General features: G+C 75.8%; 5 protein-coding genes (1 of these 5 cut by a window edge). All 5 read left to right on the forward strand.

Annotation, left to right across the window (positions count from 1 at the left end; genetic code table 11):
• On the forward strand, positions 1 to 11,250 hold an 11,250-nt coding region (locus GWK25_RS18980; RefSeq protein ID WP_215451753.1), incomplete at its 5' end, for a type I polyketide synthase.
• Between the two features lie 14 nt (positions 11,251 to 11,264).
• Positions 11,265 to 26,195, forward strand: a complete 14,931-nt coding sequence (locus tag GWK25_RS18985) for a type I polyketide synthase (RefSeq protein WP_215451754.1) — start codon at positions 11,265 to 11,267, stop codon at positions 26,193 to 26,195.
• A gap of 81 nt (positions 26,196 to 26,276) precedes the next feature.
• Entirely contained in the window at positions 26,277 to 38,039 is an 11,763-nt protein-coding gene (locus GWK25_RS18990; protein ID WP_215451755.1) for a type I polyketide synthase, read from the forward strand.
• A 49-nt stretch (positions 38,040 to 38,088) separates the two neighbouring features.
• Positions 38,089 to 53,067: a type I polyketide synthase gene (locus GWK25_RS18995; protein WP_215451756.1), complete on the forward strand. Its 14,979-nt coding sequence runs from the start codon at positions 38,089 to 38,091 to the stop codon at positions 53,065 to 53,067.
• A gap of 36 nt (positions 53,068 to 53,103) precedes the next feature.
• A protein-coding gene (locus GWK25_RS19000) for a type I polyketide synthase (protein ID WP_215451757.1) crosses the window boundary here: on the forward strand, positions 53,104 to 57,671 show its 5' portion. It continues 1,585 nt past the right edge of the window; only the first 4,568 of its 6,153 coding nucleotides appear in the window; it begins with the start codon at positions 53,104 to 53,106; the stop codon falls past the right edge of the window.

The raw sequence follows: 57,671 nt of genomic DNA on the forward strand, positions 1-57,671 counted from the left end.
GCCCACCCCGACGTGCCCGCCGGGCTGTCCCTGACCCTCGCCCTCGTCCAGGCGCTCGGCGACACCGGCACGGACGCCCCGCTGTGGTGCGCCACCCGGGCCCTGGCGGCCGTGGGCGGCGGCGAGCGGCCGGGAGCGAGTGCGCAGGCCGCGGTGGCCGGACTGGGCCGGACGGTCGCCCTGGAACGGCCCGGCCACTGGGGCGGCCTCGTCGACCTGCCCGCCGTGCTGGACGAGCGGGCCGCGGACCGGCTCGGCGCGGTCCTGGCCGCCGTCACCGACGAGGACCAGGTCGCCGTGCGCTCCTCCGGCGTGTACGGCCGCCGCCTGCTCCCGGTCGGTCCCGGCCGCCCGGCCGAGGCCCCCCACAGCCCGAGCGGCACCGTCCTCATCACCGGCGGCACCGGCGGGATCGGGGCCCAGGTCGCCCGCGAACTCGCCGAGCGGGGAGCGGCTCATCTGCTGCTGCTCAGCCGCCGCGGACCCGACGCCCCCGGCGCGGACGAACTGCGCGCCGAACTCACCGCGCTCGGCGCGCGGGTGACCGTCGCCGCCTGCGACGTCGCCGACCGCGCGCAGCTGACGGCGGTCGTCGCCGCGATACCCGAGGAGGAGCCGCTCACCACGGTCGTGCATGCCGCCGGGGTCCTCGACGACGGCACCCTCGACGCCCTCGACCCGGCCCGCCTCGCCACCCTGATGCGCGTCAAGGTCACCGCCGCCCGCACCCTGCACGAGGTCACCGACGGCATCGGCCTCGCCGACTTCGTCGTGTTCTCCTCCTTCATGGGCGTCCTCGGCAGCGCCGGCCAGGGCAACTACGCCGCCGCCAACGCCGCGCTCGACGCCCTGGTCGCCGAACGCCGGGCCGCCGGACTGCCCGGCACGTCCCTCGCCTGGGGTGCCTGGGCCGGCGGCGGCATGGTCGACGACCGGATCGCCGACCGCCTCCGCCGCCTCGGCATCACCCCCATGGAACCCCGGGCGGCCGTCCGGGCCATGACCGCCGCCCTCGCGGACCACGACGAACTCTGCGTCGTCGCCGACGTGGACTGGCAGCGCTTCCGCGAGGCCGTCGGGCTGCGCGCCACGGCGCTGCTGAGCGGCCTGCCCGGAGCCGCCGACGCGCGGACCCCGGCACAGGACGCACCCGCCGAGCAGGACGGGCAGGTGCGCGGGGAGCTCGCCGCGCTCCCCGCCGCCGAGCGGTCCCGTCACATCACCGACCTCGTGCGCACGCACGCCGCGACGGTTCTGCGCCACGGCGCGGCCACCGACATCGCCCCCGGCCGGGCCTTCGCCGAACTCGGCTTCGACTCGCTCACCGCCGTGGAACTGCGCAACCGGCTCGGCACGGCCACCGGACTGCGGCTGCCCACCACCCTGCTCTTCGACCACCCCACACCGCAGGCACTCGCCGCCCATCTCCTCGCCGAACTCGCCCCGTCGGGCCCCCCGGCCGAGGAAGCCACCGCTGCCCTCCCCGGGGCAACGGCCGCCGTCGACGACGACCCGATCGCGATCATCGGCATCGGCTGCCGCTTCCCCGGCGCCGTCCATGGCCCGGACGCCTTCTGGCAGCTGCTCACCGAGGGACGGGACGTCATCGCCGACTGGCCGGCGGACCGGGGCTGGGACACCGACCGGCTCTACGACCCCGACCCGGACCGCCCCGGCACCACCTACAGCCGGCGCGGCGGATTCCTCCACGACGCCGGAGGCTTCGACGCCGCCTTCTTCGGAATCTCGCCCCGCGAGGCCCTGGCCATGGACCCGCAGCAGCGGCTGCTCCTGGAGACCTGCTGGGAGACCGTCGAGCACGCCGGTATCGACCCGACCGCACTGCGCGGCCGCCCGGTCGGCGTGTTCGTCGGCACCAACGGCCAGGACTACCCCGGCGTCCTCGACGGCGCGCCCGGCGTCTCCGAGGGCCACGTCATGACGGGCAACACCGCCAGTGTGATGTCGGGCCGGATCTCGTACGAACTGGGCCTCGACGGGCCCGCGCTGACCGTGGACACCGCGTGCTCCTCCTCGCTGGTGACCCTGCACCTGGCGGCCCAGGCCCTGCGCCGGGGCGAGTGCGCGCAGGCCCTCGCCGGGGGCGTCACCCTCATGACCACGCCCAAGCTGTTCGTCGAGTTCAGCCGCCAGCGCGGACTGGCCCCGGACGGCCGCTGCAAGGCGTTCGCGGCCGGCGCCGACGGCACGGGCTGGGCCGAGGGCGTCGGCATGCTCCTCCTCGAACGCCTCTCGGACGCCCGCCGCGAAGGCCACCGGGTGCTCGCGGTGCTCAGCGGCACCGCCGTCAACCAGGACGGCGCCAGCAACGGCCTGACCGCGCCCAGCGGGCCCGCGCAGCAGCGCGTCATCCGGGCCGCGCTCACCGACGCCCGGCTCACGGCCGCGGAGATCGACGCCGTGGAGGCGCACGGCACCGGCACCCGGCTCGGCGACCCCATCGAGGCCCAGGCCCTCCAGGCCGTGTACGGCGCCGGACGGACCGCCGCCGAGCCGCTGTGGCTGGGCTCGGTCAAGTCCAACATCGGCCACACCCAGGCCGCCGCCGGCGTCGCGGGCGTCATCAAGATGGTGCTCGCCATCGGCCACGGCGAACTGCCCCGGACCCTGCACGCCGACGAACCCAGCACCCACATCGACTGGGACACGGCGGGCCTGCGGCTCCTCGGCGAGCCCACCCCGTGGCCCCGGACCGGGCGCCCGCGCCGCGCCGGCGTCTCCTCGTTCGGCATCAGCGGAACCAACGCCCACGTGATCGTGGAACAGGCACCCGACGCGGGCGAGGCGGAGGGCACGGGCGAGGCACCCGACACGGGCGAGGCGGACGGCACGCCCGCAGAGACCGCGACCGGCGGCGCGGGGCGGACACGACCGTCCCCGGCCCGGACGCTGCCCCTGCTCCTGTCCGCCCGGACGCCCGCCGCGCTGCGCGCCCAGGCGGCCCGGCTGCTCGCCCACCTCGACACGAGCCCCGGCACGCCGCTGCCCGACGTGGCCCTGGCGCTCGTACGCGGACGGGCCGCGCTGGAGTACCGGGCCGCCGTGCCCGGGGACGACGAGACGGCCACGCGTCGCGCGCTGGGGGGGCTGGCCGCCGGGACGTCCGACCCGGACCTGGTCACCGGCCAGGCGGCACCCGGGCGTACCGCGCTGCTCTTCCCCGGTCAGGGAAGCCAGCGGGCCGCCGCCGGAGCCGCGCTGTACCGCGACGAGCCGGTGTTCGCCGACGCGCTGGACGACGTACTCGCCCACTTCGCCCCCCACCTCGACCTGCCGTTGCGCGACATCCTGTTCGCCGCCGAGGGCGACGAGCGGGCCCCGCTGCTGGACCGCACCCGGTACACCCAGCCCGCGCTGTTCGCGCTGGAGGTGGCGCTGTTCCGGCTGCTGGACCACTGGGGAGTCGTCCCGGACCTGCTCATCGGCCACTCGGTCGGCGAGCTCGCCGCCGCGCACGTCGCCGGGGTGCTGGACCTGCCCGACGCCTGCGCCCTGGTCGCCGCCCGCGGCCGTCTGATGGACGAACTGCCCGGCGGCGGCGCCATGGTGGCGGTCGAGGCCGGTGAGGACGAAGTGCTCCGGGTACTTGGCGAACTCGGCCTCCACGGAGAGGCCGCCGACGGCACGGTCGGCATCGCGGCCGTCAACGGACCGGCGGCCACCGTCATCAGCGGTGACGAGGACGCCGCCCTGCGCGCGGCCGAAGAGTTCCGTCGCCAGGGCCGCCGGACCCGGCGGCTCACCGTGAGCCACGCGTTCCACTCCGCCCGGATGGACGGCATGCTCGACGCCTTCCGCGAGGTGGCCGAGGGCCTGACGTACGCAGAGCCCCGCATCCCCGTGATCTCCAACCTGACCGGTGAGCTCGCCCCCGCCTCCGAGTTGTGCTCCCCGGAGTACTGGGTGCGGCACGTGCGCGGCGCGGTGCGGTTCATGGACGGCGTACGGCGTCTGGTGGCCGAGGGCGCGACGACGTTCCTGGAGGCCGGGCCGGGGGGAGTGCTCTCCGCCCTGGTGCCGGCCTGTCTGCCGGAGGACGGGCCCGGGGCGCCAGGCGTGACGGCGATCCCGTTGCTGCCCAAGGACCGGCCGGAGGCGGCCTCGGTCGTCGCGGCCCTCGCCCGCCTGCACGTCCGCGCGGTCGCCGTCGACTGGGCCGCCGGGTACGGGGACACCACCGTCCCGCATGTCGACCTGCCCACCTACCCGTTCCAGCACGAGCGGTTCTGGCCGCGCCCGGCCGCGCGGAAGGGTGAGGACGGCGCACCCACGGGTTCCGACGCCTTCTGGGACCTGGTCGGCACGGCCGACGCAACCTCGGTCGCCTCGCTGCTGGGACTCGACGAGCGGGCGCCGCTCGGAGACGTACTGCCCGCGCTGTCCGCCTGGCGTGCGCGCCGGGACCAGGAGGCGGCCGCCGCCCGGCACCACTACCGCGTCGCATGGCAGCCGCTGGCCCTGCCCGCCCACGTCCGGTTGTCCGGCTCGTGGCTCCTCACGGTGCCGGACGACCCCGCGGTCGCGGAGACGGCCGCGGCCGTCGAACGAGCCCTCGCGGAGCACGGCGCCGAGACGACCGTCGTCCGGATCGGTGCCGGCACCGGGCGCGCTGAGCTGGCCGGACAACTCCCCACCGGGGTCACCGGTGTGCTCTCCCTGCTGGCCCTGACCGACCTCCCGCACCCGGACCACGCGCCACTCGGGGCGGGGCTCGCCCTCAGCCTGACCCTGCTCCAGGCCCTCGGCGACACCGGCAGCCGCGCCCGGCTGTGGTGCGTCACCTCCGGCGCGGTCGGGGCGGGCCAGGACACGCCGCCGTCGCCCGCCCAGGCCCGGGTGTGGGGACTCGGCAGGGTCGCCGCCCTGGAACACCCCGACCGCTGGGGCGGCCTCGTCGACCTCCCCGAACGGCTCGACCCCGCCGCCCTGCGCGGCCTGTGCGCGTGCCTGGAGGGCGTGGACGGCGTCGACGCCGGGCGCGGCGACGGTACGACGGACGGGCTCGCCGGTGAGGACCAGATCGCGATCCGCCCGTCCGGCCTGCTCGGCCGGCGGCTGGTAGGCGCCCCGGAGGGCCTCCCGGTCTCAGGCGGCCGTGTCATCCCCGGCGACGATGCAGCGGCCACCGGCGACGATGTCACCCCCGGCCGCCAGGACGCCCCCGACGCCGTACCGGCCACCCCTGGCGCCGTACCGGCCCCCACCGGCTGGCGCCCCCGGGGAACCGTTCTGGTCACCGGCGGCACGGGCGGTATCGGTCGGCACGTCGCCCGCTGGCTGGCCCGGGAAGGGGCCGAGCACCTCGTGCTGGCCGGCCGGCAGGGACCGGCCGCCCCCGGCGCGGCGGCGCTCGTCGCCGAGCTGGAGCAGACAGGAGCCCGGGTCACCGTGGCCGCCTGCGACCTCGCCGACCGGGACGAGACGGCGGCGCTCGTCGAGCGGCTCCGGGCGGCCGGGGACACACCGCGCGCGGTCTTCCACGCCGCGGGCACCGTCTCCGACACCCCCACCGAGCAGTGCACCCCCGCACGACTCCACGCCGAACTGGCCGCCAAGGCGGACGGAGCCGACCACCTCGACGCACTCCTCGCCGACGAACCGCTCGACGCCTTCGTCCTGTTCTCCTCCATCGCGGGCACCTGGGGCAGCGGCGGCCAGGCCGCGTACGCCGCCGCCAACGCGCATCTGGACGCCCTCGCCGCCCGGCGCAGGGCCCACGGGCGCACCGCGCTCTCCGTCGCGTGGGGCCCCTGGGAGGGCACCGGTATGGCCGAGGGCGACGCCGGCGCCGGACTGCGCCGGCACGGCCTCGTCGGCCTGAGGCCCGAAACGGCGCTGACCGCACTCCGCCAGGCGCTGGACACGGGGCGCACCGAGGTCGTCGTCGCCGACGTGGACTGGCGGCGGTTCGTCCCCGTCTTCACCTCCGGACGCCCCAGCAGGCTCCTGGGCGCACTGCCCGAGACCGCCGCGGCGGCCGGGGCCGCCGAACCCTTCGAGGGCGGGCCCGCCGCCGGCACCGCCGTATCCGAGGACCACGCCGACCGGTGGCGCGACCGGCTCACGGCTCTCCCCGAGGCGGAGGGCGACCGGCTCCTCGTCGAACTGATCACCACCGAGGCGGCGGCGATCCTCGGCCACGGGTCCGCCGGACGTGTCGACCCCGAACGCCCGCTGCGCGACATCGGCTTCGACTCCATCACGGCCGTCGAACTGCGCAACCGGCTCGTCGCCGCCACCGGCTTCCGCCTCCCGGTCACCGGCCTCTTCGACCACCCCACGGCGACCGGCCTCGCCCGGCACATCCGCGAGGGCCTCACGGGCGCCGCACGGCCCGCCGTCGGCCCGGACACCACCGCGCCCCCTGCCCAACACGCCACCGATCCCGCCGACGACCCGCTCGCCGTGGTCGCGATGGCCTGCCGCTTCCCCGCGGGCGTGCGCGCCCCGGAGGACCTGTGGCGGCTGGTGGCCGACGAGGTGGACGCCATCGGCGCCTTCCCCACCGACCGGGGCTGGGACCTGGACTCCCTGTACGACCCCGACCCGGACCGGCCGGGCACCTTCTACAGCTCCGGCGGCGGATTCCTCGACGGGGCGGGCGACTTCGACGCCGGCTTCTTCGGGATCTCGCCCCGCGAGGCGCTGGCCATGGACCCGCAGCAGCGGCTCCTCCTGGAGACCTCCTGGGAGGTCCTCGAACGCGCCGGGATCGACCCGCTGTCGGTCCGCGGCAGCCGCGGCGGCGTCTTCGTCGGCGTGGCCTCCCAGGGCTACGGCACCGGACCTGGCACGTCGACCGACGGCGTCGAAGGGCATCTGCTGAGCGGCAACGTCACCAGCGTGGCGTCCGGCCGGATCGCGTACACGCTCGGCATCGAAGGCCCGGCCGTCACTCTCGACACCGCCTGCTCCTCCTCACTGGTCGCCCTGCACCTCGCCGGTCAGGCGCTGCGCGCCGGTGACTGCTCCTTCGCGCTCGTCGGCGGCGCCGCCGTGATGGCCGCCCCGGACGTGTTCGTGGAGTTCAGCAAGCAGGGCGGTCTCTCGCCCGACGGCCACTGCCGCTCCTTCGCCGACGGCGCCGACGGCACCGGCTGGGGCGAGGGCGCCGGCATGATCCTGGTCGAGCGGCTGTCCGACGCCCGGCGCCTCGGTCACCCCGTGCTCGCCCTGGTCCGGGGTACGGCGGTCAACCAGGACGGCGCCAGCAACGGCCTCACCGCCCCGAGCGGCCTCGCCCAGCAGCGGGTGATCCGCGAGGCGCTCGCCCACGCCCGCCTGACCACGGCCGACGTCGACATGGTCGAGGCGCACGGCACCGGTACCGTCCTCGGCGACCCGGTCGAGGCCCAGGCGCTGCTGGCCACCTACGGCCAGGGCCGCCCGGCGGACCGGCCGCTCTGGCTGGGCTCGCTGAAGTCCAACCTCGGCCACACCCAGGCCGCGGCGGGCGTCGCGGGACTGATGAAGACCGTCCTGGCCATGGGGCACGCGACGCTGCCCAGGACCCTGCACGCCGACGAGCCCACCTCCCGGGTCGACTGGTCCGGCGGCGCCGTCCGGCTCCTCGACCGGGCCCGCCCCTGGACGGCCCCCGGCCGCCCCCGGCGCGCCGGAGTCTCGGCGTTCGGCATGAGCGGCACCAACGCCCATGTGGTCCTGGAGGAGGCGCCCCCGGAGCCCGCCGTCCCGGAGCCGCCGACCGCCGCTCAGGACACCGGCGCCCGGCCTGACGCCCCCTCGTCGCCCGCGCTGCCCTGGCTCCTGTCCGCCCGCTCGCAGCCGGCCCTGCGCGAACAGGCAGCGCGGCTGCACGCCCACCTCACCGACCGACCCGAACTGCGGCCGGCCGACGTCGCCCACGCGTTGGCGACCACCAGGTCCGCCCTTCCGCACCGGGCCGTCGTCGTCGGCACCGGCCGCCGTGAACTGCTGGACGCGCTGGCCGCCCTCGCGGACCGGTCGGCCGCGTCCGGAGCCGTCGAAGGGCAGGCCCGCAGCGGCGGCCGTACCGTCTTCGTCTTTCCCGGCCAGGGTTCGCAGTGGGCGGGGATGGGGTCGGCTCTGCTGGACTCGGCCCCGGTCTTCGCGGAGCGGGTGGCGCAGTGCGAGCGGGCGCTGTCGCCGTACGTGGACTGGTCGTTGACCGGTGTGCTGCGCGGCGAGCCGGGTGCGCCGTCGTTGGAGCGGGTGGACGTGGTGCAGCCCGCGCTGTGGGCGGTGATGGTGTCGCTGGCCGCGCTGTGGCGCTCGTACGGTGTGGAGCCGTCGGCGGTGGTCGGGCACAGCCAGGGGGAGATCGCGGCCGCCGTGGTGGCGGGGGCGTTGTCCCTGGAGGACGGGGCCAAGGTCGTCGCCCTGCGCAGCCGGGCCCTCGTGGCGCTGGCCGGGGCCGGCGGCATGGTGTCCCTCGCCGTCTCCGAGGACCGGGCCCGCGCCCTCCTGGCCCCCCACGGCGACGGCGTCTGCGTGGCCGCCGTGAACGGCCCCGACGCGGTGGTGGTGGCCGGCCGGCCCGACGCGCTCACGGACCTTGTCGCGGCCTGCGAGAGGGACGGTGTACGGGCCCGGCGCATCCCCGTCGACTACGCGGCCCACTCGGCCCAGGTGGCCCGGGTCCGCGACGACCTGCTCGCCGCGCTCGCCGACGTGACGCCACGCACGGGCAGGACACCGCTGTACTCCACGGTCACCGGCGAACCCCTCGACGGATCGCTGCTGACGGCGGACTACTGGTACCGGAACCTGCGGGAACCCGTCGAGTTCGCGCGGGCCACCGAACGGCTGCTGGACGCCGGATTCGACCTCTTCGTCGAGGCGAGCCCGCACCCCGTGCTCACCGCCGGAGTCGAGGGAACCGCCGAACGGGCGGACCGGACCGTCACCACCGTCGGGACGCTGCGGCGCGACGACGGCGACCCCGCACGGTTCCTCGCCTCGCTCGCCGAGGCCTGGACCACCGGAGCCCCGGTGGCCTGGCCGGACGTCGTGTCCGAGGCCGCGCCCGGCGCCCGACCCGTCCCCCTGCCCACCTACGCCTTCCAGCGGACCCGGTTCTGGCTGCCCACCCCGGGCCGCACCGCCCCGCCGGCCGGCGGGGCCGACGGCGGCGCCGCACAGGACCGCTTCTGGGCGGCCGTCGACAGCGGCGACCCGGCCGGGCTGGCCGCCGCCCTCGGCGCGGACGCCGACGCCACACCCGAGGGCTTCGCCCCGGCGCTGCGCGAGGTGCTGCCGGTGCTGTCCGGCTGGCGTCGCGCCCGGCTCGACCGGGACGCCGTACGGTCCCTCGGCTATCGGGTCCGCTGGCAGCGGGTGCCCGACCCGGCCGCCGCGCCGCTCGACGGCGACTGGCTTCTCGTCGTACCGAAGCAGCACACCGACGACCCGCTCGTCGGCGCGTGCCAGGACGCGCTGCGGCTCGGCGGCGCGCGGGCCCGCACCGTCACCGTCGACGCGGGCGACGCGGACCGGACCGCGCAGGACGTCGCCGACGCCGTCGCGGACGCGGCCCGGCCGGTCTCCGGCGTGCTGTCCCTGCTGGCCCTGGACGAACGTCCGGCGGCGCAGGAAGCCCGGGTGCTCGCCGGGACCGCCGCCACCCTCGAACTGCTCAAGGCCCTGGACACCCTGGGGATCGACGCCCCGCTGTGGTGCGTGACCGGCGGCGCGGTCACCGTCCACGCCGACGAGCGGCTCACCCGTCCGGGCGGGGCCCAGCTGTGGGGGCTCGGCCGGGTCGTCGGCCTGGAACAGCCGAGGCGCTGGGGCGGCATCGCCGACCTGCCGCCGAGCCCCGGCCCCGACGAGGCGCGTCGCCTCGCCGCCTTCCTCGCGGGCGGCCACGAGGAGGACCACCTCGCCGTACGGCCCACCGGCGCCCACGCGCGCCGCCTCGTCCACGCCCCGGCCCCCGACGCCTCGGCGGGCCGGGACTGGACGGCGGCCGGAGGCACCGCCCTGATCACCGGCGACACCGGAGTGCTGGGCGCGGACATCGCCCGCTGGCTGGCCGGTCGTGGCGCCCGCCAGGTCGTCCTGGCCGGGGACCGGAGCGCGGACCAGGTGGCCGTGGCCGCCCTGCGCGACGAACTCGCCGAACTGGGAGCCGAGTTGACCGTGCCCGACGGCCCGGACCCCCTGGCGGGCCTGCCCGGCGGGGCACCCCTGACCGCCGTCGTCCACCTCGCCCGCGCCCATGACCCCGGCGCCTCGCTCGCCGAACTCACCCCCGAGGACCTGGAGGGCGCCCTGCGTTCCGCCCTCGGCCCGATGGCCGACCTCGACGCGCCGGTCGCCGGCCACCCGGCACCGGACTCCGTCGACCTCGCCGTGCTGTTCCCGCTGAGCGGTGTCTGGGGGGCCGCCCGGCGTGGCGCCGCCACCAGCGCGTACGCCGCCCTCGAAGCGCTGGCCCGCGACCGCCGGGACCGGGGCGGCCGCTGCGTCACCCTCGCCCTCGGCGGCCTGGAACCCGCGCCCGCCGGATCCGAGCCGGTGGAGCGCCCGCTGGACGCGAACACCGTCCTCGCGGCCCTGCAGCAGTCGCTGGACCACGACGAACCCGCCGCGATCCTCGCCGACGTCCGCTGGGACCGCGTCGTGGCCGCCGTGCCCGACCCCCGAGCGCTGCGGCTGCTCGGCGAACTGCCCGAGGCGGCCTCCGCCCCGGGCGACGCCACGCGGGACGACGAGGACGACGCGGCCGCCGAACTCGCCCGCCGGCTCGAACCGTTGGACGAACCCGCGCGACGCCGTCTGCTGCTCGACCTGGTCTGCGACCACGCGGCCGCGGTCCTCGGCCACACCGGCCGCCAGGCCGTCCCGGCCGACCAGGCGTTCTCCGCCGTCGGGTTCGACTCGATGCTCGCCGTGTCCTTCCGCAACCGGCTGCGCACGGCGACCGGCGTCCCCGTCGCCGCGACGGTGGTGTTCGACCATCCCACCCCCACCGCCCTCGCCGACCACCTGTACGACGGGTTGTGTGCCCGTCCCGGCCCTGCCGTTCCCGCGCTCGCCGAACTCCGGGCGCTGGAGGCGGCCCTGACCTCCGCCGACCCCCGCGCCCAGGGCGCCGACGAGCTCGGCGCGCGCCTGCAGGACCTCGTACGGACCTGGGCCCGGCGCACGGCGCCCGACACCGGCCCGGCGGACGCCGACGCGATCGGTTCGGCCAGCGCCGACGAGCTGTTCGACCTGCTTGACAACAACTTCGGAATGGCCTGAGGAGCACCGCGAAGATGCCGGACGAACAGAAGCTTCTTGAGTACCTCAGGCGGGCGACCGCGGACCTCGGGCAGGCCCGCCAGCGGCTGCGCGAGGAGGAGGACGCCAGGCACGAGCCGATCGCGATCGTCTCGATGAGCTGCCGCTACCCCGGCGGGGCCGACGACCCCGAGCAGCTGTGGGACCTGGTGTCCTCCGGCACCGACGCCATCTCCGAATGGCCGGCCGACCGGGGCTGGGACACGGCCGCCCTCTACGACCCCGACCCCGACCGGCCGGGCACCTCCTACACCCGGCACGGCGGATTCCTGCACCGGGCGGGGGAGTTCGACGCCGCGTTCTTCGGCATGTCACCGCGCGAGGCCCTCGCCACCGACCCGCAGCAGCGGCTCCTCCTGGAGACCTCCTGGGAGACACTGGAACGCGCGGGCATCGACCCGGCGGCCCTGAAGGGCACCGCGACCGGCGTCTTCGTCGGCGCCATGACCAACGGCTACGGCGACGGCTCCCGAGACCAGTCCGACGTCCAGGGCCTGCTCCACACCGGCACCGCCGGCAGTGTGATCTCCGGCCGGATCTCCTACACCCTGGGCCTGGAGGGCCCGGCGGTGACCGTCGACACCGCGTGCTCGTCCTCGCTGGTCGCCCTGCATCTCGCGATACGCGCGCTGCGCTCCGGTGAGTGCTCCCTCGCCCTGGCGTGCGGTGTCACCGTCATGCCGCACCCCGACCCCTACGTCGCGTTCAGCCGCCAGCGCGCGCTGGCACCCGACGGCCGCTGCAAGGCCTTCGCGGCCGGGGCCGACGGCACCTCGTGGTCCGAGGGCGTGGGTGTGCTGCTGCTGGAGCGGTTGTCGGACGCGCGGCGCCATGGCCGCCGGGTGCTGGCGGTGGTGCGGGGCAGCGCGGTGAACCAGGACGGCGCCAGCAACGGTCTGACGGCGCCGAACGGCCCCTCGCAGCAGCGGGTGATCCGGGCGGCGCTGGCGGACGCCCGGCTGCTGCCGGGTGACGTGGACGCGGTGGAGGCGCACGGTACGGGAACCCGGCTGGGCGACCCGATCGAGGCACAGGCGCTGCTCGCGACGTACGGCCAGGACCGGCCCGCCGACCGGCCCCTGCTGCTCGGCTCCCTCAAGTCCAACATCGGGCACACCTCGGCCGCCGCCGGTGTGGGTGGCGTCATCAAGATGGTCCAGGCGCTGCGCCACGAGGCGCTGCCCCGGACCCTGCACGTCGACGCGCCGACCCCGCAGGTCGACTGGTCGGCGGGCGCGGTCGAACTCCTCACGGAGGAACGTCCCTGGGCCTTCGACCCCGACCGCCCCCGCCGCGCCGCCGTGTCCGGCTTCGGCGTGAGCGGCACCAACGCCCACGTGATCCTGGAGGAGGCACCGGAGTCCCCCGAGACCCCGGAGGCTCCGGAAACCGCCACCCCCCTGCCGCTGGTGCCCTGGGTCCTCTCCGCCCGTGGCGAGGACGCCCTCACCGACCGGGCCCGCCAACTGCTGGCCCTCGCCGACGCGGACGCCTTGATCCCGGGCGCCGTCGCCCGTGCCCTCGCCACCGGCCGCTCGCCGCTCGAACACCGCGCCGTGGTGGTCGCGGGCGACGCCGAGGGATTCCGTACGGGACTCACCGCGCTGGCGACCGGTGGCGAGGCCGCCAACCTGGTCCGAGGGCTCGCGGGACCCGCCGGCCGGACCGTGTTCGTGTTCCCCGGCCAGGGGACCCAGTGGACCGGCATGGCCCTCGAACTCCTCGACTCCTCACCGGTGTTCGCCGCCCGCATGATCGAGTGCGAACGTGCTCTCGCCCCCTACGTTCCATGGTCCCTGGCTGAGGCTCTGAACTCGTCCGAGGGCCTGGAACGCGTCGACGTGGTCCAGCCCGCGCTGTGGGCCGTCATGGTCTCCCTGGCAGCACTGTGGCGCTCGGCCGGTGTCGAGCCGGACGCCGTGCTCGGCCACAGCCAGGGCGAGATCGCCGCCGCTGTCGTGGCGGGTGCGTTGTCCCTGGAGGACGGCGCGAAGGTCGTCGCCCTGCGCAGCCAGGCCATCACGGCCATCGCCGGCCGCGGCGGCATGGCCTCCGTGCCGCTGCCGCCGGGGGAGTTGGCCGACCGTCTCGGCCCGTGGGGCGACCGGCTGTCCGTCGCCGCCGCCAACGGCCCGGCCTCCACCGTGCTGTCGGGCGACACCGAGGCGATCGACGGCGTGGTGGCCGCCCTCCAGGCCGAGGACGTACGGGCCCGTCGCATCCCCGTCGACTACGCCTCCCACTCCGCGCACGTCGAGGAGATCCGCGAACGGCTCCTGGAGTGCCTCGCGGACATCGAGCCGACGGCCGGCCGGGTGCCGTTCTTCTCCACCGTGGACCTGAACTGGCAGGACTCCGGCGCGCTGGACGCCGAGTACTGGTACCGCAACCTGCGGCAGACCGTGCGGTTCGAGGAGGCCACCCGCACCCTGCTCGCCCAGGGCTTCCGCTTCTTCGTCGAGTCCAGCGCCCACCCGGTGCTCACCGTGGGCATCAGCCAGACCGCCGAGGCCGAGGAGTCCGACGCCGTCGCCGTCGGCACCCTACGCCGCGACCAGGGCGGCCTGGACCGGTTCCTGCTCTCCCTCGCCGAGGCCCACACCGGCGGACTCGCGCCGGACTGGGACACCTTGCTCGCCGGGCACCCGCGCGACACCGTCGACCTGCCCACGTACCCCTTCCAGCGGCGCAGGTACTGGCTGGAACGGCCTTCGGCCGACGCCGAGGACACCGCCGCCACCGACCCGGCGGACGCCGCCTTCTGGGAGAGCGTCGGAGGACAGGACCTCCCGGCGCTCACCACGACGCTCGGCGTCCGCCCCGAGGATCCGCTGACCGTCGTCCTGCCCGCCCTGGCCGACTGGCGCAGGCGGCGCGACGAACGCGCGACCGTGGACTCCTGGCGCTACCGGATCGACTGGCGGCCCCTCGCCGACGCCCCGGCCGGCCGCACCGCCGCCGCCCCGACCGGCACCTGGCTGGTGGCCGTCACCGACGGCACGGAGGGCGACCCGGCGCGCGAAGCCGTGGTCCGGGCGCTGCGCGAGGCCGGCGCCGACCCCGTGTCCGTCGTCCTGACCGAGGCCCACACCGACCGGGCCACGCTGACCGCGCACCTCTCCGAGGCGAGCACCGGCCCCGTCCACGGCGTCCTCTCCCTCGTCGCCCTCGACGAGCGCCCCCACCCGAGCCACCCCCACCTTCCCCTCGGCCTCGCGCTCACCCTGACCCTCGTGCAGGCCCTGGGCGACGCCGACGTCAGCGCCCCGCTCTGGTGCGCCACCCGGGGAGCGGTCACGACGGGCCGCGACGACGCGGTGACCAGTCCCGGACAGCACATGGTCTGGGGCCTCGGCCGGTGCGCCGCGCTGGAGCACCCGCAGCGCTGGGGCGGTCTGGTCGACCTGCCCGACACGCTCGACGAGCGGGCCGCCGCCCGGCTGTGCGGCATCCTGGCCGGCCGGGACGACGAGGACCAGGTCGCCGTACGCCACTCCGGCGCGTACGGCCGGCGGCTGGTCCGCGCCCGGCCCGCCGACCCCGCCCGCGCGGACGCCTGGCAGCCGCGCGGCACGGTCCTGGTCACCGGCGGCACCGGCGGCGTGGGCGCGCACCTCGCGCGCTGGCTGGCCGAGGGCGGCGCCGAGCACCTCGTGCTGGTCGGCCGCCGGGGCGCCGACACCCCCGGCGCGGCCGACCTGACCGCCGAGTTGACCGCGCTCGGCACCCGGGTCACCGTCGCCGCCTGCGACGTCGCCGACCGCGACCGGCTCGCCGAACTGGTGGCCGGGCTCGAACAGGACGGCTCCCGGATCAGGACCGTCATCCACGCCGCCGGCACGGGCCTGCTCGTGCCGCTGTCCGACACCGACCCCGACGAGTTCGCCGACATCCTCTACGCCAAGGTCGCCGGCGCGGAGAACCTCGACGCCGTCTTCGACCGGGACGACCTGGACTCCTTCGTCCTGTTCTCCTCCATCTCCGGCGTCTGGGGCAGCGGTGACCACGGCGCGTACGCCGCCGCCAACGCCCACCTCGACGCGCTCGCGGACCGTCGCCGGGCCCGGGGCCGCACCGCCACTTCCGTGGTGTGGGGCATCTGGGACCCCGAGGGCGGCGCGGGCATGGCCGCCAACCTCGTCGAGGAGCAGCTGCGCGGCCGGGGCATCCCCTTCATGGCCCCCCGGGTCGCGCTGACCGGGCTCCAGCAGGTCCTGACCGACGACGAGACCGTCGTCCTCGTCACCGCCGTCGACTGGGACCGCTTCGCGCCCGTGTTCACCTCGGCCCGGCCCAGCCCGCTCATCGGCGACCTGCCCGAGGTCCGCCGCGCGCTCGACGAGGAGACCGCGCCCGGCCAGGACGGCGACGACACCGCCTCCTCGCTGCGCGACCGCATCGCGGACCTGCCCCCCGCCGACCGGGACCGCCTGCTCACCGACCTCGTACGCACGCACGCGGCAGCCGTGCTCGGCCACGGCTCCGCCGACGCCATCGCCCCCGAACGCGCCTTCCGTGAACTGGGCTTCGACTCACTGACCGCGGTGGAGATGCGCAACCGGCTCAACGCCGCCACCGGTCTGCGGCTCCCGCTCACCGTCCTCTTCGACTACGCCTCGGCCGACGCGCTCGCCCGGCATCTGCGCGAGGAACTCCTCGGCCCCGACACCGCCGCCCTGGCCGGGCCTGCCGTGCCCGCCCATGTGCCCGCCGACGCCGACGACCCGATCGCCATCGTCGGCATGAGCTGCCGCTACCCAGGCGACGTCCGCACCCCGGAGGATCTCTGGCGGCTCGTCGCCGAGGGCCGGGACGTCATCTCCGCACTGCCCGCCGACCGCGGCTGGGACCTGGACGGCCTCTACGACACCGACCCCGACCGGCCCGGTACGACCTACAGCTCCGAAGGCGGATTCCTCTACGACGCCGGGCAGTTCGACCCCGCCTTCTTCGGGATCTCGCCGCGCGAGGCGCTGGCCATGGACCCGCAGCAGCGGCTGCTCCTGGAGACCTCCTGGGAGGCCCTGGAGCGGGCCGGCATCGACCCCGCCTCCCTGCGCGGCGGACAGGTCGGCGTGTTCGCCGGCGCCGCCTACCAGGGCTACGGCGGCCTGAGCGACGTACCCGAGGAGGTCGAGGGACACCTCATCGCCGGTATCTCCACCAGCATCCTGTCCGGCCGGATCGCCTACACCCTCGGCCTCGAAGGACCGGCGGTCACCGTCGACACGGCCTGCTCGTCCTCGCTGGTCGCCGTGCACCTGGCGGCCCAGGCCCTGCGCTCCGGCGAGTGCTCCCTGGCACTCGCGGGCGGTGTGACCGTCATGGGCACCCCGTTGTCCTTCACCGGCTTCAGCAGACAGCGCGGTCTTGCCGCGGACGGCCGCTGCAAGTCCTTCGGCGCCGACGCCGACGGCTTCGGCATGGCCGAAGGCGTCGGGCTGCTGCTCCTGGAGCGGCTGTCGGACGCCCGCCGCAACGGCCACCGCGTGCTCGCCCTCGTACGGGGTTCGGCCGTCAACCAGGACGGGGCCAGCAACGGGCTGACCGCCCCCAGCGGCCTGGCGCAGCAGCGGGTCATCCGCAGCGCGCTGGCCGGCGCGGGCGTGGCCCCGGCCGAGGTCGACGTCGTGGAGGCGCACGGTACGGGCACCCGGCTCGGCGACCCGATCGAGGCGCAGGCGCTGCTCGCGACGTACGGCCAGGACCGCCCCGCGGACCGGCCGCTGCTGCTCGGCTCGCTGAAGTCCAACATCGGGCACAGCCAGGCCGCCGCGGGCGTCGCCGGGATCATCAAGATGGTCGAGGCGATGCGCCACGAAGAACTGCCCCGCACCCTGCACGCCGAGGAGCCGACCCCCAACGTCGACTGGTCCGTGGGCGCCGTGGAACTCCTGACGGAGCCCCGGCCGTGGACCCGGGGCGGCCATCCGCGCCGCGCCGGCGTCTCCTCCTTCGGTCTCAGCGGCACCAACGCCCACGTGATCATCGAGGAGCCGTACGGCGAGGAGCCCGCGCCGCAGCCCGAGGGGGACGCACCCGCGACGGCCGTGCCGTGGCTGCTCTCCGGCCGGACCCCGGAAGCGCTGCGCGAGCAGGCCGCGCGGCTGCACGCCCATCTGACGGACCGTCCGGAACTGCGGCCCCACGACGTCGGCCTCACCCTGGCCACCGCCAGGTCCGCCTTCGAACACCGTGCCGTCGTCGTCGGCGCCGACCACACCACCCTGCTCACCGGCCTGGCCGCACTCGCCGCCGGAGAGAACCACTCCGCCGTGGTCCAGGGCACCGCGGCCACCCCGGGCCGTACCGTCTTCGTCTTCCCCGGTCAGGGTTCGCAGTGGGTCGGCATGGCGGTCGGGCTGCTGGACTCCGCGCCCGTCTTCGCGGAGCGGATCGCCGAGTGCGAGCGCGCCCTGTCGCCATACCTCGACTGGTCGTTGACGGACGTGCTGCGGGCCGCCCCCGACAGCCCGCCGCTGGACCGGGTGGACGTGGTCCAGCCGGTGCTGTTCTCCATGATGGTGTCGCTGGCCGCGCTCTGGCGGTCGTACGGCGTCGAGCCCTCGGCCGTCGTCGGGCACAGCCAGGGCGAGATCGCCGCCGCTGTCGTGGCGGGGGCGCTGACCCTGGAGGACGGCGCCAAGATCGTCGCGCGGCGCAGCCAGATCCTCACCGCGCTGGTCGACCGGGGCACGATGCTCTTCGTCGCCCTCCCCGACGAGGAGGTACGCGAACGGCTCGCGCCCTGGACGGGGAAGCTGTCCGTCGCCGCCGTCAACGGGCCCGCCGCCGTGACCGTCTCCGGTGACCCCGAGGCCCTGGAGGAGTTCGGCGAGCGGCTGTCCGAGGACGGCGTGATGCGCTGGACGATCCCGGGCGTCACCTTCGCCGGACACTCGCCCCAGGTGGACGAGGTGCGCGGGGAACTCCTGGACGCGCTCGCCGGTGTCGCGCCGCGCCGCACCGACATCGCCTTCTACTCCACCGTGACCGGGGGCGTCGTCGACACCACGACCCTGGACACCGAGTACTGGTACCGCAACCTCCGTGAGCCCGTGGAGTTCCACCGGACCGTCGCCGCGCTGATCGAGGACGGCCACGACACCTTCGTCGAGACCGGCCCGCACCCGGTGCTGACCGTCTGGATCGAGCGGAACCTGGAGGCCGCGGACGTCACCGGCCGGGTCACCGGCACTCTCCTCACCGACGACGGCGGCCCCGACCGGTTCCTGACCGCCCTGGCCGCACCGCACGTCCACGGCGTCCCCGTCGACTGGTCCGCCGTGTTCGCGGGCACCGACGCCCGCCCCGTCGAACTGCCCACCTACGCCTTCCAGCGGCAGCGGTACTGGCTGGAGCCCACCGCCACGGCCGCCGACACCGCCGCCGGGGCCCCGGGCGCGGACCGGCCCGGCGACACCGCCTTCTGGGACGCCGTCGAGCGAGGCGACCTCACCGCCGTCGCCACCGCGCTGAACCTGCCCGACGAGGACGACAGCGCCCGCACCTCCCTGGGCGGAGTCCTCCCCGCGCTCGCCGACTGGCAGCGCGGCCGCCGCAGCCGCACCGCCATCGACGGCTGGCGCTACCGCGTCACCTACAAGACCCTGCACCCCGCCCCCGGCACCCCCGCCCTCACCGGCACCTGGTGGGTCGTCGTACCGGCCGACGCGGCCACGCACACCGTGGTGACAGGCGCGCTGCGGGCCCTCGAACGGCACGGCGCCCTGGCCGTACCGGTCGAGATCGGCGCCGCCGACACCGACCGGGCCGCGCTCGCCGCCCGGCTGGGCGCACTGACCGCCCCGAGCGGCGGCGTGCTCTCGCTGCTCGCCCTCGCCGAGCAGCCGTACACCGACGGGACGGCTCTGCCGACCGGGCTCGCCCTCACCACCACCCTCCTCCAGGCGCTCGGCGACGCAGGCATCAACGCCCCCCTGTGGTCCGCGACCTGCGGCGCGGTGTCCGTCGGACGCTCCGACGCCCTCACCGCACCCGCCCAGGCGACCCTGTGGGGACTCGGCGCCGTGGCCGGCGTGGAGTACCCGGAACGCTGGGCCGGACTGGTCGACCTGCCGGCCGACCTCGACGACCGCTCCGGCGGTCGGCTCGCCGCCGTACTGACCGGCCTCGACGGCGAGGACCAGGTCGCGATCCGCCCCTCGGGGATCTACGGCCGCAGGCTCGTCAGGGCCCTGCCCGGCGACGAGACGGCCCCGGTCGCCTGGACACCGGACGGCACCGTACTGATCACCGGCGGCACCGGCGCCCTCGGCGCCCATATCGCCCGCAGGCTCGCCCGCTCCGGCACCCGGCACCTGCTGCTCACCGGCCGCCGGGGCCCCGACACCCCCGGTGCCGCCGAACTCGTCGCCGAACTCGCCGACCTGGGCGCCGAGGCACGGGTCGCCGCCTGCGACGCCGCCGACCGCGACGCGCTCGCCGCCCTCCTCGCCGGCATTCCCGACGACCGCCCGCTGCGCGCCGTCGTGCACGCCGCCGGTGTCCTCGACGACGGCGTCCTCGACACCCTCACCCCCGAACGGGCCGCCGGTGTCCTGCGCCCCAAGATGGACGCCGCCCGCAACCTGGACGCCCTCACCCGCGACCTGGACCTCACCGCGTTCGTCCTGTTCTCCTCGCTCGCCGGCACCCTCGGCGGCACCGGTCAGGGCAGCTACGCCGCCGCCAACGCCTACCTCGACGCCCTCGCCGAGCACCGGCGCTCACTCGGCCTTCCGGCCACCGCCGTGGCCTGGGGCCTGTGGGCGGGCGACAGTGCCGCCAACTCCGCCCGCGAACAGCTCGTACGCAACGGCATCCCGCCGATGGACCCGGAACTGGCCGTCACCGCCCTCGAACAGGCCGTGGAACAGGGCGAGAACAGGCTGATCCTCTGCGACTTCGCCTGGGACCGGTTCGCCCCCGCCTACACCGCGCTGCGGCCCAGCGCCGTCCTGCGCGAACTGCCCGAGGCCCGCGACATCCTGGCCGCCGCCGGGGCCGATGGGCAGGACACCGAGGCGGACTCCCTCGCCGGACGCCTCGCCGCCCTGTCCGTACAGGAGCGGCAGGAGGAACTGGTCCGGCTGATCCGCACCGAGGTCGCCGCCGTTCTCGGCTACGCCGACCCCGACGGCATCGACCCCGACCGCGTCTTCAAGGACCTCGGCTTCGACTCGCTCACCGCCGTCGACCTGCGTAACCGCCTCTCCGAGGTCACCGGACTGCGCCTGTCCGTCACCCTGGTCTTCGACCACCCCACCGTCACCTCCCTGGTGGACCACGTACGGTCCGAACTCGGCGGCACAGCGCCGGTGTCGACAACCGCCCCGGTGGTGCCCGACTCGCCGGCCATGCCGGTCGTCGACGACGACGCCATCGCCGTCGTCTCGATGAGCTGCCGCTACCCCGGCGGTGTCACCACCCCGGAGGAGCTGTGGCGGCTGGTGTCCTCGGGCGCCGACGCCATCACCGAGTTCCCCACCGGACGTGGCTGGGACCTCGACGAGCTGTACGACCCGGACCCGGAGAAGATCGGCCGGACCTACGCCCGCCATGGCGGATTCCTGCACGACGCCGACCACTTCGACCCCGCGTTCTTCGGGATCTCCCCGCGTGAGGCGCTGTCGATCGACCCGCAGCAGCGCCTGCTCCTGGAGATCTCCTGGGAGGCCTTCGAACGTGCCGGTATCGACCCGTCGTCGCTGAAGGGCAGCCGGGCCGGCGTCTTCGTCGGGTCCAGCTACCGCGACTACGGCTCCCGCGTTCAGGAACCCACCGAGGAGACCGAGGGCTACCTCGGCATCGGCAGCGCGGGCAGCGTCGCCTCCGGCCGGATCTCCTACACCTTCGGCCTGGAGGGCCCGGCGGTCACCGTGGACACGGCCTGCTCGTCCTCCCTGGTCGCCGTGCACCTCGCGGCCCAGGCCCTGCGCTCCGGCGAGTGCACGCTCGCCCTCGCGGGCGGTGTCACGGTGATGTCCACCCCCGGCGCGTTCATCGAGTTCAGCAGGCAGCGCGGCCTGGCCGCCGACGGCCGCTGCAAGCCCTTCGCCGAGGCCGCCGACGGCACCGCCTGGGCCGAGGGCGCCGGCATGGTCGTATTGGAACGGCTCTCCGACGCCCGCCGCAACGGCCACCCGGTGCTCGCCCTGGTCCGGGGCTCGGCCGTCAACCAGGACGGCGCCAGTAACGGCCTCACCGCCCCCAACGGACCCTCCCAGCAGCGCGTCATCCGGCAGGCACTCGCGTCCGCCGGGCTGAACAGCGCCGACGTCGACGCGGTGGAGGCGCACGGTACGGGCACGCGGCTCGGCGACCCGATCGAGGCGCAGGCCCTGCTGGCGACGTACGGCCAGGACCGGCCCGCCGAACGGCCGCTGCTCCTCGGCTCCCTCAAGTCCAACATGGGACACGCCCAGGCCGCCGCCGGCATCGCGGGCCTGCAGAAGATGGTGCTGGCCATGCGGCACGGAGTCCTGCCGCGCACCCTCCACGTCGACGCGCCGACCCCGTTCGTCGACTGGTCGGCGGGCGCCGTGTCGCTGCTCACCGAGGACACCCCCTGGCCGGACAACGGCCACCCGCGCCGCGCCGGCATCTCCTCCTTCGGCGTGAGCGGCACCAACGCGCACACGATCCTGGAACACGTACCGGACGAGTACGCCCCGGACGGCCTGGCGGAGCCGGACACCGACGGGACCCGCGACGGCGACGACGGGACCGTCCTGCCGTGGCTGCTGTCGGCCCGCAGCCGGGCCGCCCTGCGCGCCCAGGCCCAGCGGCTGCTGGAGCACGCCGACGCCCGGCCCGGCCTGCGTCCGGCCGGCATCGCGCACACCCTGGCGACCGGCCGCAGCGCCTTCGAGTACCGGGGCGCCGTCGTGGGCGACAGCCGCGAGGCGCTGACCGGCGGACTGAAGGCACTCGCCGCCGGCGGCAGCGCGTCCGGCGTCACCCAGGGCACGGCCGTGGCGGGGAAGGTCGCCTTCCTCTTCGCCGGACAGGGCAGCCAGCGCGCCGCGATGGGCGCCGAACTGTACGCCCGGTACCCCGTGTTCGCGGACGCCTTCGACGAGATCTGCGCCGAACTGGACCCGCTGCTCGACCGCCCGCTGCGCGAGGTCGTCTTCGCCCCGGCCGGTTCCGACACGGCGGCCCTCCTGGACCGTACGGAGTACACGCAACCTGCGCTCTTCGCCGTCGAGGTCGCCCTCTTCCGGCTGGTCGAACACTGGGGCGTGGTACCTGACCTGCTGCTCGGCCACTCCATCGGCGAACTGGCCGCCGCCCACGTCGCCGGGGTCCTCACCGCGCCCGACGCCGCCGCGCTGGTCGCGGCCCGGGGCCGGCTGATGCAGGCACTGCCGGAGGGCGGCGCCATGGTCGCGCTGACCGCCTCCGAGGAGGAGGCCGGCGAGCTGCTCGCCTCCCACGAGGGCCGGGTCGCGGTGGCCGCCGTCAACGGTCCGGCCTCCGTCGTCGTCTCCGGCGACGAGGACGCCGTCCTGGACATCGCCGAGCAGTGGCGCGAACGCGGCGGCAAGGCCCGGCGGCTCACCGTCAGCCACGCCTTCCACTCGCCGCACATGGACGGCATGCTCGACGAGTTCCGGCGGGTCGCCGAGCGCCTGGACTACCGGGCGCCGCGCATCCCGCTGGTCTCCGACGTCACCGGTGAACTCGCCACCCCCGAACAGCTGGGATCGCCCGAGTACTGGGTGCGGCACGTCCGCGAGGCGGTCCGCTTCCACGACGGCATGCGACGGCTCGCCGCCGAGGGCGCCGTGACCTACCTGGAACTCGGCCCCGACGGCTCACTCACCGCCATGGGCCGCGACTGCCTCGCCGAAGCCGACCCCATCGGCTCCGACGACCCGGTGGACCCGTCCGCCGCCGGCCCCCTCGTGCCGCTGCTGCGCAAGGACCGCACCGAGACCCGGGCCCTCACCGAGGCTCTCGCCCAGCTGTACGTCCGGGGCACGGCCGTCGACTGGCCCACGGTCCTGGAAGCCACCGGAAGGGGCGGCCAGGTCGAACTGCCCACCTACGCCTTCCAACGCGAGCGCTACTGGCTGGAGGCCACCGCGGCATCCGGAGGCATGGCCGCCGCCGGGCTCCTGTCGGCGGACCACCCGCTGCTCGGCGCCGCCGTCCCGCTCGCCGACACCGACGGAGTCCTGTTCACCAGCAGGCTCTCCGTACGCACTCACCCCTGGCTGGCCGACCACGGTGTCTTCGGCACCGCCCTGCTCCCCGCCACCGCCTTGCTGGAGCTGGCGGTCCGGGCCGGCGACCAGGTCGGCTGCGGCCAGGTCGAGGAACTCACCCTGGAAACCCCGCTGGTGATCCCCGCCCAGGGCTCGGTGGCACTGCAACTGACCGTCGGCGCCCCGGACTCCACCGGCGCCCGCACGCTCAGCGTCCACACCCGCCCGGGAGACACGGACGACATGGGCTGGACCTGCCACGCCCGGGGGCTGCTCGTCCCCGCCGCCGACGAGACGGAACCGGCCGACTCCGTGACCTGGCCGCCGGCCGGCGCGCAGCCCGTGGAGATCGACGGGCTGTACGAGCGGTTCGCGGAGGGCGGCTTCGGATACGGGCCCGCCTTCCAGGGGCTGCGCGAGGTGTGGCGGCTCGGCGACGACGTGTACGCGGAGGCGAGCCTGCCGTCCGAACAGCAGGCCGAGGCCGCGAAGTTCGGGCTGCACCCCGCGCTGCTCGACAGCGCCCTGCACTCGCTGATCTTCGGCGTCCTCGAAGGCACCGAGCAGGGGTGGCTGCCGTTCTCCTGGAACGGCATACGCCTGCACGCCTCCGGGGCCCGCGCCCTGCGCATCCGACTGACCCCCGTGGGCAACAACGCGGTCTCCGTCCAGGCCACCGACACGGCCGGGCAGCCGGTCGCCTCCATCCGGTCCCTCGTGCTCCGCCCGGTCTCGCAGGACCAGGTACGCGCCGCCCGGACCGCGCACCACGACGATCTGTACCGCCTCGAATGGCCCGCACTGCCCCAGCCTGCCGGCTCCGGCTCCGACACCTGGGCCGTCATCGGCGCCGAGGCACCCGACTGGGCGGCTCACGGCGTCACCCGCTCCGCCACCGACCTCAAGGCGCTCTCCCGGGAGATCACCGAGGGAGCCGCCCGGCCCACGGCCGTCCTCGCCCACGTCCCCGCCGCACCGGAAGGGCAGGGCAGGGCCGACGCCGTACGGCATGTCACCGGCCGAACCCTCACCCTCGTGCAGGACTGGCTGGCCGACAGCACGTTCGCCGACGCCAAGCTGGTGCTCGTCACCCGGGGCGGCGTCCCGACGAGCGCCGACGGCGACGCGCCGGACCTGACCCACGCCGCCGCATGGGGGCTGGTGCGGTCCGCGCAGACCGAGAACCCCGGCCGTCTCGTCCTCGCCGACCTCGACGGGACGGAAGGCTCCAGGGACGCTCTCGTCGCCGCCGTCGCATCCGGCGAACCCCAACTGGCTCTGCGCGAGGGCCGTGCGCACATCGCCCGGCTCGCCCGCGTACCCGCCGCCGAGCAGTCGCGGACACCCGACTGGGGACGCCCCGGCACGGTCCTGATCACCGGCGGCACCGGCGCCATCGGCTCCGTGCTCGCCCGTCACCTGGTCGCCGAACACGGCGTGAAGCGCCTGCTGCTCACCAGCCGCCGGGGCCCCGCCGCCGAGGGCGCCGCCGAACTGGTCGTCGACCTCGCCGCACTCGGCGCCCACGCGGAGGTCGTGGCCTGCGACGCCGCCGACCGGGACGCACTGGCCCGGCTGCTCGGCTCGCTGCCGGACGCCCACCCGCTGACCGCCGTCGTGCACGCGGCGGGAACCATCGCCGACGGGGTCGTGGACGCGATGACGCCGGCCCAGCTGGACACCGCCCTGCGGCCCAAGGTCGACGCGGCCTGGAACCTCCACGAACTGACCGAGGGCATGGACCTGTCGGCGTTCGTGGTGTTCTCCTCCATCGCCGGGATCTTCGGTGGCATGGGCCAGGGCAACTACGCGGCGGCCAACGCCTTCCTGGACGCGCTGGCCCACCACCGCCGGGCGAACGGACTGCCCGCCGCGTCGCTCGCCTGGGGCCTGTGGGCGAACAAGGGCGGTATGAGCGGAGGCCTCGACGAGGCCGACTTCCGGCGCATCGCCCGCGGCGGCATCGTCGCCTTCTCCCCGGCCGAGGGCGCCGCCCTGTTCGACACGGCCAACGCCACCGGCGAACCCGTCGTCCTGCCGCTGCGGCTGGACACCGGAGCCCTGGCCGCCCAGACCGGCACCGGCGGCGTTCCCGCGCTGCTGCGCGGACTCGTACGCCCGCCCGCCCGCCGTAGCGCTGCGGCCGGCGAGGCGGCCCCGGACGCGGCCGACACCCTGCGCCGCACCCTGGCCGGCCAGCCCGAGCAGCGGCGCGAACGGACCCTGCTCGACCTGGTGCGCGGGCACGCCGCCACCGTGCTCGGCTTCCCCGGCCCCGCCTCGGTGGACGCCGAACGCGGCCTGCTGGAACTGGGCTTCGACTCGCTGACCGCGGTCGAACTGCGCAACCGGCTCGGCGCCGCCACCGGCCTCAGGCTGCCCGCCACCCTGCTCTTCGACCACCCCACCTCGGCGGCCATCGCCCGCCAACTGTCCGTCGAACTCGCCCCCGAGAGCGCCGGAACCGATCTCGCCGCCCACACCGCGGGCCTGGCCGAACTCGGCCTGCTGGAAGGCGCCCTGGACAACGGCACGGCCGGGCCGGAGCTGCTCGGCCGGCTCGAGGAACTGATCAGCAGGCTGCGCCCGGGAACCGGTGACGCGGCGCAGGACCGCCTGGAGGAGCGGATGGACACGGCCAGCGACGACGAGCTCTTCGAGTTCATCGACAACGAACTCGGCATGTCGTGAACCCCCTGCCCCCATCCGCGCGACGGCGGCTCCCCACGCCCGGCCCCTCCCGCACGAAGGCCCCGAAGGTGACGGTGCACAGTGACTGACGGCACACTCAACGACGACAAGCTCCGCGACTACCTCAAGCGGGTCGCGGCCGACCTGCACCGCACCCGGCGCCGGCTGCAGGAGGTGGAGGCCCGGCAGCAGGAACCCGTGGCCATCGTCGGCATGGGCTGCCGCTACCCGGGCGGCGTCATGTCCCCCGAGGAGCTGTGGCAGCTCGTCGCCTCCGGCACCGACGCCGTCGCCGGCTTCCCCGCCGACCGTGGCTGGGACCTCGGCGCCCTGCACGACCCCGCCCGGGAGCGCCCCGGCACGACCTACGCCGCCGAGGGCGGTTTCCTCACCGACGCCGCCGACTTCGACCCCGGCTTCTTCGGTATCTCGCCCCGCGAGGCGCTCGCCATGGACCCGCAGCAGCGGCTGCTGCTGGAGACCACCTGGGAGGCCTTCGAACGAGCGGGCCTCGACCCGGGCGCGCTGCGCGGCAGCGACACCGGGGTCTTCGTCGGCGTGATGTACCAGGACTACGGGCTACGGCTGCGCCAGGTCCCGGACGACATCCAGGGGTACATCGGCAACGGCAACTCCGACAGCGTCGCCTCCGGCCGCCTCTCCTACACCTTCGGCCTGGAGGGCCCGGCGGTGACGGTGGACACGGCCTGCTCGTCCTCCCTCGTCGCCCTGCACCTGGCCGCCCAGGCCCTGCGCCGGGGGGAGTGCGGGCTGGCGCTGGCCGGCGGGGCCATGATCATGTCGACACCGGTGCCGTTCGTCGAGATGAGCCGGCAGGGCGGGCTCGCGGCCGACGGCCGCTGCAAGTCCTTCGCCGCCGGGGCCGACGGCACCGGCTGGGGCGAGGGCGTCGGCATGCTCCTGCTGGAGCGGCTGTCCGACGCCCGCCGCAACGGTCACCCCGTGCTCGCCCTGGTCCGCGGCACCGCCGTCAACCAGGACGGCGCGAGCAGCCGCCTGACCGCCCCCAACGGGCCCGCCCAGCAGCGGGTCATCCGACGGGCGCTAGCCGACGCCGGGCTCACCCCCGCCGACGTCGACGTGGTCGAGGCGCACGGCACCGGTACGCCGCTCGGCGACCCCATCGAGGCACAGGCCCTGCTGGCAACGTACGGGCAGGACCGGCCCGCCGACCGGCCCCTGCTGCTCGGCTCGCTGAAGTCCAACATGGGCCACACCCAGGCCGCGGCGGGCGTCGGCGGTGTCATCAAGATGGTGATGGCGATGAGCCGGGGCGTCGTGCCGCCCACCCTGCACGCCGAGCGGCCCACCCCCACGGTCGACTGGTCCTCGGGCGCGGTGGAACTGGTCACCGAGGCGGTGCCCTGGCCGGAGACCGGCGCACCGCGCCGGGCGTCCGTGTCGTCCTTCGGGATCAGCGGCACCAACGGACACGTCGTCCTCGAACAGGCCGGACCCGAGCCCGAGTCCGACCCCGAGTCGGCCACGGCTCCGGGAACCGAGCCCGGTACCACCGATGAGCCCGACACCGCCGACGAGCCCGCCCTCCCGACCGCCCTGCCCTGGCCCGTCTCCGCCCGCAGCCGCGAGGCCCTGCGCGCCCAGGCCCGTCGCCTCGCCGCCCACCTCGACACGCACCCCGGACAGCGGCCCCTCGACATCGGCCACGCCCTGGCCACCACCCGGGCCGCCCTCGAACACCGTGCCGTCGTGGTCGCCGCCGACGAGGAGGGGTTCCTGCGCGGCCTGCGGGCCCTGGCCGAGGACACCCCCGAGCCCGGACTGGTCCGCGGGACAGGCGTCCCCGGGGGGGCCGACACCGCGTTCGTCTTCCCCGGCCAGGGCTCGCAGTGGACCGGCATGGCAGCCGAACTCCTCGACACCGCCCCCGTCTTCGCGGAGCGGATCGCCGACTGCGAGCGCGCCCTGGCCCCCCACACCGACTGGTCCCTCACCGACGTACTGCGCGACGCCCCCGGCGCCCCGCCGCTCGACCGCGTCGACGTGGTCCAGCCCGCGCTGTGGGCCGTGATGGTGTCGCTGGCCGCCCTGTGGCGGTCCTACGGTGTCGAGCCGTCCGCGGTCGCCGGGCACAGCCAGGGCGAGATCGCCGCCGCCGTGGTCGCCGGGGCGCTGTCCCTGGAGGACGGCGCCAAGGTGGTCGCGCTGCGCAGCAGGGCCATCGTCGCGCTCGCCGGGGCCGGCGGCATGGCGTCCGTGCCCTTGCCGGTCGACGAGGTCCGCGCCCTGCTGAGCGACGGGGACGGCCGGCTGTCCGTCGCGGCCGTCAACGGGCCCGCCTCCGTGGTCGTCTCCGGCGACCGGTCGGCGCTGGACGACCTCATCGACCGGCTCACCGCCCGCGACCTCAGAGTCCGGCGGATCCCCGTCGACTACGCCTCGCACAGCGCCCACGTCGAGCGCATCCACGACGAACTGCTCCGGCTGCTGGCCGACATCACCCCCCGCCCCTCCGACATCCCCTTCTACTCGACCGTCACCGCCGAACCGCTCGACACCACCGGCCTCGACGCCGGCTACTGGTACCGCAACCTGCGCCGTACCGTCGAGTTCGAACAGACCACCCGCGCCCTGCTGGCGGCCGGTCACCACGTCCTCGTCGAGGTCAGTCCCCACCCGGTGCTCACCGTCCCGATGGAGGAGACCGCGAGCGCGGCCGGGGCCGACGAGGCCGTGGTCATCGGCACGCTGCGCCGGGACGACGGCGGCCGGGCCAGATTCCTCGCCGCCGTCGGCGAGCTGTACGTCCACGGAGTACGCGTCGACTGGCGTGCCGCCTACGCCGCATGGCGCACCCGCCGGGCCGACCTGCCGACGTACGCGTTCCAGCGCCGCCGGTACTGGCTGGAGGACTCCGCCGCGCCCCAGGGCGACATGGCCTCGGCCGGGCTCGCCGCCGCCGACCACCCGCTGCTCGGCGCGGTCGTCGCCCTCGCCGACGGGGACGGACTGCTCCTCACCGGCCGTCTCTCCACCCGCACCCACCCCTGGCTCGCCGACCACGCCGTCCGTGACGCCGCCCTGCTGCCGGGCACCGCCTTCCTGGAGCTGGCGGTCCGCGCGGGCGACCAGGTCGGCTGCGGCCAGGTCGAGGAACTCACCCTGGAGGCCCCGCTCGTCCTGCCCCCGGAGGGTGGCGTCGCCGTCCAACTCGCCGTCGGCGCCCCGGACCGCGACGGGCGCCGCCCGCTGAGCCTGCACGCCCGCCCGGACGGCACCGACGACGTGCCGTGGACGTGCCACGCCCGGGGGCTGCTGGCTCCCACCGCCGAGGAGGCGGAGCCGGAGACGGCGGCCTGGCCGCCTTCGGGCGCGGAGCCGGTGGAACTGGACGGGCTCTACGAGCGCTTCGCGGAGGGCGGCTTCGCGTACGGGCCGGCGTTCCAGGGGCTGCGTGCGGCGTGGCGGCTGGGGGAGGAGGTGTTCGCGGAGGCGAGCCTGCCGTCGGAGCTGCAGGCCGAGGCCGCGCGGTTCGGGCTGCATCCCGCGCTTCTCGACGGCGCCCTGCACGCGACCGGCCTCGGCGAGGCGGCCGAGGGCCGGATGCCGTTCGTCTGGACCGGGGCCGTCCTCCACGCGCAGGGCGCGACCGGTCTGCGGATGCGCATCACCCCCGCCGGCCCCGACACGGTGACACTGCGCGCCCTCGATCAGGCCGGACGGCCCGTCCTGACCGTGGCGGGCCTGGCCCTTCGGCCGGTCGGCACCGGGAACTTCACGGCTCCGGCCGCCGGCCGCCACCACGACTCCCTGTTCCGCCTCGACTGGACGCCGGTCCGCCCGGTGCCCGGCCCCACGGCGGCCTCCTGGGCGGTCCTGGGCCCCACCGAAGACACCCAGGGAGCCACCCACCACGCGGACCTCGCCGCGCTCCGCGACGCCGACGGGCCACTGCCGGAGTTCGTCCTCGCCGACCTCGGCGCGGCCCCGGACGACCAGGCCGACGGGCTCGCCGACACCACTCGCACCGCGGTGCACGACGCCCTCGCCCTCGTCCAGGACTGGCTCGCCGACGACCGGTTCGCCGGGACACGGCTCGTCCTCGTCACCCGGGGCGCGATCGCCACCCGGCCCGGCGAGGACGTACCGAACCTGCCGCACAGCGCGGTGTGGGGGCTGGTGCGCTCCGCGCAGACCGAGCACCCGGACCGCCTCCACCTCGTCGACCTCGACCCGGACGCCGACCTGCCGGCCGCCCTCGCCGCCGTGCTCACCGCCACCGGCGAGCCGCAGTTCGCGGTGCGCGGCTCCGAGGTCCTCGTCCCCAGGCTGGCCAGGATCCCCGTACAGGACGACGACGCGGCCCCGCCCCTGGACCCCGACGGCACCGTCCTGATCACCGGCGGCACCGGCCTGCTCGGCGCCCGCGTCGCCCGTCACCTCATCACCGCACACGGCGTACGGCACCTGCTGCTGACCAGCCGCAGCGGCCCGGACGCCCCCGGTGCGGACGGGCTGCGCGAGGAACTGGCCGCGCTCGGCGCGGAGGTGAGCGTCGTCGCCTGCGACGCGGCCGACGCGGAGCGGCTCGCAGAGGTCCTGGCCGGCGTACGGCGTCCGCTGACGGCCGTCGTCCACGCCGCCGGAGTGCTCGACGACGGCGTGGTCTCCTCGCTCACCCCCGAGCGGGTCGACGCCGTCCTGCGGCCCAAGACCGACGCGGCACTCAACCTGCACCGCCTCACCGCCGGCCTGGACCTCGCGGCGTTCGTGCTCTTCTCCTCCGCCGCCGGTACCTTCGGCGGCCCCGGACAGGGCAACTACGCCGCCGCCAACGCCTTCCTGGACGCCCTGGCCCACCACCGCCGGGCCCAGGGCCTGGCCGGGCGGTCCGTCGCCTGGACGCTGTGGGAGCGGCGCAGCGCCATGACCGGGCACCTCGGCGACGACGAGGTCCGCCGTATCGCCCGCTCGGGCCTGCCGCCCCTGACCGACGCGCAGGGCCTCGCCCTCCTCGACTCCGCGCTCACCGTCGACGAACCGCTCCTGGTGGCCCTCAGGCTGGACACGGCCGCGCTGCGCGCCCGCGCCGAGAACGACCCCGTACCCCGTCTGCTGCACGGCGTGGTCCGGCTGCCCGCCCGCCGCCAGGCCGCCCCGGCCTCCGCCACCGACGGTGACGGTGACCGCGGCCCCCTGGCCGAGCTGCTCGCCGCCCTGGACGCCCCCGGCCGCCGCCGCGAACTCCTCGACCTGGTCCGGGGTCAGGTCGCCGCCGTACTCGGCCACCCGTCGCCCGAGGCCGTCGAGGCGGGCCGCGCCTTCCGGGACCTCGGCTTCGACTCGCTGGCCGCCGTCGACCTCCGCAACCGCCTCGGCAACGCCACCGGACTGCGGCTGCCCGCCACCCTCGTCTTCGACCACCCGACCCCCGAGGTCCTCGCGGCCCACCTCGGCGGCGAACTGCTCGGCGCGGACACCGGCCGCGTGGCGACCGCCGTCCCGGCCGCCACGGGCGGGGGCGCGGCGACCGACGACGACCCGATCGCCGTCGTCGCCATGGGCTGCCGATACCCCGGCGGCGTCCGCTCGCCCGAGGACCTGTGGAACCTGGTCTCCTCCGGCACCGACGGCATCGCCGCCTTCCCGGCCGACCGCGGCTGGGACCTGGATGCCCTCTACGACCCCGACAGCGAACGCCACGGCACCTCGTACGCGCGCGAAGGCGGCTTCCTGTACGACGCGGCGGAGTTCGACGCGGGCTTCTTCGGCATCTCGCCCCGCGAGGCCCTCGCGATGGACCCGCAGCAGCGGCTCCTGCTGGAGACCTCCTGGGAGACGCTGGAACGCGCGGGCATCGACCCGGCGGCCCTGAAGGGCACCACGACCGGCGTCTTCGTCGGTGTCATGCACCAGGACTACGCGGCCCGGCTCCTGCCCCACATCCCCGAGGAGGTCGAGGGCTTCCTCGGCGCCGGCAACTCGGGCAGTGTCGTCTCCGGCCGCGTCGCCTACGTCCTGGGCCTGGAGGGCCCGGCGGTGACCGTCGACACGGCGTGCTCGTCCTCGCTGGTCGCCCTGCATCTCGCGGTGCGCGCGCTGCGCTCCGGCGAGTGCGGACTCGCCCTGGCCGGTGGCGTCACCGTCATGTCCAGCCCCGAACTGTTCGTCGAGTTCAGCCGCCAGCGCGGCCTGGCCTCCGACGGCCGGTCCAAACCCTTCGCCGCGGCCGCCGACGGCGTCGGTTTCGGCGAGGGCGTGGGCATGGTGCTGCTGGAGCGGTTGTCCGACGCCCGCCGCAACGGCCACCGGGTGCTCGCCCTCGTGCGGGGCAGCGCGGTCAACCAGGACGGCGCCAGCAACGGGCTCACCGCGCCCAACGGTCCGTCGCAGCAGCGCGTGATCCGCGCGGCGCTCGCCGACGCCCGGCTCTCACCCGGTGACGTGGACGTCGTCGAGGCGCACGGCACCGGGACCCGGCTCGGGGACCCGATCGAGGCACAGGCGGTGCTGGCCACCTACGGTCAGGACCGTGAAGAGCCGCTGTGGCTCGGATCGTTGAAGTCCAACATCGGACACACCTCGGCCGCCGCCGGCGTGGGCGGTGTCATCAAGATGGTGGAGGCGATGCGCCACGGCGTGCTGCCCCGGACGCTGCACGTGGACGCGCCGACCCCGCAGGTCGACTGGTCCGCCGGCGCGGTGGAACTGCTCACCGAGGAGCGCTCCTGGCCCGCCGGCCCCGACCGCCCCCGCCGCGCCGGAGTCTCCTCCTTCGGCATGAGCGGCACCAACGCCCACCTGGTGCTGGAGCACGTCGACGAGGACGTCACGGAGTCCGCGCCCCCCGAGGAGCCCGCCGTCCCCTGGGTCCTCTCCGGCCACACCGCCGAAGCACTGCGCGCCCAGGCCGAACGGCTCGCCGACCACGCCGACGCCCATATCGAGCACGGCGCCGCCGCCATCGGCCTGGCCCTCGCCACCACCCGCACCCGGCACGACCACCGAGCCGTCCTCGTCGGCGACCGCGAGCAACTGACCGCCGGACTGCGGGCCCTGGCGGCCGACGCACCCCTCGCCACCGTCGCCCGGGGCACCGCGACCACCGTCGGGCGCACCGTGTTCGTCTTCCCCGGCCAGGGCGCCCAGTGGACCGGCATGGCACTGGACCTGCTCGACTCCTCACCGGTCTTCGCCGCCCGCATGGCCGCCTGCGAACGCGCCCTCGCCCCGCACGTCGACTGGTCCCTGACCGGGGTCCTGGCCTCCGCCACGGACCTGGAGCGGGTGGACGTGGTCCAGCCCGCGCTCTGGGCCGTCATGGTGTCGCTGGCCGAGACCTGGCGGTCCTGCGGTGTCGAACCGGACGCCGTACTCGGCCACAGCCAGGGCGAGATCGCGGCGGCGGTCGTCGCCGGGGCGCTCACCCTGGAGGACGGCGCCAAGGTCGTCGCCCTGCGCAGCAGGCTGCTGCGCGCCGTCGCCGGACAGGGCGGCATGGCCTCGGTGGCGCTGCCCGCCGACCGCACCCGCGAGCTGCTGGCCGGCTGGGGCGAGAAGATCTCGGTCGCCGCAGTGAACGGCCCGCGCTCCACCGTGGTCGCGGGCGAGGCCGCGGCCCTGGCGGAACTCCTCGCCTCCTGCGAGAAGGACGGCGTACGCGCCCGCCGCATCGAGGTCGACTACGCGTCCCACTCCGCCGAGATGGACCCCCTGCGCGCCGAACTGCTCGACGTCCTCGCCGACATCACCCCCTGCGCGGCAGGCACCCGGATGTTCTCCACCCTGGAGGCCGACTGGATCGAGGGGCCCGAACTGACCGCCGACTACTGGTTCCGCAACCTGCGGGGCACGGTCGAGTTCGAGCCCGCCGTACGGGCCCTGACCGGCGCCGGATTCACCACCTTCGTCGAGTCGAGCCCGCACCCCGTGCTCGCCCCGGCCGTCCAGGAGGTCCTGGAGGACGGCGCCGTCACGGGTGTGGTCGTGGGCTCGCTGCGCCGCGACGACGGAGGCTGGGAGCGGCTGCTGCTGTCGCTGGGCGAGGCCCATGTCCAGGGCGTGCCCGTCGACTGGCCCGCGGCCCTCGGCCGCACGGGCCGGCCGGTGGACCTGCCGACCTACGCCTTCCAGCGCGCCCGCTACTGGCTCGACGCCCCGGTCCGCACCGGAGACGTGGCCGCCGCCGGGCTGGGCGCCACGGACCACCCGCTGCTGGGCGCCCGCGTCGATCTGGCCGACTCCGGGGAGCGGCTGCTCACCGGGCGGCTGTCGTCCAGGACGCACCCGTGGCTGGCCGACCATGTCGTCTCCGGGACGAACCTGCTCCCCGGCACCGCCTTCCTGGAACTCGCCCTGCGCGCCGCCGACGAGGCCGACAGCGCCCTCGTCGACGAACTCACCCTCCAGGCCCCGCTGATCCTCCCCGAGCGGGACGCCGTCCACGTCCAACTGCGCCTCGGCCCGCCCGACGACACCGGCAGGCGAACCCTCGGCCTGTACTCCCGCCCCGAGACCGACCCCGACGCGGACTGGACCCCGCACGCCACCGGCACCCTCGCCCCCGGCGACGGCGCCGACGGCCCGCCCACGCCCGCCACCTGGCCGCCGGCCGGCACCGAGCCGGTCGACCTGGACGGCGTGTACGACCGTTTCGACGAGGCCGGTTACCGCTACGGCCCCGCCTTCCAGGGGCTGCGCGCCGCCTGGCGCGACGGCACCGACGTCTACGCCGAGGTCGCGCTCGAACGGCAGTCGGACAGCGACGGTTACCTCGTCCACCCGGCGCTCCTGGACGGCGCCCTCCAGGCGTCCGCCCTCCTCGACGACCGGCCCGGCCCCGCCCGGCTGCCCTTCTCCTGGAACGGCGTCACCGCCCACGCCACCGGGGCCGCCGCACTGCGCGTCCGGATCGGCCCGGCCGGGCCCGACGCGGTGAGCCTGGACGCCTGGGACCCGACCGGGCAGCCGGTGCTGTCCGCCGTGTCGCTGGTGCTGCGCCCGCTCTCCCCGGACCTGCTGGCGGCGGCCGTGGCGGGCCGGGACGGCCTGTACCGCCTGCACTGGACACCGGCCCCCGGCGCCGGGGCCACCGGCCCGCTCACCGGCTGGGCGGACCTCGACGACACCGGCTCCGGCGCGCAGCCCACGGCGGTCGTCTGGACCTGCCCCACCGCCACCGGCCCCGACGAGGCCGCCCGTGTCAGGGACACCGCGACCGCCACCCTCGCCGTCGTCCAGCGGTGGTCGTCCGACCCCCGCTCCGGCGACGCCCCCCTCGTGGTCGTCACCCGCCACGCGGTCGCGACCGGGCCCGGCGGACACCTCGCCGACCCGGCACAGGCCGCCGTCTGGGGACTGGTCCGGGCCGCCCAGACCGAACACCCGGACCGCTTCGTCCTGCTGGACCTGGACGACACCGCCGACTCGGCGGACGCCCTGCCCCACCTGCTCGGTCTGGCCCTCGCCACACGGGAACCACAGCTCGCCGCCCGCGCGGGGAACCCGCTCGTGCCCCGGCTGGCCCGGGCAGGGCGCCCCGGCACGCTGGCACCGCCGGCCGGCGAAGCGGTCTGGCGGCTGGACACCACCGGTGAGGGCAGCCTCGACGCCCTCGCGCTCGTACCGTCCCCGGAGGCGGGCGCCCCGCTGGCCCCCGGCGAGGTCCGGGTGGCCGTCCGCGCCGCCGGCCTGAACTTCCGGGACATCGCGGTCTGCCTCGGCCTCGCCCCCGACCAGCGGATCCTCGGCAGCGAAGGGGCGGGCACCGTCCTGGAGACCGGCCCCGGCGTGAGCGACCTCGCCCCCGGCGACCGCGTGTTCGGTGTCTTCGGCGGCGCCTTCGGCCCTGTCGCGGTCGCCGACCGGCGCACCCTCGCCCCGATACCGCCCGGCTGGTCCTACGCCCAGGCCGCCACCGTGCCCATCGCCTTCCTCACCGCCCACTACGGCCTGTTCGACCTCGGCGGCCTGAAAGCGGGGGAGACGGTCGTGGTGCACTCCGCGGCCGGCGGTGTCGGCATGGCCGCCGTCCAGCTCGCCCGGCACGCCGGGGCCGAGGTGTACGGCACCGCGAGCCCCGGCAAGTGGGACGTCCTGCGCGGCCTCGGCCTCGACGACGCCCACATCGCCTCCTCCCGCACCCTCGACTTCGCCGACCGCTTCCTCGACGCGACCGGCGGACGCGGCGCCGACGTCGTACTGGACTGCCTGGCACGGGAGTTCGTCGACGCCTCCCTGCGGCTGCTGCCGCGCGGCGGGCGCTTCCTGGAGATGGGCAAGACCGACATCCGCGACGCCGACACCGTGGCCGCCGCGCACCCCGGGGTCCGCTACCGGGCGTACGACCTGGCGGAGGCGGGCCCGGAGCGGATCGCGCAGACGCTCGACCTGATCCTCGACCTGTTCCGGCAGGGCACACTCACCCCGCTGCCGCTCACCTGCTGGGACGTACGACGGGCGCCCGAGGCGTTCCGGTACGTCGGCCAGGCCCGGCACACCGGCAAGAACGTGCTGCTGCCGCCCGCCGCCCCGAACCCCGACGGCACCGCCCTGATCACCGGCGGCACCGGCACCCTCGGCCGTCTGGTGGCCCGTCACCTCGTCACCGAACACGGGATACGGCACCTGCTGCTGACCAGCCGCAGTGGCCCCGACGCCCCCGGCGCGGCCGAGCTGTGCGACGAACTGGCCGCGCTCGGCGCCGAGGTGAGCGTCGTCGCCTGCGACGCCGCCGACCGCGACCGGCTCGCCGAGGTCCTGACCGGCATACCGGCGCAGCACCCGCTGACCTTCGTGGTGCACGCCGCCGGTGTGCTCGACGACGCCGTGGTCTCCTCCCTCACCGCCGAGCAGGTGGAGCGCGTACTGCGTCCGAAGACGGACGCGGCGGTGAACCTGCACGAGCTCACCCGGGACCACGACCTCGCCGCCTTCGTCCTGTTCTCCTCCGCCGCGGCCCTGCTCGGCGGTGGCGGACAGGCCAACTACGCGGCCGCCAACGCCGCCCTGGACGCGCTCGCCGAACGCCGCCGCGCCGAGGGCCTGCCGGGCCTCTCCATCGGCTGGGGCATGTGGGAGGAACGCAGCGGCATGACCGGCCATCTCGGCGACGTGGACCTGCGGCGGATGAACCGCAGCGGGGTCACCCCCCTGACCTCCGAGGAAGGGCTGGCCCTCTTCGACGCGGCCCTGTGCTCCGAGGACGCCTATCTGCTGGCCGCGCGACTGGACACCGCCGCGCTGCGCGCCGGCGGCGGGCAGGACGTACCGGCGCTGCTCAGCGGACTGGTCCGGGCGCCGCGCCGACGGGCCGCCGCGGCGAACGGCGACGGCGGCGGCCGGGCCGCGGGCCTCGCCGAACGGCTCGCCGGGCTGTCCGAGGCGGACGCCCACGCCGCGCTGCTGGACCTGGTGCGCGGCCACGCGGCGGCCGTCCTGGGCCACCCCTCGCCCGAACTGGTCCAGCCCACCCGGGCGTTCAAGGAACTCGGCTTCGACTCCCTCACCGGCGTCGAGCTGCGCAACCGGCTGTCGTCCGCGACCGGCGTCCGGCTGCCGGCGGGCATGGTCTTCGACCACCCCACCCCCGACGTACTGGCCCGCCACCTCGTGGCCACCACCGGCCGGCCGGGCCCGGCCAAGGCGTCCGCGCCGCTCGTGGAGCTGGACCGGTTCGCGGAACTGGTCGCCGGCCTCGCGCCGGACGCCCCCGACCGCGACCGGCTCTCCCAGCGGCTGCGCGAGGTGCTGGCCCGCCTCGAAGCCACCGAACCCGACGGCCAGGTCACCGCGGACCACATCGAGTCCGCCTCGCACGACGAGATCTTCGACCTCATCGACAACCAGCTGGGCATCTCGTGACGCCCCGGATGCACGTACAGCCGTTTCCAGGAGAAGGCGAGACCGCACAGTGAGCGACCGGACCGAGCAGAAGCTCCGCGACTACCTCAACCGCGTCACCATCGACCTCCAGCAGACCCGGCGACGGCTGCGGGACGTCGAGGAGCGCAGCCGTGAGCCCATCGCCGTCGTCGCGATGAGCTGCCACTTCCCCGGCGGGGTGCACAGTCCGGAGGACCTGTGGGAGCTGGTGGCGGACGGCCGCGACACCTACTCCCAGATCCCCGCCGACCGGGGCTGGGACGCCGCCGGGCTGGCCGGCTCCGGCGTCCCTGTCACCGGGGCCTTCCTGGACGAGGCCGGCGGCTTCGACCCGGCCTTCTTCGGCATCTCGCCCCGCGAGGCGCTCGCCATGGACCCGCAGCAGCGGCTGATGCTCCAGACCTGCTGGGAGGCCGTCGAACGCGGCGGCATCGACCCCGTGTCGCTGCGCGGCAGCCGAACCGGCGTGTTCGCCGCCTCCATCGACCAGGGCTACATGTCGCTGGCCGACGGGGCGCCCGAGGGCGTCCAGGGCTTCCTGATGACCGGCAACGCGATCAGCGTCATGTCCGGGCGCGTCTCCTACGTCATGGGCCTGGAGGGGCCCTCGGTCACCGTCGACACCGCCTGCTCCGCCTCGCTGGTGGCCCTGCACCTCGCGGCGCAGTCGCTGCGGGGCGACGAGTGCTCGCTCGCGCTCGTCGGTGGCGTCAACGTGATGGCCATGCCGGGCGCCTTCGTGGAGATCTCCCGCCAGGGCGGCCTCGCCGGGGACGGTCGCGCAAAGCCCTTCGCGGCGGCGGCCGACGGCACCGGCTGGGGCGAGGGCGTCGGCGTGCTGCTCGTGGAGCGCCTCTCCGACGCCCGCGCCAACGGCCACCCGGTCCTCGCGGTGCTGCGGGGCAGCGCCGTCAACCAGGACGGCGCCAGCAACGGCCTGACCGCGCCCAACGGTCCCTCGCAGCAGCGCGTGATCCGCGCCGCGCTCGCCGACGCCCAGCTGACACCGGCCGACGTCGACGCCGTCGAGGCACACGGCACCGGCACCCGGCTCGGCGACCCCATCGAGGCCGACGCCCTGCTCGCCGCCTACGGCCAGGACCGCGCCGAGGACCAGCCGCTGTGGCTCGGCTCGATCAAGTCCAACATCGGCCACACCCAGGCCGCGGCGGGCCTGGCCGGTGTCATCAAGGTCGTCATGGCGATCCGGCACGGCGTCCTGCCGCAGACCCTGCACGTGGACGCGCCCACCCCGCACGTCGACTGGAGCTCCGGCGGCGTGCGGCTGCTCACCGAGCGTCGCGACTGGCCCGTCGCGGGCCGCCCGCGCCGCGCGGGCGTCTCCTCGTTCGGCATGAGCGGCACCAACGCGCACGTCATCATCGAGCAGGCACCCGAGGCCGAGCAGCGGCCCGCCGCCGAGCAGGCGCCCGAGGGCGGCCCGCAGAACGCGACCGTGCCGATACCGGGTGCCGGGGCGCGTACCGCGCCGGACGCCGGCTCCGGTTCCGCGCCCGCCGCCGCACCCCTGCCGGCCGCCGTGCCATGGCCGCTGTCCGGCCGCAGCCCCGAGGCGCTGCGCGACCAGGCGGCCCGGCTCGCGTCCTGGCTCGCCGACCGGCCCGGACTCCGCCCGGCCGATGTCGGCCACTCGCTCGCGACCACCCGCTCCGCCTTCGAGCACCGGGCCGTCGTGGTGGCCGACCGGCCCGAGGGCTTCCTGCGCGGGCTCGCCGCCGTCGCGGCGGGCACCAGCGCCGCCGAGACGGTCACCGGCCGCACCGGCGCGGGCGACCGCAGGACCGTCTTCGTCTTCCCCGGCCAGGGTTCCCAATGGGCCGGTATGGCCCGGGAGTTGCTGGACGAGTCACCGGTGTTCGCCGCCCGCATGGCCGAGTGCGAGCAGGCCCTCGCCCCGCACCTGGACTGGTCGCTGTCGGCGGTCCTGCGCGGCGAGCCCGACGCGGCGCCGCTGGACCGTATCGACGTCGTCCAGCCGGTGCTGTTCGCCGTGATGGTCTCCCTCGCCGCCGTGTGGCGGTCGTATGGCGTCGAACCCGACGCCGTCGTGGGCCACTCCCAGGGCGAGATCGCCGCCGCGTACGTCGCCGGCGCCCTGTCGCTCGACGACGCCGCCCGCATCGTCGCCGTACGCAGCCGCGCCCAGCTGGAACTGTCCGGCACCGGCGGCATGGCCTCCGTGGCGCTGCCCGCCGACACCCTGCGGGACCGTCTGCGCGCCTGGGAGGGCCGCCTGTCGGTCGCTGTCGTCAACGGCCCGGCCTCCGCGGTCGTCTCCGGGGATCCTGAGGCTCTGGAGGAGTTCCTCCGCCAGTGCGAGGAACGCGAGGTGCGGACCCGGCGGGTCGCCGCCGACGTGGCGGGCCACTCCGCGCACATGGACCGGCTGCGCGACGGCATGCTCGACGCGCTCGCCGGCGTCCGGCCCACCGCCGCCACGATCCCGTTCTGCTCGACGGTGACCGGCGGATCCCTCGACACGACCGGCCTGGACGCCGACTACTGGTTCCGGAACATGCGGCAGACCGTCGAGTTCGACGCCGCCGTGCGCGACCTCGTCCGGCGCGGCCACAGCGTCTTCGTCGAGATCAGCCCGCACCCCGTGCTCACCGTGCCGACGCAGGACACCCTCGACGACCTCGCCGACCCCGACGCGGCGGTCCCGTCCCCGCCGACCCTGGTCACCGGCACCCTGCGCCGCGACGAGGGCGGCCTGCACCGGGTGCTCACCGCCCTCGCCCAGGTCCACGTGCACGGCGTGTCGGTGGACTGGGCGGCCGTGTTCGCCGGCCACCGGCCCGAGCGGGTCGAACTGCCCACGTACGCCTTCCAGAACCGGCGCTTCTGGCTGGAGCCGCAGACCCGGCCCGGCACCGCGCCGGACACCACCGACCCCGCGGACGCCGCCTTCTGGGCCGCTGTCGAACGCGAGGACGTCGCCGCGGTCGCCGCCACGCTCGGGGTCGAGGCCGCCAGCTGGAGCGACGTCCTGCCCGCTCTGTCCGCCTGGCGCCGCGACCGCCGTGACCGGGCCGTCCTCGACGGCTGGCGCTACCACATCTCCTGGCAGCGGCTCACGGCCAAGGCCGCCGGACCGCTGCGGGGCCGCTGGCCGGTCCTCGTCCCGGACGGCCACACCGCCGACGCGGCGGTGACCCGTGCCGTCGAGGCCCTGCGCGAGCGCGGCGCCGACCCCGAACTCGTCGTCCTCGACCACACCCACACCGACCGGGCCCGGCTCACCGACCACCTGCGCGAGCTGCTGGCCGCCGGGCCCGGGGCGGAGGCCGCCCCCGCCAAAGTGCTGTCCCTGCTGGCCCTCGACGAGCGGCCCCACGAGGGCCTGCCCGCCCTGCCCGTCGGCCTCGCGCTCACCACCGCGCTCGTCCAGGCGCTGGACGACCTCGGGGTCCGGACCACGTTGTGGTGCGTCACCTCCGGCGCCGTCCCGGTGCACCCGTCCGAGCCGGTGCCCCACCCGGTCCAGGCCCTCGTCTGGGGCTTCGGCCGCACGGCGGCCCTGGAACACCCGAGCCTGTGGGGCGGTCTGATCGACCTGCCCGAGCAGTGCGACGAACGCGCCGGACACCTGCTCGCCGACCTCCTGGCCGGAGCCGGCGACGAGGACCAGCTCGCCGTACGGTCCTCCGGGGCGCACGCCCGACGACTGGTCCGCGCCACCCCCTCCACCCCCGCGCCGTCGGCTCCCTGGCGGCCCTCCGGCACGGTCCTCGTCACCGGTGGGACGGGCGGGCTCGGCGCGCACGCCGCCCGCTGGCTCGCCCGGGGCGGCGCCGACCACCTGGTCCTCGTCAGCCGCCGGGGTGCCGACGCCCCCGGCGCCGACGAACTGGCGGCCGAACTCACCGCCCTGGGCACCGGTGTGACGCTGGCCGCCTGCGACATCACCGACCGCGAGGCGCTCGCCGGGCTCGTCGACCGGGTCGCCGCCGAGGGCCACCCCGTCCGCGCCGTCCTGCACACGGCCGCGGCCGCCCAGCTGTTCCCCGTACGCGACGAGAACCCCGCGAGCATGGCCGCCACCCTGGCCGCCAAGGTGCAGGGCGCCGCCAACCTCGACGCCGTCTTCGCCGACACCGACCTCGACGCGTTCGTCCTGTACTCCTCCGTCTCCGGGGTGTGGGGCAGCGCGGACCACGCCGCCTACGCGGCGGGCAACGCCTACCTCGACGCCCTCGCCGCCCACCGACGCGGCCGGGGCCTCGCCGCCACCTCCGTCGTCTGGGGCATCTGGAGCGCCGAGGGCGGCGGCCTCGCCACCAGCGACCTCGAACGCGCCCTCCTCGAACGCGGCATCCCCTTCATGGACCCGCGGCTGGCCGTCGGCGGGCTCCAGCGCGTCCTGGACGACGACGAGACCGTGGTCGTGGTCGCCGACGTCGACTGGGCCCGCTTCGTGCCCGTCTTCACCTCCGTACGGCCGAGCCCCCTCATCGCCGACCTCCCCGACGTCCGCGCCCTGGCCACCGCCGAGGACCGGACCGAGCCCGACCCGGACGACTCCGACGGCGCCTCCGCGCTGCGCCGCACCCTCGCGGGACTGGCCGAACCCGAGGTCCGCCGGACCCTGCTGGAACTCGTCCGCACCAACGCCGCCGCGGTCCTCGGCCACGACTCCGCCGACGCCGTCCTGCCCGACCGGGCCTTCCGTGAACTGGGCTTCGACTCACTGATCGCCGTCGAACTGCGCAACCGGCTCAACCAGGTCACCGGCCTGCGGCTGCGCGCCACCGTCGTCTTCGACTACTCCTGCGCCGCGCTCCTCGCCGAGCACCTGCGCACCGAACTCCTCGGCGACACCGCCCCGGCCGCCGCCACGGCGGCCGTCGTCCCCGTCGCGGACCCCGACGAGCCCATCGCCATCGTCGCGATGAGCTGCCGCTTCCCCGGGGGCATCGACACCCCGGAGCGACTGTGGCAACTGCTCGTCGACGGCGGCGAGGTGCTCTCCGGCATGCCCGCCGACCGGGGCTGGCCCCTGGACCGCCTCTACCACCCCGACCCCGACCATCAGGGCACCTCCTACGTCCGCGAGGGCAGCTTCCTGCACGACGCGGGCGACTTCGACCCGGCCTTCTTCGGTATCTCGCCGCGCGAGGCCGTCGCCATGGACCCGCAGCAGCGGCTGCTCCTGGAGACCTCCTGGGAGGCGTTCGAACGGGCGGGCATCGACCCGGCGTCCCTGCGCACCACCCCCACCGGTGTCTTCGCCGGCGTCAACTACCAGGACTACACCTCGCTCGCCGGCTCCTCGCCGGAGGGCGGCGAAGGACACCTCGTCGCGGGCGGAGCCGCCAGCGTCGTCTCCGGCCGCGTCGCCTACACCCTCGGTCTGGAGGGCCCGGCGGTCACCGTCGACACCGCCTGCTCCTCCTCGCTGGTCGCGACGCACCTCGCGGCGCAGGCCCTGCGCGGCGGCGACTGCTCGCTCGCCCTCGCCGGCGGTGTCGCGGTGATGGCCACCCCGGGCGTCTTCGTCGGCTTCTCCCGGCAGCGCGGCCTCGCCGCCGACGGCCGCTGCAAGGCGTTCGGCGCCTCCGCCGACGGCATGGGCCTCGCCGAAGGCGTCGGCGTGGTGCTCCTGGAGCGGCTCTCGGACGCCCGCCGCAACGGCCACCCGGTGCTCGCCGTGCTGCGCGGCAGCGCCGTCAACCAGGACGGCGCCAGCAACGGCCTGTCCGCCCCCAACGGCCTCGCCCAGCAGCGGGTCATCTGCCAGGCCCTCACCAACGCCGGGCTGACGGCGGCCGACGTCGACGTCGTCGAGGCGCACGGCACGGGCACCACCCTCGGCGACCCCATCGAGGCGGACGCCCTGCTGGCCACCTACGGGCAGGACCGCCCGCACGGCCGCCCGCTCTGGCTCGGCGCACTCAAGTCCAACATCGGCCACACCCAGGCCGCCTCCGGAGTCGCCGGAATGATCAAGACCGTGCTCTCCCTGCGGCACGGTGTCCTCCCGCGCACCCTGCACGCCGACGAGCCCTCCCCACACGTCGACTGGGCCTCCGGCGAGGTGGAGCTGCTCACCGAGGCCCGCGACTGGCCCGACACCGGCGCACCGCGCCGCGCCGGCATCTCCTCCTTCGGCTTCAGCGGCACCAACGTGCACGCCATCCTCGAACAGGCACCGCCCGCCTCCGACGCGGACGCGGACGCCGAAGCCGGCTCCGACGACGACGCGCTGGAGCCGCAGCCCGCGCCGGTCGTGCCCTGGGTGCTGTCCGCGAGGTCGCCGCAGGCACTGGCCCACCAGGCCCAGCGGCTGCGCGGCCACCTCGCCGGCGACGGCACCCCCGACCCGCTGGACACCGGCTACTCCCTGGCGACAGGCCGCACCCCCTTCGAACACCGCGCGGTGCTCCTCGGCACCGACGGCGACGCCCCGTCGGCCGCCCTCGACGCGCTGGCCGACGGCGAGGACACCCAGGGGCTGATCCGCGGCGTGGCCGACACCGACGGCCGCCGGGTGTTCGTCTTCCCGGGCCAGGGCGCGCAGTGGGCCGGCATGGCGGTGGAACTCCTGGACACCTCCCCGGTGTTCGCCGCCTCCATGGCCGCCTGCGAGCAGGCACTGACGCCGTACGTCGACTGGTCGCTCGACGCCGTGCTGCGCGGCGCCCCGGACACGCCACCGTTCGAACGGGTCGACGTGGTCCAGCCCGCGCTGTGGGCCGTGATGGTTTCGCTGGCCGCGCAGTGGCGCTCCTGGGGCGTCGAGCCCGACGCCGTACTGGGCCACAGCCAGGGCGAGATCGCCGCCGCCGTGGTCGCCGGGGCCCTCTCCCTGGACGACGGCGCCAAGGTCGTGGCCCTGCGCAGCCGCGCGATCCTCGCCCTCGCCGGGCACGGGGGCATGGTCTCCGTGGCCGTCCCGCGCGAGCGCGCCGTGGAACTCGTCGCCCGGTGGTCCGGGCGGCTCTCCCTCGCCGCCGTCAACGGACCGTCCGCCGTCGTCGTCTCCGGTGACACGGAGGCCCTGACCGAGCTGATCGCCTTCTGCGAGGAGGAGGGCGTACGGGCCCGCACGATCGCGGTGGACTACGCCTCCCACTCCGCGCACGTCGAACGCATCCACGACGAGCTGTCCGAGGTGCTGGCCGGTATCGAGCCCGTCGCCGGACAGGTGCCGCTGTTCTCCACCCTCACCGGCGACTGGCTCGACACGACGGAGATGGACGCCGGGTACTGGTACCGGAACCTGCGCGAGACCGTCGAGTTCGACGGTGCCGTGCGCGCCCTCGCCGACCAGCGCCACCAGGTCTTCGTCGAGGTGTCGCCGCACCAGGTGCTCACCATGTCCGTGCAGGAGACCATCGAGTCCGCCACAGCCGCCGAGTCCGCCGAGACCCCGCGGACCGTGGTGACCGGCACGCTCCGCCGGGACGAGGGCGGCCTCGCCCGCGCGCTCACCTCGGCCGCCGAACTGTGGGTGCGCGGCGTCCCCGTTCAGTGGCCGGTCCTCTTCGAGGGCACCGGCGCCCGCCGCACCGACCTGCCCACCTACCCGTTCGAGCACAAGCGCTACTGGCTCCAGGGCGCCGAACCCACCGCGCGGACGGGCACCGGGGACGAGGCGGACTCCGAGTTCTGGCGGATCGTCGAGCGCGGCGACGCCGAGGAGGCCGCCGGAAACCTCGCCGTCGACGCCGAGACGCTCGGCACGGTCCTGCCCGCCCTGAACGCCTGGCGCCGCAGGCAGCGAGACGGCGCCGCCGTCGACAGCTGGCGCTACCGCGTCGACTGGCAGCCGGTCACCGACCCGCCCGCCGCCACCCTCTCCGGCACCTGGCTGGTCGTCCTGCCCGAAGGCCACCAGGACGACCAGCTCGTACGGGACGCCCTCCTGACCGTCACCGAAGCCGGTGCCGAGGCCGTCACCGTGCTCCTCGCGGACACCGACGTCGACCGGGCAGGCCTCGCGGACCGGCTCGCCGTCGCCCTGGACGGCCGTACCCCGCAGGGTGCCCTGTCGCTCCTCGCGGTCGCCGGACACCCGCACCCCGAGCACCCCGCCGTCTCCGCGGGCTCGGCGCTCACCCTCGTCCTCGTCCAGGCGCTCGGCGACCTCGGTGTCGAGGCCCCGCTGTGGTGCGCCACCCACGGCGCCGTAGCCACCGGCGACACCGACACCCTCACCGCCCCCGACCAGGCCCTGATCTGGGGCACCGGCATGGTCGCGGCGCTGGAGCACCCCACCCGCTGGGGCGGCCTCGTCGACCTGCCGACGGGCCTGGGCTCCCGCTCCCGCGACCGCCTCCGCGCGGTCCTCGCAGGCGCCACCGGCGAGGACCAACTCGCCGTCCGCTCGACCGGACTGCTCGCCCGCCGTCTGGTCCGCGCCCCGCGCCTGCCCGGCAACCGGCCCGTCTGGAAGCCCCGGGGCACCGTCCTCGTCACCGGCGGCACGGGCGCCCTCGGCCCCCACGTCGCCCGCTGGCTCGCCCAAGGCGGCGCCGAGCACCTCGTGCTGCCCGGACGGCGCGGCGGCGACGTACCCGGCGCGGACGAACTGCGCGCCGAACTCGCCGAGCTGGGCACCGAGTTGTCCCTGCCCGCGTGCGACTTCGCCGACCGCGACCAGATCGCCGGACTGCTCGCGGGACTGGAGGAGCGGGGCACACCGGTCACCGCCGTGTTCCACGCCGCCGCCTACATCCAGCTCGCCTCCCTGGACGACACCCCGCTCGACGCCTTCGCCGAGGTCGTCGCCGCCAAGGCGGACGGCGCCCGGCACCTGGACGAACTGCTCGACCACGAACTCGACGCGTTCGTCATGTTCTCCTCCATCGCCGGCGTCTGGGGCAGCAGCAACCACGCCGCCTACACCGCCGGCAACGCCTACCTCGACGCCCTCGCCGAACACCGCAGGGCCCGGGGCCTGAGCGCCACCACCGTCGACTGGGGTGTCTGGTCGGCCGCCAACCCCTGGACCGTCCGCGACACCGTCGACGACTCCGACTTCTACCGCGTCCAGAAGCAGGGCCTGCCCCTCATCGAGCCCGACCTCGCGCTCACCGGCCTCCAGCAGGCCCTCGACGACGACGAGACGGTCATCGCCCTCGCCAACGTCGACTGGGAGCAGTTCGCGGACGTCTTCGGCTCCGTACGCCCCAGCCGCCTGCTCACCGGCGTACCCGAGGCCCGGCGGCAGCTGGAGGAGGCCGCCGCGCCCGGCACGGACGCCACCCCGGCCGCCAACGTGCTGCGCGAGCGCCTGGACGGGCTCGCCGAAGCCGAGCAGCGCCGCATCACCCTGGACCTCGTCCTGACCCACGCGGCGGCCGTCCTCGGGCACGACTCCCCGCAGGAACTGCGCCCCGGCAGGGCGTTCCAGGAACTCGGCTTCGACTCGCTCACCGCCGTCGAACTCCGCAACCGGCTGCGCACCGCCACCGGCCTGCGGCTGCCCGCCACCCTCGTCTTCGACTACCCGTCCGCGGCCGTGCTCGCCGACCACATCCGCGCCGAGGTGCTCGGTGAGCACCGGACGCCCGCCACACGCGAGCCCGCGCCCGCCGGCACCACGGCGACCGACGAGCCGATCGCGATCGTGGCGATGAGCTGCCGCTTCCCCGGCGGGGTGCACACCCCCGAACAGCTGTGGCGAGTGCTGGAGGAAGGCGGCGACGTCGTCTCGGAGTTCCCGACCGACCGCGGCTGGCCGCTGGAGTCCATGTTCGACCCCGACCCGGACCAGCCCGGCACCAGCTATGTGCGGCACGGCGGATTCCTCTACGACGCCGGTGAGTTCGACGCCGACTTCTTCGGCATATCCCCGCGCGAGGCGGTCGCCATGGACCCGCAGCAGCGACTGCTCCTGGAGACCTCCTGGGAGACCTTCGAACGCGCCGGGCTCGACCCGGACCGCCTGCGCGGCACCGACACCGGTGTCTTCACCGGCGTCAACTACCAGGACTACGGCGCCTCCGTGGCCCAGACCCAGGAGAACGAGGGCCACCTCCTCACCGGCAGCGCGGCCAGCGTGATCTCCGGCCGGATCTCCTACACCCTCGGCCTGGAGGGCCCCGCCGTCACCGTCGACACCGCCTGCTCCGCCTCCCTCGTCGCGGTGCACCTGGCCGCCCAGGCGCTGCGCGCCGGGGACTGCTCACTCGCCCTGGCCGGGGGCGTCGCGGTGATGTCCAGCCCGGGCGCCATCATCAGCTTCGCCCGCCAGCGCGGCCTCGCCGCCGACGGCCGCTGCAAGGCGTTCTCCGACGCCGCCGACGGCATGGGCATGGCCGAGGGCGTCGGCGTGATCCTCCTCGAACGGCTCTCCGAGGCACAGCGGCACGGGCACCCCGTGCTGGCCGTCCTGCGCGGCAGCGCCGTCAACCAGGACGGCGCCAGCAACGGCCTGACCGCCCCCAACGGCCCCTCCCAGCAGCGGGTCATCCGGGCCGCCCTCGCCAACGCCCGTCTCTCGGCGGCCGACATCGACGTCGTCGAGACCCACGGCACCGGCACCAGGCTCGGCGACCCCATCGAGGCCCAGGCCCTGCTCGCCACGTACGGCCAGGAACGCTCCGACGGGCGCCCCCTGCTGATCGGCTCCCTGAAGTCCAACATCGGCCACACCCAGGCGGCCGCGGGCGTCGCCGGTGTGATCAAGACCGTCCTGGCGCTCCGGCACGGGCAGGTGCCGCGCACCCTGCACGTCGACCGGCCCTCGACCCAGGTCGACTGGACGGCCGGTGCCGTGGACGTGGTCACCGACACGACCCCGTGGCCGGCGACGGGCCGCCCGCGCCGTGCCGGGATCTCCGCGTTCGGCATGAGCGGCACCAACGTGCACGCGATCGTGGAGCAGGCTCCCGAGCCGGCTCCCGAGGAGAGCCCGCAGGAGACACCCGACGAGGTGACGGCCGGGACCGTCGCCTGGCCGCTCTCCGCCAAGTCCCCGGACGCCCTGCGCGGCCAGGCCGAGCGGCTGACCGCCCACCTGGCCGACACGCCGGGCCTGTCGCCCGCCGGCATCGGCCGGGCCCTGACCACCCGCACGGCGTTCGAACACCGCGCCGTGCTGGTCGGCGACGGCACCCGGCTGCCCGCCGCGCTGTCCGCCCTCGCCGACGACGGCACCGCCCCCGACCTGGTACGCGGCGTCGCCGGCACCGTGGGCCGCACGGTCTTCGTCTTCCCCGGCCAGGGTTCCCAATGGGCCGGTATGGCAGGGGAGTTGCTGGACGAGTCGCCGGTGTTCGCGGCCCGCATGGAGGAGTGCGAACGGGCTCTGGCACCCTTCGTCGACTGGTCGCTGCTCGACGCCGTGCGCTCGGGCAGTGCCTGGGACCAGGTGGACGTCGTCCAGCCCGCGCTGTTCGCGGTGATGGTGTCCCTGGCGGAAGTGTGGCGGTCGCTCGGTGTCGTACCGGACGCCGTCGTCGGCCACTCCCAGGGCGAGATCGCCGCCGCCGTCGTGGCGGGCGCGCTGTCCCTGGAGGACGGGGCCCAGGTGGTCGCCCTGCGCAGCAAGACCCTCGACGCGCTGGCCGGGCGTGGCGGCATGGCCTCCCTGTCCCTGCCCGCCGACCAGGCCGAGGCCGCCCTCGCCCCCTGGGCCGGCGCCCTGTCGGTCGCCGCGCTGAACGGCCCGGCGACCACCGTGGTCGCGGGCGACTCCGAGGCCCTGGCGGCCCTGCTCGCGCAGTGCGAGGCCCAGGGCGTGCGGGCCCGGCGCATCGACGTCGACTACGCCTCGCACTCCGAGCACGTCGAGGAGATCCACGGCATCCTCATGGACGCCCTGGCGGGCATCAAGCCGCTGCCGAGCGAGGTCCCGCTGTACTCCACGGTGGACGGCGGCTGGCTCGACACCACCGGCATGCACGCCGGTTACTGGTACCGCAACCTGCGGCAGACCGTCGGCTTCGACCCTGCCGTCCGCGTCCTGGCCGCCGAGGGGTTCACCTCCTTCGTCGAGGTCAGTCCGCACCCCGTGCTCACCATGGCCATCGAGGAGACCACCGAGACCGCCGGCCGCGAGGCCGTCGTCCTCGGCACCCTGCGCCGCGACGAGGGCGGCCTGCGACGCGTCCTGCTGTCGGCGGCCGAACTGTGGGTGCGCGGAGGCACGGTCGACTGGACCGCCGCGTTCCCCGGCGAGAGCACCGCCGAGCTGCCGACGTACGCCTTCCAGCGTCGCCGCTACTGGATCCAGCCGCCCGCGGCGACGCCCCGCGGGCCCGGTGCCACCGGGCACCCGCTGCTCGGCACGGCCGTCGAGGTCGCCGACACCGGGGATCTCGTGCTCACCGGCAGTCTGTCGACCCGTACCCACCCCTGGCTCGCGGACCACGCGGTCTCCGGTGTGGTCCTGCTGCCCGGCACCGGCTTCGTGGAACTGGCCGTACGCGCCGGTGACGAGGCGGACTGCCCCCAGGTCGAGGAACTGACCCTCCAGGCACCACTGGTGTTCGACCGGGACGCCGCCGTCCAGATCCAGGTGCGGGTCGGCGCGCCCGACGACTCCGGGCGGCGCACCCTCGGCGTGTTCTCCCGACCCGAGGACGGCGCCGGCACTGCGTGGACCGGGCACGCCACCGGTGTCCTCGCCCCCGCCGGGTCCACCGACCCGGCGGCCCACCCGTACGGCCCGGCCTGGCCGCCCGCCGGGGCGGAACCCGTGCCCGTCGACGGCCTCTACGAGCGGTTCGCGGACGCCGGCTACGGATACGGCCCCGCCTTCCACGGCCTGCGCGCAGCCTGGCGTCTCGGCCAGGACGTCTACGTGGAGGTCCGGCTGCCGGAGGACCAGCACACGGGGGCCGCCGGCTTCGGTCTGCACCCCGCGCTGCTGGACGCGGCCCTGCACGGTCTGTGGCTGGCCGCCCCGGACGGTGCCGACCAGAACGACGCGCCCGGCACCGCCAGGCTGCCCTTCTCCTGGGAAGGCGTCCGCCTGCACGCCTCCGGCGCGACCGAACTGCGCGTGCGGCTGAGCTACGACGACACCGGTTCGGTGGCGCTGTCCGCCGCCGACCCGGTCGGCCGCCCGGTCGCCGACGTGGCCGCGCTCGCCATCCGCCCGATCGCCGTGGACGCCCTGCGCGGCGCCGCGGCCCAGGGACGCGACTCGTTGTTCACCCTGGGCTGGACCGCACTGCCCGCCACCACCGAGCCGCCCGTCGGCCGGTGGGCCGCCCTCGGCACCGGGCAACTGCTGCCCGAGACCCACGAGGACCTCGACGCGCTGACCGCCGCCGTGGACGGGGGCGCCGCCGTGCCCGACGTGGTCGTCACGCTCTGCCCGCCCGGCGGGAACAGCGCGGACGCGGCCCGTACCGCGCTCGCCGGCACCCTCAGCCTGCTGCAGACCTGGCTGGCCGACGACCGCTGGGCCGACACCCGCCTGGTCCTCGTCACCCGGGGCGCTGTCGCCACGGAACGGGGCGAGGACATCGGCGACCTGGCGGCCGCCGCCGTGTGGGGGCTCGTGCGCTCCGCGCAGTCCGAACACCCCGACCGGTTCGTCCTCGTCGACGCCGAGGACCCGGCCGAGGCGCTCAAGGCCCTGCCCGCCGCGCTGTCCGCGACGGAACCCCAGCTCGCGGTACGCGACGGGCGGACCCTCGCACCCCGCCTGACCAGGACCCCGCCGACGGATGCCGAGGCCGTGGCCGGCAAGCCGTGGGACCCCGAGGGCACGGTGCTCGTCACGGGCGCCTTCGGCGTCCTCGGCGGCCTGGTCGCCCGTCACCTGGTCACCGAGCACGGGGTACGCCACCTGCTGCTGACCGGGCGGCGCGGCGCCGACACCCCCGAGGCGACCGCCCTGGTCGACGAGCTCACCGCCCTCGGCGCCCGGGTGGAGACCGCCGCCTGCGACACGGCCGACCGGGACGCCCTGGCCGGACTCCTCGCGGGTGTCCCCGACACCCACCCGCTCACCGCCGTGGTCCACTCGGCCGGCGTCCTCGACGACGGGGTCATCGGCTCGCTGACCCCCGAGCGCCTCGACCACGTCCTGCGCCCCAAGGCGGACGCCGCGCTCCACCTGCACGAACTGACCCGCGACCTGCCGCTGGCCGCGTTCGTGCTCTTCTCGTCCGCCTCCGGCACCGTCGGCAGCTCCGGGCAGGGCAACTACGCGGCGGCCAACGCCTTCCTGGACGCGCTCGCCCAGCACCGGCGCGCCCAGGGCCTGCCCGCACAGTCGATCGCCTGGGGCATGTGGGCCGAGCGCTCCACCCTGACCGGCACCCTCGACGAGGTCGACCTGCGGCGCATCGCCCGGGGCGGCGTGGGGGCACTCACCTCCGAGGAGGGACTCGCCCTGTTCGACGCCGCGCTCGAACGGGACGACGCGGTCCTGGTCCCGGTCCGGCTCGACCTGGCCAGGCTGCGCGCCAGGGCGGGCACCGGCCCCGTACCCGCTCTCTTCCGCGCCCTGGTGCGCGGCGCCGCCCGCCGGGCGGCGGCCACCGGCGGCGCCGCCGACGCGGCGGACACCCTGCGCGGGCGGCTCGCGGGCCTGGCCGCCGACGACGCCCGCGCCGTCCTCGCCGACCTGGTGTGCGCGCACGCCGCCGACGTGCTCGGGCACGCCGGAGCCTCGGCCGTCGACCCCGAACGTGCCTTCCGGCAGCTCGGCTTCGACTCGCTGACCGCGGTGGAACTGCGCAACCGCCTCAACGCGGCGACCGGACTGCGGCTGCCCGCCACCCTGGTGTTCGACTACCCGAGCCCGGCGGCCGTCGCCGGGTACTGCGCCGACCGTCTCGCCCCGGCCGGCCCCCCGCAGGCTGCGGAAGCGACCCCGGCCGACGACGAGATCACCCGCGCGCTGTCCACGATCCCGCTGGACAGGCTGCGCGACTCCGGCCTGCTGGAGGCACTGCTGCGCCTGGCCGGACCGGACCGGGACGGCGGCACACCCAAGCCGTCCGAACGGACGGCCGACATCCAGGAGATGGACGTGGACGGCCTCGTACGGCTGGCACTCGGGAGCGAGAGTGTCTGACCGCGTACCGGCCCGGAACGAGAGGTGAGGAGAGGGATGTCCACGGACAAGGTGGTCGAGGCGCTGCGCGCCTCCCTGCTGGAGAACGAGCGGTTGCGCGGCGAGAACACGCGGCTGCGCGACGAGTCCCGGGAACCGGTCGCGATCGTCGCCATGAGCTGCCGCTTCCCGGGAGGGGTCCGCACCCCGGAGGACCTGTGGCGGCTGCTCGCCGAAGAACGCGACGCGGTCAGCGAGTTCCCCGCCGACCGGGGCTGGGACGCCGCCGCGCTGTACGACCCCGACCCCGACACCCCGGGTACCTCCAACACCCGGGAGGGCGGCTTCCTGCACGACGCCTGCGCATTCGACGCCGGCTTCTTCGGGATCTCGCCCCGGGAGGCCCTGGCCATGGACCCCCAGCAGCGACTCCTGCTGGAGACCTGCTGGGAGGCCGTCGAGCGCGGCGGCATCGACCCGCTGTCCCTGCGCGGCAGCCGCACCGGCGTCTACGCGGGCGTCATGTACAACGAGTACGGCGCCCGGCTGCAGCGGATACCGGAGGACGTCGAGGCGTTCATCGGCACCGGCACCGTGCCCAGCGTGGTCACCGGCCGGATCGCCTACACCCTCGGCCTGGAGGGCCCGGCCGTCACGATCGACACCGCGTGCTCGTCGTCGCTGGTCGCCCTCCACCTGGCCTGCCAGGCGCTGCGGGCGGGGGAGATCTCCCTCGCCCTGGCGGGCGGTGTCACGGTGATGTCCACCCCGAGCCTGTACGTCGGGTTCAGCCGCCAGCGTGGCCTCGCGCCCGACGGCCGCAGCAAGTCGTTCGCCGCGGCCGCCGACGGCGCCGGCTTCGGCGAGGGCGTCGGCGTGCTGCTCCTCGAACGGCTCTCGGACGCCCGGCGCAACGGCCACCCTGTGCTCGCGCTGGTCCGGGGCTCGGCGGTCAACCAGGACGGCGCCAGCAACGGCATGACCGCCCCCAACGGCCCTTCCCAGCAACGGGTGATCCAGCAGGCCCTGGCGGCGGCCGGCCTCTCGCCGGCCGAGGTCGACGCGGTGGAGGCGCACGGCACGGGGACCCGCCTCGGCGACCCCATCGAGGCTCAGGCGCTGCTGGCCACCTACGGCCAGGACCGCCCGGCGGACCGGCCGCTGCTGCTCGGCTCACTCAAGTCCAACCTCACCCACACCCAGGCCGCCGCCGGGGTCGGCGGCGTCATGAAGATGGTGCTCGCGATGCGCCACGGCCTGCTGCCCCGCACCCTGCACATCGACAGCCCCACCCCGCAGGTCGACTGGACCGAGGGCAACATCGCCCTGCTCACCACGGCCACGCCCTGGCCGGAGACCGATCACCCCCGCCGGGCCGGCGTCTCCTCCTTCGGCGCCAGCGGCACCAACGCCCACACCGTTCTGGAGGCGGCGCCCGCCGACCCCGGTACACCCCCGGACACCGGGGAAACGGCCCCCGCCCCAGTCGCCTGGCTGCTCTCGGGCAAGGGCGAGGCGGCGCTGCGCGGCCAGGCCACCGCCCTCCACAGCCACCTCACCGACGACCCCGAGGCGCGTCCTGTGGACGTCGGCCTCTCACTGGCCACCGCCCGGTCCCGCTTCGCCGACCGCGCCGTCGTCGTCGGCGACGACCGTCCCGCCCTGCTGTCCGGCCTGGCCGCGCTCGCCGCCGGACGACCCCATCCGGCGGTCGTCACCGCCCGCGCCCAGCCAGGCCGCAAGGCCGTCTTCGTCTTCCCCGGCCTGGGCTCGCAGTGGCCCGGCATGGCCGCCGAACTGCTCGACGAGTCACCCGCGTTCGCGGCCACGATGGCGGACTGCGCGCAGGCACTCGCCCCGTACATCGACTGGTCGGTCACCGACGTCCTGCGCGGCGCGCCGGGCGCACCGTCGCTGGACCGGGTGGACGTCCTCCAGCCCGTGCTGTTCTCCGTGATGGTGTCGCTGGCCGCGCTGTGGCGGTCGTACGGCGTCGAGCCCGCCGCCGTCGTCGGCCACAGCCAGGGCGAGGTCGCCGCCGCCTGTGTCGCGGGCGCTCTCACCCTGGAGGACGGGGCCCGCGTGGTGGCGCTGCGCAGCCGGGCGCTGGCCGGACTCGCCGGTGGCGGCGGCATGGCCACCGTCGTGCTCTCCGCGGCCGAACTCGCCCCGTACCTGGAACGCCGCTCGGGCAAGGTCACGGTCGCCGCCGTGAACGGGCCACGCGTGCTCGTCGTCGCCGGACCCGGCGACGAGGTCGGCGCCCTCGTCGACGAACTCTCCGCCGAGGGCGTGATGGCCTGGCGCATCCCGGTGGACTACGCCTCCCACTCGGACGACGTGAGCACCGTACGGGACCGGCTGCGCGAGGACCTGTCCTCACTCGTTCCCAAGGCCCCGGCCGTGCCCCTGGTGTCCACGGTGGACGCCGACTGGATCGGTGCCGGCGACCTCACCCACGAGTACTGGTACCGCAACCTCCGCCAGACCGTCCGCTTCCACGACGCGATACGTCTGCTCCTCGACGCCGGGCACCGCACCTTCGTCGAGGTGAGCCCCCACCCGCTGCTCACCTACGGCATCGGCGACACCGCGGCCGACGCGGGCGCGGACGACGCCGTGGTGCTGGGCACCCTGCGGCGCGACGAGGGCGGTATGCACCGGATGCTGCTGGCGCTCGGCGAGGCGCACGCGAACGGCGTGGCCGTCGACTGGCGGCGCGCGTTCGACGGCACCGGGGCACGCCGCACCGACCTGCCCACGTACGCCTTCCAGCGCACCCACTACTGGCTCGACGTGCCCGCGCACGCCGGGGACCCCGAGTCGGCGGGCCAGACGGAGACGGGGCACCCGCTGCTGACCGCCGCCGTGGATCTGCCGGACGGCGACGGAGTGCTCTTCACGGGGCGCCTCTCGCCGCGCACTCATCCGTGGCTGGCGGACCACGCGGTCTCCGGCACGGTGCTGCTGCCCGGCGTCGCCTTCGTGGAGATGGCCGCGCACGCCGCCGTCCACGTCGGCTGCACCACCGTCGAGGAACTCACCCTGGCCGCACCCCTGGTCCTCGCAGCCGACGAGTCCCGACGGCTCCGCCTGACCGTGGACGGACCCGACCCCGACGGCCGCCGGGCCGTGGCGCTGTACTCCCGCCCCGACGACCCCGAGTCCGCCGAACCATGGGTACGCCACGCCGCCGGAACCCTCGCCGAGACCCCCGTACCTGCGACCGGTGACCCCGCGCAGTGGCCGCCCCGCGACGGCGCCGAGCGGCTCGAACTCGACAGCCTGTACGCCGACTTCGAGGCGGCCGGCGTCCACTACGGCCCCCTTTTCCAGGGCCTGCGCGCCGCATGGCGGGTCGACGACGAGATCCACGCCGAGGTGGCTCTGCCCGAGGCGCCGGGGACCCGCGAGAGCGGCTTCGCCGTCCACCCGGCCCTGCTCGACGCCGCGCTCCAGACGGTCGCCCTGCGCCCCGACTCCACCGACCCCGGCCGTACGGGAGCCGTGCCGCTGCCCTTCTCGTGGCACGACGTCACCCTCGCCCCGGCGGCCGACCCGGTCCTGCGGGTGGTGCTGGCCCCGGCCGACCAGGGCGGCGACGCGGTGTCGGTACGGATCACCGACCGCACCGGGCGCCCGGTCGTCACCGTCGGCGCGCTGACCCTGCGGGCGGCGGCGGGTGCTCCGGCCGCCGCCGAGCGGTCCCTGTTCCGCCTCGACTGGACCCGGCTGCCCGGCACCGAGCCGTCCACCGGAACCTGGGCCACGCTCGGCACCTCCGACGGCGGCCTCCTGCCGACCGGCTTCCGGGCCGAGGCGTGCCCGGACCTCGCCGACGTGCCCACCACGTCCGACGCCGTGCTGGCCCTGTGCCCGCCCGCCGAGGGCACGGGCCCCGAAGCGGCCCGCGCCACCGCGGGCGCCGTGCTGGACCTGCTCCGACGCTGGCTGGCGGAGCCGAAGTTCACCGACACCCCCCTGGTGCTGCTCACCCGTGGCGCGGTCGACCTCGACGGCGCCCCCGCGGACCTCGGGGGCGCCGCCGCCTGGGGGCTGCTGCGCACCGCCCAGCTGGAACACCCCGGCCGCTTCGTCCTGCTGGACACCGACGGCGGCGACGGCCTCGAAGCGGCCCTCGCCACCGCCCTGGCCGAGGGCGAACCCCAACTGGCCCTGCGCGACGGCACCTTGTACGCACCCCGCCTGGTCCGGCCGCCCGCCGCCGGCGTGCCCGCCGGATTCGACCCGGAGGGCACCGTCCTCGTCACCGGCGGCACAGGCACCCTGGGCGGACTGGTGGCCCGTCACCTGGTCGCGACCCATGGCGTACGGCATCTGCTGCTGCTCGGGCGCCGGGGCGCCGCCGCCGAAGGCATGGCCTCCCTCACCGAGGAACTGAGCGCGGCGGGAGCCGAGGTCACCGTCGCGGCGTGCGACGTGGCCGACCGGGAGGCGCTCGCGGGCTGCCTCGCGGCGATCCCTCCGGAGCATCCGCTGCGCGCCGTGGTCCACACGGCCGGCGTGCTGGACGACGGGCTGCTGGAGGCTCTCACCCCCGAGCGGCTGTCGGCCGTCCTGCGCCCCAAGGCCGACGGCGCCTGGAACCTGCACGAGCTGACCAG

This window comes from Streptomyces sp. ATCC 21386 (assembly GCF_018728545.1).
Taxonomy (GTDB): domain Bacteria; phylum Actinomycetota; class Actinomycetes; order Streptomycetales; family Streptomycetaceae; genus Streptomyces.

Excerpts from the sequence above, each read along its gene's own strand:
- GWK25_RS18985 (WP_215451754.1), top strand. The coding sequence starts at position 11,265 with ATGCCGGACGAACAGAAGCTTCTTGAGTACCTCAGGCGGGCGACCGCG.